The sequence below is a fragment of the Eoetvoesiella sp. genome (assembly GCF_035555955.1).
Classification (GTDB): domain Bacteria; phylum Pseudomonadota; class Gammaproteobacteria; order Burkholderiales; family Burkholderiaceae_B; genus Eoetvoesia.
Genome location: NZ_DATMGA010000014.1, coordinates 1 through 57,671, shown reverse-complemented (window position 1 = coordinate 57,671; position 57,671 = coordinate 1). Strand labels below are relative to the sequence as shown.

Annotated in this window: 51 protein-coding genes (1 of these 51 running past the window's edge); 21 read left to right on the top strand and 30 right to left on the bottom strand. The window is 64.2% G+C overall.

Annotated elements, in window-relative coordinates:
* A protein-coding gene (locus tag VNT00_RS03630) for a glycosyltransferase family 2 protein (protein ID WP_325584616.1) crosses the window boundary here: on the bottom strand, positions 1-698 show its 5' portion. The gene continues 247 nt to the left of window position 1, outside the view; the window shows 698 of its 945 coding nt (coding positions 1-698); it begins with the start codon at positions 696-698; the stop codon falls past the left edge of the window.
* A 101-nt stretch (positions 699-799) separates the two neighbouring features.
* Positions 800-928 carry a hypothetical protein gene (locus VNT00_RS03625; RefSeq protein WP_279389462.1) on the bottom strand — a complete coding sequence of 43 codons (129 nt, stop codon included), beginning with the start codon at positions 926-928 and terminating at the stop codon, positions 800-802.
* Between the two features lie 161 nt (positions 929-1,089).
* On the opposite strand from VNT00_RS03625, the gene uvrA reads away from it, so the two are divergent.
* Entirely contained in the window at positions 1,090-6,834 is a 5,745-nt protein-coding gene (gene uvrA / locus VNT00_RS03620; protein WP_325584612.1) for an excinuclease ABC subunit UvrA, read from the top strand.
* Positions 6,835-6,920: 86 nt separating this feature from the next.
* Here uvrA and VNT00_RS03615 read toward each other — a convergent pair whose 3' ends face one another.
* Positions 6,921-7,754 (bottom strand): tRNA threonylcarbamoyladenosine dehydratase, encoded by an 834-nt coding sequence (locus VNT00_RS03615; protein WP_325584610.1) that lies wholly within the window; start codon positions 7,752-7,754, stop codon positions 6,921-6,923.
* Between the two features lie 116 nt (positions 7,755-7,870).
* Here VNT00_RS03615 and VNT00_RS03610 point away from each other — a divergent pair, with 116 nt between their 5' ends.
* From VNT00_RS03610 to purU, 4 genes are all read left to right on the top strand, one after another.
* On the top strand, positions 7,871-8,536 hold the full coding sequence (locus tag VNT00_RS03610) for a gamma-glutamylcyclotransferase (protein WP_325584608.1): 666 nt from the start codon (positions 7,871-7,873) through the stop codon (positions 8,534-8,536).
* Positions 8,537-8,624: 88 nt separating this feature from the next.
* The gene (gene pdxH, locus VNT00_RS03605; RefSeq protein WP_325584606.1) at positions 8,625-9,254 is read left to right on the top strand and encodes a pyridoxamine 5'-phosphate oxidase; all 630 of its coding nucleotides are present in this window, start codon (positions 8,625-8,627) and stop codon (positions 9,252-9,254) included.
* Positions 9,255-9,284: 30 nt separating this feature from the next.
* Complete coding sequence (locus tag VNT00_RS03600; protein ID WP_325584604.1) at positions 9,285-10,394, top strand: NAD(P)/FAD-dependent oxidoreductase; 1,110 nt, start codon at positions 9,285-9,287, stop codon at positions 10,392-10,394.
* A gap of 32 nt (positions 10,395-10,426) precedes the next feature.
* Entirely contained in the window at positions 10,427-11,275 is an 849-nt protein-coding gene (gene purU / locus VNT00_RS03595; protein WP_325584602.1) for a formyltetrahydrofolate deformylase, read from the top strand.
* Positions 11,276-11,375: 100 nt separating this feature from the next.
* On the opposite strand, the gene VNT00_RS03590 is transcribed toward purU, so the two are convergent.
* The gene (locus VNT00_RS03590; protein ID WP_325584600.1) at positions 11,376-12,287 is read right to left on the bottom strand and encodes a LysR substrate-binding domain-containing protein; all 912 of its coding nucleotides are present in this window, start codon (positions 12,285-12,287) and stop codon (positions 11,376-11,378) included.
* A gap of 248 nt (positions 12,288-12,535) precedes the next feature.
* Here VNT00_RS03590 and VNT00_RS03585 point away from each other — a divergent pair, with 248 nt between their 5' ends.
* Entirely contained in the window at positions 12,536-13,729 is a 1,194-nt protein-coding gene (locus VNT00_RS03585) for an acyl-CoA dehydrogenase (RefSeq protein ID WP_325584598.1), read from the top strand.
* 39 nt (positions 13,730-13,768) lie between these two features.
* On the opposite strand, the gene VNT00_RS03580 is transcribed toward VNT00_RS03585, so the two are convergent.
* Positions 13,769-14,227, bottom strand: a complete 459-nt coding sequence (locus VNT00_RS03580) for an Lrp/AsnC family transcriptional regulator (RefSeq protein WP_325584596.1) — start codon at positions 14,225-14,227, stop codon at positions 13,769-13,771.
* Between the two features lie 127 nt (positions 14,228-14,354).
* Between VNT00_RS03580 and metC the strand changes: the two genes are divergently transcribed.
* Positions 14,355-15,548, top strand: coding sequence for a cystathionine beta-lyase (gene metC / locus VNT00_RS03575; RefSeq protein ID WP_325584594.1), 1,194 nt, complete (start codon positions 14,355-14,357; stop codon positions 15,546-15,548).
* A 21-nt stretch (positions 15,549-15,569) separates the two neighbouring features.
* Here the strand turns inward: metC and VNT00_RS03570 are convergent, their stop codons facing one another.
* The 5 genes from VNT00_RS03570 to VNT00_RS03550 all read right to left on the bottom strand — a co-directional run bounded on the left by VNT00_RS03570 (position 15,570) and on the right by VNT00_RS03550 (position 21,903).
* The gene (locus tag VNT00_RS03570) at positions 15,570-16,019 is read right to left on the bottom strand and encodes a MaoC family dehydratase (protein WP_325584592.1); all 450 of its coding nucleotides are present in this window, start codon (positions 16,017-16,019) and stop codon (positions 15,570-15,572) included.
* A 226-nt stretch (positions 16,020-16,245) separates the two neighbouring features.
* Positions 16,246-17,514, bottom strand: coding sequence for a benzoyl-CoA 2,3-epoxidase subunit BoxA (gene boxA / locus VNT00_RS03565; RefSeq protein WP_325584590.1), 1,269 nt, complete (start codon positions 17,512-17,514; stop codon positions 16,246-16,248).
* A gap of 119 nt (positions 17,515-17,633) precedes the next feature.
* Positions 17,634-19,061 carry a benzoyl-CoA 2,3-epoxidase subunit BoxB gene (gene boxB, locus VNT00_RS03560; protein WP_325584588.1) on the bottom strand — a complete coding sequence of 476 codons (1,428 nt, stop codon included), beginning with the start codon at positions 19,059-19,061 and terminating at the stop codon, positions 17,634-17,636.
* A gap of 47 nt (positions 19,062-19,108) precedes the next feature.
* Positions 19,109-20,767 carry a 2,3-epoxybenzoyl-CoA dihydrolase gene (boxC, locus tag VNT00_RS03555; RefSeq protein WP_325584586.1) on the bottom strand — a complete coding sequence of 553 codons (1,659 nt, stop codon included), beginning with the start codon at positions 20,765-20,767 and terminating at the stop codon, positions 19,109-19,111.
* A 200-nt stretch (positions 20,768-20,967) separates the two neighbouring features.
* A complete protein-coding gene (locus VNT00_RS03550; protein ID WP_325584585.1) occupies positions 20,968-21,903 on the bottom strand; it encodes a helix-turn-helix transcriptional regulator in 936 nt (311 codons plus the stop codon).
* Positions 21,904-22,159: 256 nt separating this feature from the next.
* Here VNT00_RS03550 and VNT00_RS03545 point away from each other — a divergent pair, with 256 nt between their 5' ends.
* The 9 genes from VNT00_RS03545 (at position 22,160) to VNT00_RS03505 (ending at position 31,335) form a co-directional block, all read left to right on the top strand.
* On the top strand, positions 22,160-22,639 hold the full coding sequence (locus VNT00_RS03545; RefSeq protein WP_325584583.1) for a 4-hydroxylaminobenzoate lyase: 480 nt from the start codon (positions 22,160-22,162) through the stop codon (positions 22,637-22,639).
* Positions 22,640-22,733: 94 nt separating this feature from the next.
* Entirely contained in the window at positions 22,734-24,275 is a 1,542-nt protein-coding gene (locus VNT00_RS03540; RefSeq protein WP_325584581.1) for a 3,4-dehydroadipyl-CoA semialdehyde dehydrogenase, read from the top strand.
* Positions 24,276-24,372: 97 nt separating this feature from the next.
* On the top strand, positions 24,373-25,926 hold the full coding sequence (locus tag VNT00_RS03535) for a benzoate-CoA ligase family protein (RefSeq protein ID WP_325584579.1): 1,554 nt from the start codon (positions 24,373-24,375) through the stop codon (positions 25,924-25,926).
* A gap of 5 nt (positions 25,927-25,931) precedes the next feature.
* Positions 25,932-26,738, top strand: a complete 807-nt coding sequence (locus VNT00_RS03530; protein WP_325584577.1) for an alpha/beta fold hydrolase — start codon at positions 25,932-25,934, stop codon at positions 26,736-26,738.
* Between the two features lie 66 nt (positions 26,739-26,804).
* Positions 26,805-27,962 (top strand): ABC transporter substrate-binding protein, encoded by a 1,158-nt coding sequence (locus VNT00_RS03525; RefSeq protein WP_325584575.1) that lies wholly within the window; start codon positions 26,805-26,807, stop codon positions 27,960-27,962.
* A gap of 18 nt (positions 27,963-27,980) precedes the next feature.
* Positions 27,981-28,862 carry a branched-chain amino acid ABC transporter permease gene (locus VNT00_RS03520; protein WP_325584573.1) on the top strand — a complete coding sequence of 294 codons (882 nt, stop codon included), beginning with the start codon at positions 27,981-27,983 and terminating at the stop codon, positions 28,860-28,862.
* Positions 28,863-28,864: 2 nt separating this feature from the next.
* Complete coding sequence (locus VNT00_RS03515) at positions 28,865-29,869, top strand: branched-chain amino acid ABC transporter permease (RefSeq protein WP_325584571.1); 1,005 nt, start codon at positions 28,865-28,867, stop codon at positions 29,867-29,869.
* Positions 29,870-29,878: 9 nt separating this feature from the next.
* Positions 29,879-30,628 (top strand): ABC transporter ATP-binding protein, encoded by a 750-nt coding sequence (locus VNT00_RS03510; protein ID WP_325584569.1) that lies wholly within the window; start codon positions 29,879-29,881, stop codon positions 30,626-30,628.
* The gene (locus VNT00_RS03505) at positions 30,625-31,335 is read left to right on the top strand and encodes an ABC transporter ATP-binding protein (RefSeq protein WP_325584567.1); all 711 of its coding nucleotides are present in this window, start codon (positions 30,625-30,627) and stop codon (positions 31,333-31,335) included. The genes VNT00_RS03510 and VNT00_RS03505 overlap by 4 nt, the downstream gene beginning before the upstream one ends.
* A 13-nt stretch (positions 31,336-31,348) precedes the next feature.
* Here the strand turns inward: VNT00_RS03505 and VNT00_RS03500 are convergent, their stop codons facing one another.
* The 9 genes from VNT00_RS03500 to tkt form a co-directional block, all read right to left on the bottom strand.
* Positions 31,349-32,377: an L-threonylcarbamoyladenylate synthase gene (locus tag VNT00_RS03500; RefSeq protein ID WP_325584565.1), complete on the bottom strand. Its 1,029-nt coding sequence runs from the start codon at positions 32,375-32,377 to the stop codon at positions 31,349-31,351.
* Positions 32,378-32,379: 2 nt separating this feature from the next.
* Positions 32,380-33,558 carry a 5-(carboxyamino)imidazole ribonucleotide synthase gene (locus VNT00_RS03495; RefSeq protein ID WP_325584563.1) on the bottom strand — a complete coding sequence of 393 codons (1,179 nt, stop codon included), beginning with the start codon at positions 33,556-33,558 and terminating at the stop codon, positions 32,380-32,382.
* A gap of 82 nt (positions 33,559-33,640) precedes the next feature.
* A complete protein-coding gene (purE, locus tag VNT00_RS03490) occupies positions 33,641-34,165 on the bottom strand; it encodes a 5-(carboxyamino)imidazole ribonucleotide mutase (protein ID WP_325584561.1) in 525 nt (174 codons plus the stop codon).
* Positions 34,166-34,175: 10 nt separating this feature from the next.
* Positions 34,176-35,057: a phosphoribosylaminoimidazolesuccinocarboxamide synthase gene (locus tag VNT00_RS03485; RefSeq protein WP_325584559.1), complete on the bottom strand. Its 882-nt coding sequence runs from the start codon at positions 35,055-35,057 to the stop codon at positions 34,176-34,178.
* Complete coding sequence (gene fba, locus VNT00_RS03480) at positions 35,058-36,122, bottom strand: class II fructose-bisphosphate aldolase (protein ID WP_325584557.1); 1,065 nt, start codon at positions 36,120-36,122, stop codon at positions 35,058-35,060. It lies immediately after the preceding gene.
* Positions 36,123-36,224: 102 nt separating this feature from the next.
* The gene (gene mog / locus VNT00_RS03475; RefSeq protein ID WP_325584555.1) at positions 36,225-36,854 is read right to left on the bottom strand and encodes a molybdopterin adenylyltransferase; all 630 of its coding nucleotides are present in this window, start codon (positions 36,852-36,854) and stop codon (positions 36,225-36,227) included.
* A 161-nt stretch (positions 36,855-37,015) separates the two neighbouring features.
* Entirely contained in the window at positions 37,016-38,215 is a 1,200-nt protein-coding gene (locus tag VNT00_RS03470) for a phosphoglycerate kinase (protein WP_325584553.1), read from the bottom strand.
* Between the two features lie 85 nt (positions 38,216-38,300).
* Positions 38,301-39,314, bottom strand: a complete 1,014-nt coding sequence (gap, locus tag VNT00_RS03465; RefSeq protein ID WP_325584551.1) for a type I glyceraldehyde-3-phosphate dehydrogenase — start codon at positions 39,312-39,314, stop codon at positions 38,301-38,303.
* Positions 39,315-39,329: 15 nt separating this feature from the next.
* Entirely contained in the window at positions 39,330-41,375 is a 2,046-nt protein-coding gene (gene tkt, locus VNT00_RS03460; protein WP_325584549.1) for a transketolase, read from the bottom strand.
* Positions 41,376-41,548: 173 nt separating this feature from the next.
* Here tkt and VNT00_RS03455 point away from each other — a divergent pair, with 173 nt between their 5' ends.
* A complete protein-coding gene (locus VNT00_RS03455) occupies positions 41,549-42,283 on the top strand; it encodes a 16S rRNA (uracil(1498)-N(3))-methyltransferase (RefSeq protein WP_325584547.1) in 735 nt (244 codons plus the stop codon).
* Between the two features lie 30 nt (positions 42,284-42,313).
* Here the strand turns inward: VNT00_RS03455 and VNT00_RS03450 are convergent, their stop codons facing one another.
* From VNT00_RS03450 to VNT00_RS03435, 4 genes are all read right to left on the bottom strand, one after another.
* Positions 42,314-42,781, bottom strand: coding sequence for a barstar family protein (locus tag VNT00_RS03450; protein ID WP_325584545.1), 468 nt, complete (start codon positions 42,779-42,781; stop codon positions 42,314-42,316).
* The gene (locus VNT00_RS03445; RefSeq protein WP_325584543.1) at positions 42,781-43,974 is read right to left on the bottom strand and encodes a patatin-like phospholipase family protein; all 1,194 of its coding nucleotides are present in this window, start codon (positions 43,972-43,974) and stop codon (positions 42,781-42,783) included. The genes VNT00_RS03450 and VNT00_RS03445 overlap by 1 nt, the downstream gene beginning before the upstream one ends.
* A gap of 5 nt (positions 43,975-43,979) precedes the next feature.
* Complete coding sequence (locus VNT00_RS03440; protein WP_325584541.1) at positions 43,980-46,277, bottom strand: NADP-dependent malic enzyme; 2,298 nt, start codon at positions 46,275-46,277, stop codon at positions 43,980-43,982.
* A gap of 81 nt (positions 46,278-46,358) precedes the next feature.
* Positions 46,359-47,285 (bottom strand): hypothetical protein, encoded by a 927-nt coding sequence (locus VNT00_RS03435; RefSeq protein ID WP_325584539.1) that lies wholly within the window; start codon positions 47,283-47,285, stop codon positions 46,359-46,361.
* Positions 47,286-47,435: 150 nt separating this feature from the next.
* On the opposite strand from VNT00_RS03435, the gene VNT00_RS03430 reads away from it, so the two are divergent.
* Positions 47,436-48,602, top strand: coding sequence for a pyridoxal phosphate-dependent aminotransferase (locus VNT00_RS03430; RefSeq protein ID WP_325584537.1), 1,167 nt, complete (start codon positions 47,436-47,438; stop codon positions 48,600-48,602).
* Between the two features lie 90 nt (positions 48,603-48,692).
* On the opposite strand, the gene VNT00_RS03425 is transcribed toward VNT00_RS03430, so the two are convergent.
* Positions 48,693-49,592: a lytic transglycosylase domain-containing protein gene (locus VNT00_RS03425; protein WP_325584535.1), complete on the bottom strand. Its 900-nt coding sequence runs from the start codon at positions 49,590-49,592 to the stop codon at positions 48,693-48,695.
* 196 nt (positions 49,593-49,788) lie between these two features.
* Between VNT00_RS03425 and VNT00_RS03420 the strand changes: the two genes are divergently transcribed.
* Entirely contained in the window at positions 49,789-51,333 is a 1,545-nt protein-coding gene (locus tag VNT00_RS03420) for a UbiD family decarboxylase (protein WP_325584533.1), read from the top strand.
* 100 nt (positions 51,334-51,433) lie between these two features.
* Here the strand turns inward: VNT00_RS03420 and VNT00_RS03415 are convergent, their stop codons facing one another.
* From VNT00_RS03415 to dacB, 6 genes are all read right to left on the bottom strand, one after another.
* The gene (locus tag VNT00_RS03415) at positions 51,434-51,790 is read right to left on the bottom strand and encodes a hypothetical protein (protein WP_325584531.1); all 357 of its coding nucleotides are present in this window, start codon (positions 51,788-51,790) and stop codon (positions 51,434-51,436) included.
* On the bottom strand, positions 51,787-52,200 hold the full coding sequence (locus VNT00_RS03410) for a phage holin family protein (RefSeq protein ID WP_325584529.1): 414 nt from the start codon (positions 52,198-52,200) through the stop codon (positions 51,787-51,789). Before VNT00_RS03410 ends, VNT00_RS03415 begins: the two co-directional genes overlap by 4 nt.
* An 11-nt stretch (positions 52,201-52,211) precedes the next feature.
* Positions 52,212-52,526: an ElaB/YgaM/YqjD family protein gene (locus VNT00_RS03405; RefSeq protein WP_325584527.1), complete on the bottom strand. Its 315-nt coding sequence runs from the start codon at positions 52,524-52,526 to the stop codon at positions 52,212-52,214.
* 102 nt (positions 52,527-52,628) lie between these two features.
* Positions 52,629-53,390, bottom strand: coding sequence for a hypothetical protein (locus tag VNT00_RS03400; protein WP_414650877.1), 762 nt, complete (start codon positions 53,388-53,390; stop codon positions 52,629-52,631).
* Between the two features lie 132 nt (positions 53,391-53,522).
* Positions 53,523-54,161 carry a uracil phosphoribosyltransferase gene (gene upp / locus VNT00_RS03395; RefSeq protein ID WP_325584525.1) on the bottom strand — a complete coding sequence of 213 codons (639 nt, stop codon included), beginning with the start codon at positions 54,159-54,161 and terminating at the stop codon, positions 53,523-53,525.
* Between the two features lie 117 nt (positions 54,162-54,278).
* Positions 54,279-55,745: a D-alanyl-D-alanine carboxypeptidase/D-alanyl-D-alanine endopeptidase gene (gene dacB / locus VNT00_RS03390; protein ID WP_414650876.1), complete on the bottom strand. Its 1,467-nt coding sequence runs from the start codon at positions 55,743-55,745 to the stop codon at positions 54,279-54,281.
* A 272-nt stretch (positions 55,746-56,017) separates the two neighbouring features.
* On the opposite strand from dacB, the gene queA reads away from it, so the two are divergent.
* Positions 56,018-57,055, top strand: a complete 1,038-nt coding sequence (gene queA / locus VNT00_RS03385; RefSeq protein ID WP_325584523.1) for a tRNA preQ1(34) S-adenosylmethionine ribosyltransferase-isomerase QueA — start codon at positions 56,018-56,020, stop codon at positions 57,053-57,055.
* The coding region (locus tag VNT00_RS03380) for a tRNA guanosine(34) transglycosylase Tgt (RefSeq protein ID WP_325584521.1) at positions 57,052-57,671 on the top strand (620 nt) is incomplete at its 3' end. The genes queA and VNT00_RS03380, both read left to right, overlap by 4 nt.

Genomic DNA, 57,671 nt, shown 5'->3' with positions numbered 1-57,671 from the left:
TGTTGCGCCCCGCTGGCGCGGCCTTGGGCCGACAAGGAGTCGGCGCTGTCGTAATAGGTTCTGAACACCTGGTTCACGAACCGCGTCAGATACCCCGCGCGCGCAATGGCGCGCCATACCAGGCTCTCGGGCACGAAGCCGGCAATGTCCTCGGGAAAGGGAAACTGGCGCAGCACGTCCACGCTCATGCAGCCGAACTTCTCGCCGCCGACGCGATACTTGAACGACATGTCGATGGCGGTGGCGTCGAATTCGTCCTGCGGGAACATATCGCCGACGATGCTTCCATTCGGGCGGGCGCACAGGCCCGTAATGGCGACATAGCGGGAGCGCTCCCGCTCGGGAATGCCCTGCCAGGCGCGCGCCATGGCGTCCAGCGCATTCAGGTCAAGGCTGTCGTCGCTGTCGAGCGCCACCACCAGTTCGCCGCTGGATTCCGCCACGCCCCGGTTGAAGGCGGCCTTTTTATGCTGGTTGGTCTGCCAGATGTAGCGGATGGGAAAACGGGCCTGCTGCTGCCACGCCTGAACCACTTCCCGCGTGTTGTCGCTGGAGCCGTCGTCGATCACGACCCATTCGAAGTCCTGGAAAGTCTGCTCGGTGAGCGAGGCGTAGACCCGCGGCAGCGTATCGGCTCGGTTGTAGGTGGGGGTAAGGACGGTGAAAAGATGGCGTCGCGAACGTGGTTTGCTCGACATTTTTATGAAGATGCCTTGTTGTCGCTATTTTTTACCATGATAGCCAAAAAAAAAACCACAAGTTCGAAAACTCATGGTTTTTTTACTTAAGATACAAACTCTTAAACGCGTTTGACTTTCTCAAGCATCTTGAACACGCCTTTGGGCGATTTGATGAAAAGACGCTTGAACGCCTTGCCCAGGCAACGGCGCTCGAGGGTGTTACGGCGCGTACGTTTGATTTCTGCCACAATAATCTCCGGAACTTAAATTGGCTGGCATAAACCCCAAACGGCCGGGTAAGCCAGAACATTGAAACCTTACCTAACCCGCCATTCTACCGTAACTCGGGCTCCGGTCAAAATCGGCCCGCCGCCGCAATACGGCCAGAACAGTATTTCACAGTGTAGTCATGAGCTCTCAAATTCGCATCGTTGGCGCGCGCCAGAACAATCTCAAGAACCTCGACGTTTCCATCAACACCGGTGAACTGCTGGTGCTTACGGGGGTCTCGGGCTCCGGCAAAAGCTCGCTGGCCTTCGACACCCTGTACGCCGAAGGCCAGCGGCGCTATGTGGAAACGTTTTCGCCCTACGCGCGCCAGTTCCTCGACCGCATGGACAAGCCGCAGGTCGACCGCATCGAAGGCATCCTGCCCGCCATCGCCATCGACCAGGTCAATCCGGTGCGCAACTCGCGCAGCACCGTGGGCACCATGACCGAGCTCAACGACCACCTCAAACTGCTGTATGCCCGCATGGGCAGGCTGTATTGCCGGTGCTGCGGCGCCAGGGTGCAGCGCGACAGCGCCGAATCCATCTACCGCGAGCTGGCGCAGCGCGCACAGGCCGGCGACCCCAGGCTGGTCGTCACCTTCCCCGTCGCCGTCCCGTCCAATTTCACGGAAGGCGAAGTACGCGGCTACCTGGACCAGCAGGGCTACACCCGCATCCACCACGAAGAAACCGTCGACGCAGCGCCCGATGAAACGCCCGCGAAAAAAGGCAAGGCCAAACGCGCGGCAGGCAAACCCCAGCAGCAGCGCGTCCTGCACGTCATACAGGACCGCTTCCGCTACGGCAATGCCGAAACGCCGCGCGTCATGGAAGCGCTGGACGCCGCGCTCAAGCAGGGCGACGGGCACATCACCATCTATGCCTCGTCCGACGCGCAGTCCCCCGAAACCGCATGGCGCTTCAGCAACCGCCTGCATTGCGCGCAATGCAACATCGAATACACCGCCCCCCTGCCCAGCACCTTCTCGTTCAACTCGCCGCTGGGCGCCTGCGAATCGTGCCGGGGCTTCGGCCGCGTCATGGGCATCGACTACGGCCTGGTCATCCCCGACGAGAAAAAAACGCTGCGGGACGGCGCCATCAAGCCTTGGCAAACCAATAGCTACAAGGAATGCCAGACCGAGCTGGAAAAATACGCCGGCCCGGCGGGCATACGCCTGGACATCCCCTGGGCCCAGCTCAGCGAAGCGGAAAAACAATGGGTCATAGGCGGGACGCCCGACTGGAAGGGCGGCATGCACGCCTGGAAAACCCAGTGGTACGGCGCCCAGCGCTTCTTCGACTGGCTGGAGTCGCGCGCCTACAAAATGCATGTGCGCGTGCTGCTGTCCAAGTACCGTTCGTACACGCCCTGCCCGGCCTGCGGCGGCGCGCGGCTCAAGCCCGACGCCACGCTCTGGCGGCTGGGCGAAGTCAAGGGCAAGGCGGACGACGCCTACCCCAGGTTCATGCCCGTGCAGGCCGCCTGGAGCCGCGAGCAGCTCGACGACCTGCCCGGCCTGGGTCTGCACGACCTCATGCGCCTGCCCATCCAGCAAGTGCGCGAGTTCTTCGCCGGGCTCAGTTTCGGCAACGCGCTGGATGCCGCGCTTGAACTGCTGCTGGAAGAAGTCCGCACACGACTCAAATTCCTGTGCGACGTGGGGCTCGGCTATTTGTCCCTGGACCGGCAAAGCCGCACGCTTTCGGGCGGCGAAGTCCAGCGCATCAACCTGACCACGGCGCTGGGCACATCGCTGGTCAACACCCTGTTCGTTCTGGACGAACCTTCCATCGGCCTGCATCCGCGCGACATGCATCGCGTGGTCGAAGTCATGCACCGCCTGCGCGCCAGCGGCAACACCCTGGTGGTGGTCGAACACGATCCGCAGGTCATGGTGGCTGCCGACCGCATCATGGACATCGGCCCCGGGCCCGGCGAGCGCGGCGGACGCATCGTCTTCGACGGCACGCCCGAGCAGCTGCGCAACAGCGACACCCTGACCGGCAACTACCTGGGCGGGCGCCTGCATGTCGAGGCGCCGCGCCCCATGCCGGTCGCCGACAACACGCCCCGGCTGCTGCTGGAAGGCGTCACCGCCAACAATCTCAAGAACGTGTCGCTCTCGGTTCCGCTGGGCCGCCTGGTGTGCGTCAGCGGCGTGTCGGGATCGGGCAAATCCACCCTGATCCAGGACGTGCTGTATCCGGCCATCCTCAAGCTGCAGGGCAAGCCCACCGAGTCCCCCGGCGCCCATACGCATTTGCTGGGCATCGAGCAGATCGCCGACGTCGTCATGGTGGACCAAACCCCCATCGGCAAGACCGCGCGCTCGAATCCGGCCAGCTATGTGGGCGCTTTCGACGCCATCCGCAAACTGTTCGCCCAGGCCGGCGTCTCGCGCGAGCGGGGCTACACGGCGGGCACGTTCAGCTTCAACACCGGCGACGGCCGCTGCCCCACTTGCGGCGGCACCGGCTTCGAGCATGTGGAAATGCAATTCCTGTCCGACGTCTACCTGCGCTGCCCGGACTGCGACGGCAAGCGCTTCCGCCCCGACATCCTGGAAGTTCGCGTCGAGCACCTGGGCCGCAGCGCCTCCATCGACGAAGTCCTGGAAATGACGGTCAGCGAAGCCCTGGAGTTTTTCAGCGGCCTGCGCGACGTGCAGTACGGCCTGGCGCCGCTGGCCGACGTGGGGCTGGAGTACGTGCGGCTGGGCCAGCCCGTGCCCACGCTGTCGGGCGGCGAAGCGCAGCGCCTCAAGCTGGCCGGCCACCTGGCGGCGGCCGCCCGCAGCGGCATCTCGTCGGCGCGGGTCGCCAAAAAGGGCAGCCTGTTCCTGTTCGACGAGCCCACCACCGGCTTGCACTTCGACGACGTGGCGCGGCTGATGCGCGCCTTCCGGAAGCTGCTGGCGGCCGGCCATTCGCTGCTCATCATCGAGCACAACCTGGACGTGCTGCGCGCCGCGGACTGGATCATCGACCTGGGACCCGAAGGCGGCGACGCCGGCGGGTACATCGTCGGCCAGGGCACGCCCCAGGACCTCATGGGCAACGCGGCTTCGCACACCGGCCGCGCGCTGGCCGACTACACCACGGCCATCGTCTACGAAGATCGTTCGCGCCAGGCCGTGCTGGCGGCCGAACCCCCGGCCAGCTACGCGGACGACGCCGGCACGCCGCTGCAGTCGGCCATACAGCGGCAGCGCCAGGCGCACAGCATCGACATCGTCAATGCGCGGGAACACAATCTCAAAGGCATCAATGTCTCGATCCCGCGCGACACCTTCACCGTCATCACCGGCGTGTCGGGTTCGGGCAAATCCACCCTGGCCTTCGACATTCTTTTCAACGAAGGGCAGCGCCGCTACCTGGAGTCGCTGAACGCCTACGCGCGCGCCATCGTCCAGCCGGCCGGCAAGCCGGACGTCGACGCCATCTACGGCATCCCGCCCACCGTCGCCATCGAACAGCGCACCAGCCGCGGCGGGCGCAAGTCCACCGTGGCCACCATGACGGAAATCCACCATTTCCTGCGCTTGCTGTACGTGAAGCTGGGCACGCAAATGTGCCCCGACTGCCACGTGCCCGTGGCGCCGCAAACCGCCGACCAGATCGCGGCGCAACTATTGCGCGACTACAAGGGGCGGCACATCGGCATCCTGGCGCCGCTGGTCACCGCGCGCAAAGGCTATTACACGGACCTGGCCAAATGGGCCGGCGGCAAGGGCCACAGCCATCTGCGGGTCGACGGCGAATTCATTCCCGTGGCGCCCTGGCCTCGCCTTGACCGCTACAAGGAACACACCATCGAGCTGCCGGTCGCCGACCTGCTGGTCGATGCGCGGCAAGAGCCGCAACTGCGCGAGGCCATACGAGCCGCGCTCGAGCACGGCCACGGCAGCCTGAGCGTGCTGCTCGACCTGACCACGGACGGCGCCACGCTGGCCGACCGGCGCGAGGCCGGCGTGGCGGACAGCCCCCGGCAAATGCACTTTTCCGTGAAACGCGCCTGCCCAAGCTGCGGCACCAGCTTTCCCGAGCCCGATCCGCGCATGTTCTCGTACAACTCCAAGCACGGCTGGTGCGCCAGTTGCTTCGGCACGGGGCTGCAGCTCAAGGATTTCGACGCCGAGCAGACCGGCGAAGAAGCCGCCTGGAATGCCTGGTACGAAGGCGAAGCCGCCGTCTGCCAAAGCTGTCACGGCGAGCGGCTCAATCCGGTAGCGCGCGCCTTTCTCTGGCGCGACCGCTCCATCGCGCAACTGGCTGGCCTGTCGGTTTCCGAAGCGCAAACCTTCTTCGCCGGCCTGGTCAGCCGGGGCCGCGAAGTGGAGATCGCGCGCGACATTCTCGCCGAGATCCGCGGCCGCCTTGACTTCATGCAGGAAGTCGGGCTGGGCTACCTGGCGCTGGATCGCGCCGCGCCCACGCTTTCGGGCGGCGAAGCGCAGCGCATCCGCCTGGCCGCCCAGCTGGGCTCCAACCTGCAGGGCGTGTGCTACGTGCTGGACGAGCCCACCATCGGCCTGCATCCGCGCGACAACCAGATCCTGCTCAACGCCCTTTCCCAACTGGAGGGCAACGGCAATACCCTGGTGGTGGTCGAGCACGACGAAGACACCATACGGCGGGCCTCCCACGTCATCGACATCGGCCCCGGCGCCGGCATACGCGGCGGACGGGTCGTGGCGCAAGGCACGGTGCAGGACATCATCGAGAATCCCGCTTCCTTGACCGGCAAGTACCTGAAAAATCCCCTGCCCCACCCGCTGCAGGGCAGGCGGCCGGTCGATGCCAAAACCGCCATGCTGCGCATCCAAGGCGCGCACATGCACAATCTGCGCCATGCCGACGTGGACATTCCCATTGGACGGCTCAGTGTGGTGACCGGCGTATCGGGGTCGGGCAAATCTACCCTGGCGCGCGAAGTCCTGCTGCACAACCTTGCTCACGCCGTCAGCCAGCGCAAGGCCCCCGAATGGCTGGGCTGCGACAGCATTACCGGCTGGGAGCAGATCGACCGCGTGCTCGAAGTCGATCAGACGCCCATCGGCAAGACGCCGCGCTCCTGCCCCGCCACCTATGTGGGATTCTGGGACGATGTGCGCAAACTGTTCGCCGGCACACGCGAAGCCCGGGTGCGCGGCTGGTCCCAGGCCCGCTTCTCGTTCAACACCGGCGAGGGGCGCTGCCCGCTATGCGAAGGCCAGGGCATGCGCACCATCGAAATGAGCTTCCTGCCCGACGTGAAAGTGCCGTGCGACGCCTGCGGCGGCGAACGCTTCAACCGCGACACGCTAAGCGTGAAGTGGCTGGACAAAAGCGCCGGCGAAGTGCTCAAGATGGAGGTCGACGACGCCATCGGCTATTTCGCCTCGCATTCAAAAATATCGCGCACCCTGAAGCTCATGCAGGACGTCGGCCTGGGCTACCTCACGCTGGGCCAGCCCTCGCCCACGCTTTCGGGCGGCGAGGCGCAGCGCATCAAGCTGGTGACCGAGCTGACCAAGGCCAGGCTGACCGACGGCGTCATCACCACCGGCCGTGCCTCGCGCATTCCGCACACTTTGTACGTGCTGGACGAGCCCACGGTGGGGCTGTCGATGGCCGATGTGGAAAAGCTCATCCACGTACTGCATCGCCTGGTCGAGGCCGGCAATACCGTGGTGGTCATCGAGCACAACCTGGACGTCATCGCGGAAGCGGACTGGATCGTGGACATGGGGCCCGAGGGCGGAACGGGCGGCGGGCGCCTGGTCGCAGCCGGCTCACCCGAGCACATCATGCAGCGCCACGCCATTTCGCATACAGGAGCCGTGCTGAAGGAGTTCATGCAGGCCGAAGGCATCGCCAGCGCCAGCCACGCGGCGTAAGCACGGCCCGGCGCGGGGAATGCCACTGGCATCCAGCGGGGTTCTTGCGGATTGCATAGCCTGGGCCGGCCTTGGCCCAGGCCGTCTCAGGCGGCGAAACGGCCCGTCAACAGCCAGGTAATGGCTTCGTTGGCCGCCGCCATGCCCATGGCAGCGGTCACGGTCACCGACGAGCCGTAGCCGGCGCACGACAAGCCTTGCAAAGCCGTACCGGCGGCCTCGGCTTGCGCGGTCTCCTCCAGCCACAGATGGGGCAATTGGGCCGGCTGGTCGAACCACAGCGTGCGGACTCCCATTTTGGGCACGCGCTTGCGCACCTTGCCGGCCTGATCCGACGCCTTGGGATAGCCATGCTTGCGGCGCAGGGTATTGCGCAGCTTGGCCAGCAAGGCGTCGTTCAGCGCGCCCGACAGATCGCTGGCACGCAAACTGAGGCTGTCGGTCTTGCCGCCCGCCCCGCCGCAAACCACCACGGGCCGTTTTCTGTCTCGGCAGGCCAGGATCATGGCGGTCTTGGCGCTGATCTGGTCGGTGCAATCCACCAGCAGCGTCACGTCGGGCGCCAGCACCTGTTCCACGTTTTCGGGCGTGACGAAATCATCGACCAGGTTCAGCCTGCAAGCCGGATTGATGCCGCGCACGCGCGCGGCCATGGCCTCGACCTTGGCCTGGCCCAACGTATCGGTCAGGGCATGCAATTGCCGGTTGATGTTGGATTCGGCCACATGATCCAGGTCGACAAGGGTCAGCGCGCCAATGCCGGAACGTGCCAGCGCCTCGGCGCACCACGACCCCACCCCGCCGATGCCGGCGACGGCCACATGCGCCTGCATCAAGCGCGCCAGACCCGGCGCGCCGTACAGGCGTTCCAGGCCGCCAAAGCGGCGTTCCATATCGGCATCCATGTCCAAATCAGTCATCCTTTCCCTTGCGCCTTTCGGCATGGCCTTTTCCATTGTTCCGCAAACGACACCTCGACAGGCGATTAATATTATTATTAGATCATGCTGCCGATTCAGATTTACAGACCCGTCCCATGACCCAGCCCCCCAGCCTCGAATCGCTTATCTCCTCCAGCGGAGCCAGCTTCCGCCTGCTTACCGACAGCGAGCGCCAGGCGTCGCTGGATGCCTTCCTCAAGCCTTGGCATCCCCGCCACGATGTCTGGGTCTTCGGCTACGGCTCGCTGGTATGGCGGCCCGAATTCGACTTCCTGGAACAGCGCCATGCGCGGGTCAACGGCTATCACCGTTCGCTATGCCTGTGGTCGCGCATCAATCGCGGCACGCCCGAGCGCCCCGGCCTGGTATTCGGGCTGGACGTGGGCGGCTCCTGCCGCGGCATGGCCTACCGCATCGCCTCGCACCAGGTACAAGAAACCATGCAGGAGCTCTGGAAGCGCGAAATGCCCAGCGGGGCCTATATTCCCAAATGGCTCAACTGCCACACACGCGAAGGCGCCATCAGCGCTCTCGTCTTCACCATGGATCGCAGCAAGGACGCCTATGTGCGCGGTCTGAGCAAGGAACAACTGGTGGACATCGTGCAAGGCGCGCGAGGCACCTACGGCCCCTGCTCGGAGTACATTCTCGAAACCGCCCAGGCCCTGGAACTGGCCGGCATACGCGACCGAAAGCTGCAAACGCTGGTGGCCCAGCTGCGGGACAAGCCGCCCAGCACCGTGCAAGGCAGCCAGCCTTGACGGCATCGGGCGGGTAAAATGGCGGATGCTTGCCGGGCGGCCCCGGCGACACGGCCACCAGCCCCCACCTTCCATCACCGCGATCATCATGACCCTCGCCGACCTGCGTAAAAAGTACGAAAAAGACGTCCTGCTCGAATCATCGCTGGCCGCGACGCCGCTGGAGCAGTTTTCGAAGTGGTTCGACGAGGCCATGCAGGCCAACGTCCCCGAGCCCAACGCCATGACCCTGGCGACCGTCGACGGCAACGGCCGCCCCTCGGCGCGCATCGTGCTGCTCAAGGGCCTGGACGAGCGGGGGGTGGTGTTCTTCACCAACTACGAATCGCACAAAGGCCAAGACCTGGCCGCCAATCCGCACGCCAGCCTGCTGTTCTTCTGGCAGCCTATGGAGCGCCAGGTGAGGATCGAGGGCATCGTCGAAAAAACGTCCGGAGCCGAGTCCGACGCCTATTACGACAGCCGGCCGCTGGGCTCGCGCATCGGCGCCTGGGCCTCGCCCCAAAGCCAGCCCATCACGCGCGAAGACCTGGAAAAACGCAACCAGGAATTCACCGCCTCGCTGGGCCAGGCGCCCTCGCGCCCCCCGCACTGGGGCGGCTACCGGCTCAAGCCCGACTATGTCGAATTCTGGCAGGGCCGGCCTTCCCGCCTGCACGACCGGCTGGCCTATACGCTTGACGGCGGGCAATGGAAATTGTCCCGCCTTGCCCCTTGAACGGGCGCCACACACGCCAAAAGAGGCCGTATGGCCGCTGACATCGACTGCCTGGTGCTGGGTGCCGGCGTCGTGGGCCTGGCCGTGGCGCGCGAACTGGCGCTGGCCGGACGCGAAGTGCTGGTGGCCGAGGCCGCCGGCAGCATCGGCACGGGCATCAGCTCGCGCAACTCCGAAGTCATCCACGCGGGCATCTACTACCCGCCGGGCAGCCTGAAAGCGCGGCTTTGCGCGGAAGGGCGGCATCTGCTGTACGGCTACTGCCGCGAACGCGGGATCGCCCACGCGCGAACCGGCAAGCTGATCGTGGCCGGCAGGCCGGAGCAGATCCGGCAGTTGGACGCCATTGCGGAAAACGCCCGGCGCAACGGCGTCGACGACATCCATCGGATAAGCGGCGCCCAGGCGCGCCAGCTCGAACCCGCGCTGGCGTGCGAAGCGGCTCTGGTATCGCCCTCGACGGGCATCATCGACAGCCATGGCCTGATGCTGGCGCTGCAGGGCGATGCGCAGAACCGGGGCGCGCAATTCGCGTTCCACAGCCCTTTCCTGGATGGACAAGTGCTAGAGAACGGCGTGTTCCGGATGAATTTCGGCGGGGCCGAACCGATGGCGCTGACCGCCGCCAGCGTCGTCAACGCCACCGGCCTGCATGCGCCCAGCGTCGCCCGCAGGCTGGCCGGCCAGCCGACGCGGCATATTCCACACGCCTATTTCTGCAAAGGCAGTTATTTCACGCTGTCGTCCCGATCGCCGTTCTCCCGGCTCATCTACCCCATGCCCGACGGCGCCGGCCTGGGCATACACCTGACCCTGGATCTAGCCGGCCGGGCCAGGTTCGGCCCCGATACAGAGTGGGTGGACGGCGAGGACTATGCGCTGGATCCCAATCGCGCCAGCCTGTTCTACGCCGCCATACGCCGCTACTGGCCGGATCTGCCTGACAACGCCCTGGAGCCGGGCTACACTGGCATACGCCCGAAGATCAGCCGCGCCGGCCAGCCGCCGGCCGACTTCGCCATCGCCGGCCCCGCCACGCACGGCGTACACAACCTCATCAACCTGTTTGGAATAGAATCACCCGGGCTGACCGCTTGCCTCGCCATTGCGCGGGCCGCGCGGCAAGCTCTTGGTTTTTGACGCACCGGCCTGTCCGGCCACCACCCTGAAAAATGAACGACTACATTCTGACCCTTTCCTGCCCAGACCGCATCGGCATCGTGCATAGCGTGACTGGATGGCTGCTGAACCTGCATGGCAATATCGTTGACGCCCAGCAGTTCGGCGACATCGAAGAAGAGCGTTTTTTCCTGCGCGTGCATTTCAAGCTGCCCCAGCCCGCCCCGGTGGAAGAACTGAATCAGAAATTCGCGCCGGTGGCCGACAAGTTCGATATGCAGGCCCGCATCTACGACGCCCATCGCAAGGCGCGCCTGCTCATTCTGGTCAGCCGCCAGGGGCACTGCCTGAACGACCTGCTGTTCCGCACGCACAGCGGCCAGCTGCCGGTGGAAATCGCGGGCATCGTCTCCAACCACAACGACTACGCCGAGCTGGCCGCTTCGTATCATGTGCCGTTCCATTACCTGCCCGTAACGCCGGAAACCCGGCCGCAGCAAGAAGCGCAGATCCTCGAGCTGATCAACAAGGAAAACGTCGATCTGGCCGTGCTGGCCCGCTACATGCAGATTCTGTCGCCCAATCTGTGCAAAGAACTGTCGGGCCGGGCCATCAATATCCACCACAGCTTTCTGCCCAGCTTCAAGGGCGCGCGCCCCTACCATCAGGCTTACGCCCGCGGCGTCAAGATCATCGGGGCCACGGCGCACTACGTCACGTCGGATCTGGACGAAGGCCCGATCATCGAGCAGGACATCGAACGGGTCAATCACGCCATGAGCGCCCACGAGCTTACCCAGGTGGGCAGCGACGTCGAGTCCCTGGTGCTGGCGCGCGCCGTGCGCAGCCACGTCGAACACCGCATCCTGCTCAACGGCAAGCGCACGGTGGTATTCCGCTAACCGCGGACAGCCCGCGTTTTCGGGGTCGACCAAGGGCGGCCGGCCGCCTTGTCGTCCCAAAGGGCCAGGTTCCCCCAAAAGGGAGCCCGAAACCCACGGCTCAAACCTTATCCGGAAAAGGATCCTGGCGGACGATGCTTTGCAGCCAGGCCTCGAATGCCAGCAGCGCCTCGCTGCGCTCGGCATGCGCGGGGTAGCTGAAAAAATACGACTCGCGCACCGACAGGCCGCGCGGGAACGGCGTAACCAACTGGCCGGCAGCCGCCAGGCCGCGAACCAGAAAGCGCGGAATCAGCGCCATGCCCAGGCCCACCTGCGCGGCGGCCAGCAACATGGTGAACAGCTCGTAGCGAGGCCCCGCGCCCACCTCGGGCCGGTACGGCCTGTCCTGCTCGCGATACCACTCGCGCCAGGCGTCGGGCCGAGACATCATGTGCAAGTGCGTGACGCGGGCCAGGGCATCGGGTTCGCTGTGGATGAACGCCGCCATCTCGGGGGTGCAGACGGGCACCAGCTCCTGCTCCTCGAACAACTTTATGCCCACCGTTCCCGGCCACATCTGCGGCGCATGGTAAATGGCGGCATCGAAGGGATGATCGTTGAACTGGAAGGGCCGGGTGCGTATGGACAGGCTGACGGCAATGTCGTTGTGGATCTTCTTGAATTCGGGCAGATGCGGCACGAGCCAGGTGGTCGCCAGGGTGGGCAGCACCGCCACGTGCAGACTGCGGCCCATGCCAGCGCCCGACATCAGGCCCAGGGTGTCTTTTTCCAGTTGCTCCAGATGGTGGCGCACCCGCGCGGCATACTGCGTTCCCGCCTCGGTCAGGACGATGCGGCGCCGGATGCGGGTGAAAAGCTGCACGCCGAGGCGCTCCTCCAGGCCGTTCACTTGCCGGAAAACAGCGCTGTGAGTCAACGACAACTCTTCCGCCGCACGCGAAAACGAACCCAGCCGCGCGGTTGCTTCGAAGGCCTGCAGTGCGCCCATATTGGGAATGCCGTGTCTCATCGCTGACTCCAAAAAAACTCGTGCAGTTTACGGAAATCGCACTATATTGTGCAATTTTATCAATTGCTTTGTGCCTTATGCTCACATATGCTTAGGGAATACTGAATTCCGCCCTCAACGCCGCCACAGCCACATTCCGTGGCGCACCCTTCGATCCAGTTTTCACGAAGTCAGATAAGACTTGATAAACACGGCGTTTTCGGCAAAAATACTTTAAACCTAAACTTATTACATCACGGAGCATCCTTATGTCCTCGGCACCCTCGTTCCACTGGGAAGACCCCCTACTCCTGGATTCGCAGCTTACTGAAGAAGAACGCATGGTGCGCGACGCCGCCCAGGCCTACGCCCAGGACAAACTGCAGCCGCGCGTGCTCGAAGCCTTCCGCCACGAGCAAACCGACGCCGGCATTTTCAAGGAAATGGGCGAGCTGGGCCTTCTGGGCCCCACCATCCCCGTCGAATACGGCGGCTCCGGGCTCAACTACGTGTGCTACGGCCTTATCGCCCGCGAAGTCGAGCGCGTGGATTCGGGCTATCGCTCGATGATGAGCGTGCAGTCCTCTCTGGTCATGGTGCCCATCAACGAGTTCGGCAGCGAAGAGCAGAAAAAGAAATACCTGCCCAAGCTGGCCAGCGGCGAATGGATAGGCTGCTTCGGCCTCACCGAACCCAACCACGGCTCCGACCCCGGCAGCATGGAAACCCGCGCGGTCAAGACCGCCAACGGCTACAAGCTCACGGGCAACAAAATGTGGATCACCAACTCGCCCATCGCCGACGTGTTCGTGGTGTGGGCCAAGTGCGTGGGCGGCGATTACGACGGCAAGATCCGCGGCTTCATCCTCGAAAAGGGCTGGAAGGGTCTGTCGGCGCCGGCTATCCATGGCAAAGTGGGCCTGCGCGCTTCCATCACGGGCGAAATCGTCATGGATGAAGTCGAAGTCGACGAGCAGCAGATGATGCCGGGCGTTTCGGGCCTCAAGGGTCCGTTCACCTGCCTGAACTCGGCGCGCTACGGCATTGCCTGGGGCGCGCTGGGCGCGGCGGAATTCTGCTGGCACACGGCTCGCCAGTACACGATGGATCGCAAGCAGTTCGGCCGTCCCCTGGCCCAGAACCAGCTCATTCAAAAGAAGCTGGCCGACATGCAAACGGAAATCACGCTGGCGCTGCAGGGCTGCCTGCGCCTGGGCCGCATGAAAGACGAAGGCACGGCGGCGGTGGAAATCACGTCCATCATGAAACGCAATTCCTGCGGCAAGTCGCTGGACATCGCACGCCTGGCGCGCGACATGCTGGGCGGCAACGGTATTTCCGACGAGTTCGGCGTGGCGCGCCACCTGGTGAACCTGGAAGTGGTGAACACGTACGAAGGCACGCACGACGTTCACGCGCTGATCCTGGGCCGCGCACAAACGGGACTGCAGGCGTTTTATTGATATTTTTTAATCGACGCCCTGCTTTTGACGCGGGGCGTTCTACATATACTCCAGCGGCAATGCAGTGGTGTATTTGATTTGCTCCATGGCAAAACTGGAGCTGACATCGGCCAACTCCGCCATGCGGATCAGCCTCTTGTAAACCTGGTCGTAGGCAGCCACATCCGGAACCACCACCCGCATCAGATAGTCGGTCTCGCCCGACATGCGATACAGTTCGACGACCTCCGGAATGGTGGCTACCGCTGCATGAAATTGTTCCAGCCAGCGGGCATCGTGACGGCTGGTACGCACGGAAACAAATACCGTGACGCCGACGTTCAACCGGCTCCCGTCGAGCAGAGCCACCCTTGCGCGGATAACGCCCTGCTCTTCGAGCTTTTGCACGCGCCGCCAGCATGCGGTGGAACTCATGCCGACGCGCTCGGCCAGCTCATTGAGCGGCAAAGAGCAGTCGGCCTGGAGCAGCTCCAGAATATGGCGATCCTGCTTATCCATTTGCCTCTCCACAAAGGAAATATTTTTCTAATTTTAGAATAAAAACAGGAAAATAATTTCTTTTTTGATCGAATAAGGCCTGAATACAGCAATAAAGCTCCGCACGCCCCGCCCTATCATATTCGTCATGAACACTGCACACGACGATACTTTCCTGATCCACGCCGGCCGGGCTCCCGCCAGTTTCGGCGGCCTGGTCAATGTTCCCGCCTGCCGGGCGTCCACCCTGCTGACGGCCTCCTACGCCGAATGGCAGCAGCGCCGCAGCGCAGGCAACCCCTACGCGCATTATGCGCGCTTCGGCACACCCACGACCCGCGCCTTCGAAGACACGCTGGCCGAGCTGGAAGGTGCGCACGGCGCATTGATTTTCCCCTCCGGCCTGGCGGCATGCACGCATGCTTTGCTGGCTTTCCTGTCGCCCGGTGACCACGTGCTGATGACCGACAACGTCTACGGCCCGACCCGGGCCTTTGCCCAGCAGGCCCTCGCCCGCCTTGCCATCGAAGTGGAGTTTTTCTCGCCGGCCGAAGCCGCTGATATCGCGCTGCGGCTACGCGGCAACACCCGCGTGGTCTACCTGGAGTCTCCCGGCTCGCAAACCTTCGAAGTCTGCGACATCCCGGCCATGGCCGCCGCCGCCCACACATGCGATGCCATCGTCATGATGGACAACACCTGGGCTACGCCGCTGTATTTCAAACCCTTCGATCACGGCGTCGACGTATCCATCCACGCGGCGACCAAGTATCTGGTCGGGCATTCCGACGCCATTCTGGGCGCAGCCACCGCCAACGCCCGCGCCTGGCCTCAACTACAGGCAAGCGCCCAGGCATTCGGGCAAACCGCGGGGCCGGACGACCTGTACCTGGCCCTGCGCGGCCTGCGCACGTTATCCGTGCGCTTGCAACGCCACCAGGAAACAGCCCTGTTATTGGCGCGGCGTCTGCAAAACCATCCCGCCGTCGCCCGGGTCTTGCATCCCGCGCTGCCCGACTCTCCAGGCCATGCGTACTGGAAGCGCGATTTTCATGGAGCCAGCGGCTTGTTCGGGGTAATCCTCAAGCCTGCACCCGACCAAGAGCACGCTCTGGCACAAGCCTTCGACAAGCTGCGGCTGTTCGGCATCGGCCTATCGTGGGGGGGATACGAAAGCCTCGCGCTTCCCGTCGACCCGCCCGCCCGAAGCGTCACGCCGTGGCGGGCGACGGGGCCATTGCTTCGCCTGCACGCGGGCCTTGAAGACCCGGAGGAGCTTTGGCGCGACCTGGCTCGCGCGCTGGCCGCCTACATGCACGCGGACGAACCGGCCCTCAGCTGAACGCCTGCGATATTTCGGGGCTTATTTCCCGGGCCCGGCGCCCAGATCGAAAAGACTGGTGGCTTCGAGCTCGAGCACCTGCTCGTCGCGCTGGTTGTACATGCGCCATGACCAGCGGACGATGCCAAGGTCGTCGCGCGATGATGAAACCCTGACGGAATCGACCGTGATTTCCAGGCGCAGCGCATCGCCTTCGCGCACCGGCAGCAGCCAGCGGATCTTGTCCACGCCCGGCGAGCCGAAGGATTCCGACCCCGCCAGCGCGCAGTCGACCGCCATGCGCATCGCCAGGCTGCAGGTTTGCCAGCCGCTGGCGATCAGCCCGCCCCAGCGTCCGGATTCGGCGCGCTCGGGGTCGGTGTGAAACCACTGGGGGTCGTACTGGCGGGCAAATGCCAGCATGGATTCCTTATCGATGACAACCGGGGGATGCTTGATGACCATCCCGATTTGAAACTCGCTGAATTTCATCGCCAGCCCAAAAGAGTATTAGTAAACCGTCAAGTTTAGCCCAATTGCCAAATTTGTAGGCACCACTACATTACGGCCTGTTACCCCTATCAAGGAGTCACGAAGCCATGAAAAATCCGCTGGCTCGGCGTTGCCCCTGCGCGGCACGGCATTGAGCCTTGCTGCGCAGGCCTGGAGCGCAGGCGACGGAAACTCCGCGCACCCAGGCCAAGCGTGAGCAGGCCACTTAGTAGGTTTCGAAGTGCAGCCGGCCTTGCGCCTTGAGCTGGGCGTGAACGTCGGGCCAGTGCTTGCCGCCGCTGGAAACCACCTCTTGCAGCGCCTCGATGACCCCCACTTCCATGCCCTTCAGGCCGCAGACGTAGATATAGGTTTCGGCATCGTCCAGCAGGTTCAGCACGTCGGCGGCGCGTTCGCGGATGAGATCCTGCACATAGCGCTTGGGCTGCTCTGGCGCGCGCGACAGGGCCAGGTTGATGTCGATGAAGTCCTTGGGCAGGTTCATGAGCGGCCCGAAATACGGCAGCTCGCGTTCGGTGCGCGCGCCGAAGAACAGCATGAGCTTGCCGTTGTATTCGCGGTTCTTGGTAAGGCGGCGGCAGCGCTCGGTCATGGCCCGCATCGGCGCCGAACCCGTGCCGGTGCAGATCATGATGATGTTCGCGTGGGCCAGGTTGGGCATGAGGAAGGTATTGCCGAAAGGCCCGATGACCTTGACGGTGTCGTTCTTTTGCAGATCGCACAGATAGTTGGAGCACACGCCATTGACGGGGTTGCCGTCGTAGTCGGTGGTTACCCGCTTTACCGTGATGGACAGGTTGTTGTACTTGGGACGCTCGCCGTCGCGCGGGCTGGCGATGGAATACTGGCGCGCATGATAGGCACGGCCGTTGGCGTCGGTGCCGGGAGGGAAGATGGCAATCGACTGCCCTTCCAGCACGGGGAACGGCAAGGTGCCGAAATCGAGCACGATGTGGTGGATGTCGCTTTCGGTGTCTTCGTCGGTAACCCGGTAGTTGCCCACCACGGTGGCCGTGGCGACATTCTTGTGGGTGTACAGGTTGACATACGGATGAACCGCCGACCATGGGGGAATGCGCGCCCCGGCTTCGGTGGAGGGAACGCCTTCCAGGCTTTCCGTGTCGTCTTCGCCGGACACCGGCGCGCGGCCGGTTTCGGTCTCGGCCGCGACATCCGTGTCGATCAGTTCGGCGGGTAGTTCTTTGGCTTCCGGCAGGACGTCCCAGCTGAACTGCTCGTCCTTGGAATAGGCCTCGCTGGTGAGCACCTGAAGCCAATTGTCGATGGCGCCAGTCGGACAGGGCGGCACGCAAGCCATGCAACTATTGCAGATTTCCGGATCGACGACGTAGTTGTTGGCATCGTGCGTGATGGCATCGATGGGGCAGGTTTCCTCGCAGGTGTTGCAACGTATGCAAATCTCGGGGTCGATCAGGTGTTGTTTCATTACGGGTGTTGCGGTAGCTGCTGTCATTTGAGGTCTCCTTGCTTCCCGGGCCGCCCGCCCGGTTTGCTTGAACGAAAAGAGGCCGCAACGAATGCGGCCTCCATCCGCTCCCCGCCAAGGCGGGAGGTAATCATAACGCGATAGTCTTAGTTGAAGCGAACATATTCGAAATCGACGGGCTGGCGGTTGATGCCGATGACCGGAGGCGCGATCCAGTTGGCGAACTTGCCCGGCTCGACCACGCGGCCCATCAACGACGCGACGAACGCACGGTCCTCGGGGGTGGGCAGCCACTCGTTTTCGTGGGCTTTCCATTGCTCGTCGGACAGCACATGGCCTTCGGGCGAAACCTTGATGCCGGCCAGCGTGCCGATCTTGCGGTTGAACGCCTTGTGCGGAACCTGCAGGCGGAAGGCGATGCCGCGTTTTTCCAGCACCTTGTTCCAGCGGCCCACGCCGCCGACGGAGTCGCGGATGAAGTCGTCGCGCAGCACTTCGTTAAGAGCGTTGAGCATGGGCACTTCGATTTCGCGCAATTGGCCGTTGGCCACTTCCAGGACGCGATAGGTTTCGTTCTTGAGCTGGTGGTCGTCGGTGCGCTTGCCTTCTTCGTAGCGGCCCTTGAGGCCCGAGCTGTAGAAGATGGCGGCGTTGGACGATTGGTCGGCGCCGAACAAGTCGATGGTGACGCTGTAATGGAAGTTCAGGTAGCGCTGGATGGTCGGCAGGTCGATGACGCCGGCTGCGCGCAAGGCGGCCGGATCTTCGGTCTTGAGCTCGTTCATGGCGTCGGCGGTGCGCTGCACCACTCGCGAAACGCCCGATTCGCCCACGAACATGTGGTGGGCTTCTTCGGTCAGCATGAACTTGGTCGTGCGGGCCAGGGGGTCGAAGCCCGATTCGGCCAGCGCGCTGAGCTGGAACTTGCCGTCGCGGTCGGTAAAGTAGGTGAACATGTAGAAGGCCAGCCAGTCCGGGGTCTTCTCGTTGAAGGCGCCCAGGATGCGGGGGCTGTCCTCGCTGCCCGAATTGCGCTGCAGCAGGGCATCGGCCTCTTCGCGGCCGTCGCGGCCGAAGTAGCGGTGCAGCAGGTAGACCATGGCCCACAGATGGCGGCCTTCTTCCACGTTGACCTGGAACAGGTTGCGCAGGTCGTACAGCGAAGGCGCGGTCAGGCCCAGGTGGCGCTGCTGCTCGACCGAGGCGGGCTCGGTGTCGCCCTGGGTGACGATGATGCGGCGCAGATTGGCGCGGTGTTCGCCAGGGGCTTCCTGCCACACGTCCTTGCCGATGTTTTCACCGAAATGCATCTTGCGCTCGCCGTCCTGCGGAGCCAGGAAAATGCCCCAGCGGTAGTCGGGCATCTTCACATGGCCGAAATGGGCCCAGCCATCGGGCTGCACGCTGACGGCCGTGCGCAGGTACACGTCCATGTTGTGCGAGCCTTCCGGGCCCATGTCCTGCCACCACTTCAGATAGTTGGGCTGCCAGTGCTCCAGCGCGCGCTGCAACGTGCGGTCGCCGGACAGGTTGACGTTGTTGGGGATTTTTTCTGAATAATTGATTCCGGACATCTCAATGACTCCTTGGGTAAATTCTGTGTGCTTGAATGGACAACGACTTATACGCGGTTCAAATCGAAATCGGCCTTCTCGCCCTTGCCGTACAGCTTGAGCGCGCCCCGCTCGCCGGAAGCGTTGGGACGGTAGAAGATCCAGTTCTGCCATGCCGTCAGGCGGCCGAACACGCGGGTCTCCATGGACTCTTTGGGGCCGAAGCGCAGGTTGGCCTCGAGGCCGGTCAGGGCGTCGGGCGACAGCGCCATGCGCTCTTCCAGGGCGATACGCACTTCGTCGTCCCAGTCCAGGCTGTCCAGGGCGAACGTGACCAGGCCGGCCTTCTCGGCCTCGACGGCATCCAGCGGCTTGCCGGCCGCGGCGCGCACGGCTTCGATGGCGGGAACTTCTTCGTAGAAACGGCGCTGGATGCGGCTTTGGCCGTTGACGATGGGGTAGCTGCCGAAATTCATCTCGTTGGCCACGATCTGCGCGGGCTGGTCGGCGTCGGGATCGTCGAGCATGTAGGCGCGGTCGCAAGCCAGGGCCACTTCGAGCAGCGTGCCGACGAAGCATGAACCGGACTCGATCAGGGCGAACAAGGAACGCGATGTGACGTCCAGGCGGGCCAGCGTGCGGCGCAGCATGCCGACCGTTTCACGCACGAACCAGTTGTCGCCGAATTTTTGCAGCGTGGCGTCGGCGGCCAGCACTTTGGCGGCATCGCCTTCCGTCTTGAACACCCAGGTGCCGATGACCAGTTCGTTGGTGCGCATCTGCAGGATGGCGTCGTCCAGTTCGCGGGCCATTTGCAGCGGCCACCAGGCATCGCCCTGGGCCAGGATGGCTTCGACGCTGTCAGGCACGTCGGTTTCGGGCGCGCGGATGGTCCAGGTGGCCAGGCGGCGCTCGCGGTCGATCTGCACGTCCACGTATTTGTAGCTCAGGCTGTTTTCGCCGTCGGTGCGCTTGACCGGGGTCAGAGCGACGCCCTTACCATCGGCGGGACGGTCGCTGCCAGCGGCCAGCTCGAGCGCGCGCTTCTTGACGCCTTCGGCAAACTGGGCCGGCTTGATCAGGTCGTCGACCAGGCGCCAGTCCTTGGCGCGCTGCCCGCGCACGCCTTCGACCAAGGTGCAGAAAATATCGGCGTGATCGTGGCGCACTTTGCGCTTGTCGGTGACGCGGGTGAGGCCGCCGGTGCCGGGCAGCACGCCCAGCAGGGGAACTTCGGGCAGCGACACGGCCGAGGAGCGGTCGTCGATGAGCAGAAGCTCGTCGCAGGCCAATGCCAGCTCGTAGCCGCCGCCGGCGCAGGCGCCGTTGATGGCGGCCACGAACTTCAGGCCGCTGTAGCGGCTGGAGTCTTCGATGCCGTTGCGGGTTTCGTTGGTGAACTTGCAGAAATTGACTTTCCACGAATGGCTGGACAGGCCCAGCATGAAAATATTGGCGCCGGAACAGAAGATACGGTCTTTCAGGCTGGTGACGACCACTGTGCGGACTTCGGGGTGCTCGAAGCGGATGCGCTGGAGCGCGTCGTGCAATTCGATGTCGACGCCCAGGTCGTAGGAATTGAGCTTGAGCTTGTACCCGGGACGCAGGCCGCCGTCTTCCGCCACATCCATGGCAAGCGTGGCGACGGCGCCGTCAAAGGAAAGAGACCAGTGCTTGTATTGGCTGGGCTCGGTGCGGAATTCGACACGAGAAACGGCTTGATTCATGAGAGGGCTCCAAAATTTTCAAAACCTGAACAATAGTGCATCTGCCTGATGGTGATGCATAATACTGCATCAAAAATACGCCGTCAACATGAAAATGCATTTTGATGCATTTTTTGCCGATGCTGCCTGGCCGTATGCACGAAGAGATGGATATTGCCGCGGCTTTTCCTTGGCGATGCCGCTCACCGTCTGTACTGTATTTACACCTGGACCTGCCCGGCAACCTGCCGGATATGGTTGCTGAGTTCGTCCACGCACGCCGTAAGGCTGCGATGGCTGGTGGAACATACGTAATCGGCCTTGGAATAGAACGCTTCCCGGCTGGCGAGAATGCGCTTGAGGTCGGCCATGGCCTCGTTGTTGCCGGCCATGGGCCGGAAATCGCCTTGCGCCATGACCCGCGCCATATGGTCTTCGGGCGTGGCCTTGACCCATATGGTGTAGCAATGGGCCAGCATGACGTTCATGGTGGCGGGCTCGGAGACCAGGCCGCCGGGCGTGGCCAGCACCATTTCGGGGTAAAGCTGCAGGGCCTCTTCGAGCGCGCGCCGCTCGTAGCGGCGATACGCGGTGGGGCCGTAGAGGCTGTGGATTTCAAGAATGCCGCAACCGGCGACCCGCTCGATCTCGCTGCTCAGCTCGACGAACGGATAGCCGATTTCGGCGGCCAGCAGGCGGCCCAGCGTGGACTTGCCGGCGCCGCGCAAGCCCACCAGCGCGATCTGGCGAAGCTTGTTGCGGCCGCCCGCGGCGGCGCCTCCGCCTTCGAACAGGCCCGCCAGGGTTTCACGCGCCAGTTGCAGTTCCTGTTCGGAGCGATCGCCCAGCAGTTCGCGGATGAGCAGCCATTCGGGACTGGAGGTGGTGATGTCCCCCACCAGTTCGGCCAGCACGCAATTGAATGCCTGGGCGATTTGCAGCAGCACCAATATGGACACATTGCCCACGCCGCGCTCGAGATTGGCGAGATGCCGCTCGGAGACGCTGGCCGCGCGGGCCAGCTCTTTGCGCGTCATGCCGCGCCGCGCGCGAAGGCGGCGCACACGCTCGCCCAGCGAGATGAGATAAGGATCCCGATCGGGGCTTGCGGTGACTGCCGCCAACGCGGCATTGGTATCTAGCGCTCTGTTTTCCACTAAAGAAAACCCTTAAATTCGGCCTGACATGCATTATAATGCTTGACTATCGGAAAGAAAACAACTAATTTTCAGGTTCGCTGACAAGTTTTTACTTAAACAGGTGCTACCTGCGATCCATCGTCCGGAGCGAGGCAAACGATAGCAGCATACGTCCCTCCACGCACGCGCCCGCAGAAAGGCAACCGCCGCAAACGTGCCCAAGGCATGCGCGCCGCCCCCGCCGGGCGCAAACCGGGACACAGGACAAATCGCCGTGACTATCGAAACATTTCAATCACTTATCCAAACCGTCACCCAGTTCATCAACGGCCGCCCGCTGGATAAAACGCTGCAGGCGGCGCTGAACGAGCGGTTTCCTTTTGGCGGCGCCGACTACAACCGCATATTCGAGACCTGTAAAACCGCAGAGCAAGAAGGCTGGATGTGCCAGTACGAAGGCGGCGGCGTGCGCTACGGCCGGGTCATCAAGCCGTGCGACGAACTGGACGGCTATTCGGTCGATGTCGTGCACATGCACAACATTGCAGGCCCGCACCACCGCCACCCCAATGGCGAAATCGACCTCATCATGCCCCTGGAAGGCGACGCGAAGTTCGACGGACACGCCGGCGGCTGGCTGGTCTATGGGCCGGACTCGGCGCACAGCCCCACGGTCAGCGACGGCGATGCGCTGATTCTTTATCTTTTGCCCCAGGGGAAAATCGAATTCACCCGGCCCGCGGCCAAAGCCTAGCCGCGCCACGCACGCCCCGGCCGGATGCCGCCGGCAGTCCGCAGCGGCCCGGTCGCCAGGCCTCCAACTTGATTGAACACTCGAAGCAAACACCATGACAAAACTCGCAAACTACACTCAGGGCCAATGGCAGGAAGGCAAAGGGCCGGGCTCGACGCTCTATGACCCGGTGCTGGGCACGGAGCTGGCAACCGTCAGCGCCGACGGACTCGACATGGCGGCCTGCTACGACTGGGCCCGCAAGCACGGCGGAACCGCCCTGCGCGCCCTGAGCTACGCTGAACGCGCCGACCTGCTCAAGCAGATCGTCCAGGTCTTGCAAAACAATCGCGACAAGTACTACGACATTTCCCTGCAAAACTCAGGGACGGTTCAAAACGACACGGCCGTGGACGTCGACGGGGCCGTCTACACCCTCTCCTACTACGCCAAGCTCGGCGGCAAGATTACCGGACGGCATCTGCGCCTGGACGGAGAACCCGAGTCCCTGGCCCGCGACAACGTCTTCGCCAGCCAGCACATCCACGTGCCCTCGCGCGGCGTGGCCCTGCTCATAAATGCCTTCAATTTCCCCGCCTGGGGGCTTTGGGAAAAAGCCGCGCCGGCCCTGCTGTCGGGCGTTCCCATCGTCGTCAAGCCGGCCAGCGCCACGGCATGGCTGACCCACGAAATGGTCAAGGACGTCATCGAGGCCGGCATCCTGCCCGATGGCGCCCTGAACATCGTTTGCGGCCGGCCCGAAGGCATGCTCGAGGCCTTGAACGGCCTGGACATGGTTTCGTTCACCGGCTCGGCCGACACCGCCGCCACGCTGCGCGGCCATCCGCGCCTGCTGCATGACGGCGTGCGCTTCAACGCCGAAACCGACAGCGTCAACAGCGCCATCCTGGGCACCGACAAAGACGACGCCGCCGCCGACCTTCTGGTGCGCGAAGTCGTACGCGAGCTCACCATCAAGTCCGGCCAGAAATGCACGGCCATACGCCGCATCTTCGTGCCCGAGGCCCGCTACGAATCCGTGGCCGGCGCCATCGCCGCCAAGCTCAAGACGATTACCGTCGGCGATCCGCGCAACCCCGACGTCCGCATGGGCAGCCTGGTCAGCCTGCAGCAGCAAAAAGCCATCGTCTCCGGCATCGAGCAGCTTGCCGCCCACAGCGACGTGCTGTTCGACGGCCGCAAGGAAACCACCATCCAGGCCCAGGCCGGCAACGCCTGCGTCGCCCCCATGCTGTTCGGCGTAAAGAACCCCGACACGCACAAGCTGGTTCACGAGGTCGAGGTGTTCGGCCCGGTCGCCACCCTCATACCCTACCGCGATGCCGAACACGCCTTCGAACTGGCCCGCCGCGGCATGGGCTCGCTGGTAGCCTCCGTATACAGCGACGATCCCGAGTTCATGGCCCTGGCCGCTGCCCGCCTGGCCGAAAGCCACGGCCGCGTCCATCTCGTCGACTCCGCCGTCGCCAAAGCGCAAACGGGGCACGGCAACGCCATGCCGCAATCCAACCACGGCGGCCCCGGGCGCGCCGGCGGCGGCGAAGAACTGGGGGGCCTGCGCGCGCTCAAGTTCTATCACCGCACAGCGGCCGTACAAGGTTCGCCCGACATTCTTGACCGCCTTGCCGGCGCATAAAAAAACAATGGCCCCCGAGGGGGGCGCTTTTTGCCTTGGGAGCGGCCCGGCGGCAAACAAAGCCGCACGACCCATCGTTCCTCATCTGGAGACTTACATGCAAACCTGTCCCGCAGTACTTAATTACGCGGCCTATCTAACCGGGATCAACGCTGGACGCGCCGGCAAGCTGGCCTACATCGACGACCAGCGCACCCTGACCTATGCCGAGCTGGCACAGCGCGTGGCGCAGTTCGCAGGTTTGCTGCAAAAGCTGGGTGTGCGGCGCGAAGAGCGCGTCCTGCTGCTGATGCACGACACGGTGGACTGGCCCGTCGTCTTCCTGGGCGCCCTGCACGCGGGCGTGGTTCCGGTCGCCATCAACACGCTGCTCACGCCCGAGGACTACGCCTACATCATGGAGCACAGCCGCTGCCAGGCGGCGTTCATCTCGGCGCCCCTGATCGGCAATCTGCAGGCGGGACTGGCCCTTGCCAAGCACGAAGTCAAGAATATCGTCGTGTCGCAGCCCACCGAGCCCCTGCCGCAAGGCATGCAGGAATTCGAAGCCCTGCTTGCCCAGGCCGCGCCGGTTCCGGCCGCCGCCACCCTGGCCGATGAAATCGCCTTCTGGCTTTACTCGTCGGGCTCGACCGGCCAGCCCAAGGGCGTCGTGCACACCCACGGCAACCTCTGGTACACCGCCGAACTCTACGGCAAGCCCGTGCTGGGCGTCAGGGAAGACGACATCGTCTTCTCGGCCGCCAAGCTGTTTTTCGCCTACGGCCTGGGCAACGGGCTGACCTTCCCGCTCTCGGCCGGCGCCACCACCGTGCTCATGGGCGAACGCCCCACGCCGGCTGCGGTTTTCAAACGGCTCACGCAGCACAAGCCCACGGTCTACTGCGGGGTTCCCACGCTGTACGCCAGCATGCTGGCCTCGCCCGACCTGCCGTCCAAAGACCAGGTGGCGATCCGCGTCTGCGCCTCCGCCGGCGAAGCTCTGCCCAAGGATCTGGGCGACCGCTTCACCCAGCACTTCGGCTGCGAAATCCTGGACGGTATCGGCTCCACCGAAATGCTGCACATCTTCCTCTCCAACCAGTCCGGCAGCGTGCGCTACGGCACCACGGGCACGCCCGTGCCCGGCTACGAAGTCGAACTGCGCGACGAGCACGGCGAGCCGGTTCCCGCCGGCACCATCGGCGACCTGTACATCAAAGGCCCCAGCGCGGCGCTCATGTACTGGAACAACCGGGCCAAGTCGCGCGACACCTTCCTCGGCACCTGGCTGAAAAGCGGCGACAAATACGTGTGCGACGCCGATGGCTACTACACCTACGCCGGCCGCAGCGACGACATGATCAAGGTCAGCGGCCAGTACGTCTCGCCGGTCGAAGTCGAGAACATCCTCATCCAGCACGAAGCCGTGCTGGAAGCCGCCGTCATCGGCGCCGCCGACGCCAACGGCCTCGTCAAGACCACGGCCTATGTCGTGCTGCGCTCGGGCAATACGCCCAGCGCCGGCATCCAGACGGAGCTGCAAGCCTTCGTCAAGTCGCAACTGGCGCCCTTCAAGTATCCGCGCACCATACACTTCATCGAAGAGCTGCCAAAAACCGCCACCGGCAAGATCCAGCGCTTTCGCCTGCGCATGCTGGACAAAGGCTGAACGATATGCAGCAAGCTCAGACCATCGCGGCAAGGCTGGTTCCCGTCCACGTGTCGGGGCGCGACATGGATATCGAATGCCAGTTCATCTCCGAGGAAAAAACCGGCGCAGATCTGCTGATCTTCCTGCACGAAGGACTGGGCTCGGTCAATATGTGGAAGGACTGGCCCGCGCAACTGTGCGCGGCCCTGGACTGCCGGGGCCTGGTTTTTTCACGCTACGGCTACGGCGCCAGCACGCCCAGGCCCAAGGAAGAAAGATGGCCGGTCACCTATATGCATGCACAGGCGCAGCACGCCCTGCCGGCGCTGCTGGAAGCCCTGGGCATGCAGGACGAGCGGCCCATACTCCTGGGCCATAGCGACGGCGCCTCGATCGCGCTGCTGTACGCCGCCATGTATCCGGACAAGCCCAAGGCCATCATCGTCGAGGCCCCGCATATCTTCGTCGAGGACATCACCGTCGAAAGCATCGCGAAGGCGCGCGTGGCCTACCTCAACACCGACCTGCCCGAAAAGCTGAAGCGCTATCACCAGGACCCCGATTCGGCCTTCTGGGGCTGGAACGACGTCTGGCTGGATCCCGAATTCCGCGCCTGGAACATCGAATCCTTCCTGGGCAGCATCCGCTGCCCGGTGCTGGCCATCCAGGGCAAGGACGACGAATACGGAACCCTGGAGCAAATCCAAGGGATTAAACGGATTGCAACACATACTAGGCTATGTATTATTGACGACTGCCGTCACTCGCCGCACCGGGATCAATCCCAAGCGGTCATCGACGCGGTGGCCGGCTTCGTCAAAAGCCTATAACAATTCCAAACCGCGCCAATGCGCATCCCATGCAGTACCCATTTGATAAAACCAAGGAGTAGACACATGAAACACGTATTTTCCGGCGCCGCCCTCGCAACGGCGCTCGTCCTGAGCGCGGGCACGGCATCCGCCACCGTCAAGATCGGCTTCATGCTGCCCTACAGCGGCACGTACGCCAAGCTGGGCCAGGCCATCGAAAACGGGTTCAAGCTGTACGTCAAGGAACAAGGCGGCAAGCTGGCCGGCCAGGACATCGAATACTTCAAGGTCGACGACGAGTCCAACCCGTCCAAGGGTCCTGAAAACGCCAATCGCCTCATCAAGCGCGACCACGTCGACATCCTCGTGGGCACCGTGCACTCGGGCGTGGCCATGGCTCTGGCCAAGGCCGCCAAAGATTCCGACACCACCCTCATCATCCCCAACGCCGGCGCCGACGCCATCACCGGCCCACTGTGCAGCAAGAACATCTTCCGCAGCTCGTTCTCCAACTGGCAGCCCGGCTACGCCATGGGCGGCGTCGCGGCCAAGAAGGGCTACAAGACAGCCGTAACCATTACCTGGAACTACGCGGCCGGCAAAGAATCCACCGACGGCTTCAAAGAGTCCTTCGAAAAGAACGGCGGCAAGGTCGTCAAGCACCTCACCCTGCCTTTCCCCAACGTGGAATTCCAGCCGCTGCTGACCGAAATCGCGGCCATCAAGCCTGATGTGGTCTTCACCTTCTTCGCCGGCGGCGGCGCGGTCAAGTTCGTCAAGGACTACGCCGCATCCGGCCTGCGCAAGACCGTGCCCCTGCTCGCCAGCGGCTTCCTCACCGACGGCATCCTCGAAGCCGAGGGCGACGCCGCCCAGGGCCTGCTCACCACGCTGCACTATGCCGACGGCCTGAACACGCCGCGCGACAACGCCTTCCGCGCCGACTACACCAAAAACTTCCCCGAGCTGCCGCCCGACGTCTACGCCGTCCAGGGCTACGATGCGGCGCAAATCCTGGCTGCCGGCCTGAACGCCGTCAAGGGCGACGTCACCAAGAAGACAGCCATGCGCGCAGCCATGAGCGGCGCCACCATCGACAGCCCGCGCGGCACCTTCAAGCTGTCCAAGGCCGGCAACCCCATCCAGGACTTCTACCTGCGTGAAGCCAAGGGCGACAAGAACGTGTCCATCGGCATCGCCGTCAAGGCCCTGGCCGACCCGGCACGCGGCTGCAAGCTGTAATCCCGGGAAGGACATATCGTGGACCCGGTCATTTTTCTGATCCAGTGCCTCAACGCCGTGCAATACGGGCTGCTGCTGTTCCTGGTTGCCAGCGGGCTGACGCTCATCTTCGGCATCATGGGCATCATCAACCTGGCGCATGGCAGTTTCTATATGATCGGGGCCTATATGGCCTTCGCCCTGCAGCCACTCGTCGCCCAGTACCTGGGCGGCGGGTTCGTCGTCACCATCCTGGCCTGCATCGTCCTGGCGGCGGTGCTGGGCTATTTCCTGGAATGGGCGTTCTACAGTTTTCTCTACACCCGCGACCACCTGCAGCAAGTGCTCATGACCTATGGGCTCATCCTGGTGTTCGAAGAACTTCGCAGCCTCATCATCGACAACGACGTGCACGGCGTCGCGCCGCCCAGCTGGCTGGCGGGCTCCATGCCTCTTAGCGACGTCATGACCTACCCCATCTACCGCCTGTTCATCTCGGTGGTGTGTATTCTGGTGGCCGGGCTGCTGTACTGGGTGCTCAGCCGCACCCGGCTGGGCATGATGATCCGCGCCGGCGCCAGCAACCGCGAAATGATCAATTCGCTGGGCATCAACATCAATCGCCTCTTTCGCATCGTCTTCGCCATGGGCGTCGCGCTGGCCGCGCTGGCGGGAGCCATTGCCGCGCCGGTTTCCTCGGTCTACCCGGGCATGGGCAATGCCATTCTCATCATCTGCTTCGTAGTCGTGGTCATCGGCGGCATCGGCTCCATCAAGGGCGCATTCCTTGCCGCCATGCTGGTCGGCTTCGTCGACACCTTCGGGCAAATCTTCTTTCCCGCCGCCGCGGGCGTCATGGTCTACCTGCTCATGGCGGTAATACTATTGTTCAAGCCCGAAGGGCTTTTCAAGCAAGGCTAAGTATGCAATTTTCTCTACGCGCGGCCCTGCTGCTGGTGCTTGTGTGCCTGGTTGCCTTACTGCCCATGGTCGCCAATGACTACTATATCGGCCTGACCATCAAGATCATGATCTATTCGCTGTTCGCCCTGAGCCTGCAATTGCTGGTGGGCGGCACGGGGCTGGTCAGCCTGGGGCACGCCGCCTTTTTCGGCATCTCGGCGTATACGGCCACATTGCTGTCGCCCGAATCGGGGGCCGGCAATTTCTTCATTCTCCTGCCCTGCGCCGTCGTGGCCTCCATGATCTTCGCGGCCATAACGGGCATCCTGTCGCTGCGCACCAAGGGCATCTACTTCATCATGGTCACGCTGGCGTTCGCGCAGATGGCGTACTACATTTTCCACGACACCAAGATCGGCGGCGGCACGGACGGCATCTATATGTATTTCCGCCCCGAATGGCGCATCGGCGACACGGTTCTGCTCGACATCAGCAAGCCCTACCCCTTCTACCTGTTCACGCTGGCCTGCCTGCTGCTGGTATGGGGCTTTCTTGCCGTGCTCATGCGCTCACGCTTCGGCGCCGCCCTCACCGGCATCCGCGTCAACGAGCAGCGCATGCGCGCCGCGGGCTACACCACGCTGGGCTACAAGCTGGTCGCCTACGTCATCGCCGGCGGCCTGGGCGGCATTGCCGGCGTGCTGTATGCCGTCAAGGACGGCTTCGTCAATCCCGAACTGCTGGCATGGGAACAATCGGGCCTGGTCCTGCTCATGGTGATCCTGGGCGGTTCGGGCAGGCTTTGGGGCGCCATCGTCGGCGCGGCTGGGCTTACCCTGCTGCAAGAGCTCTTTCAGTCGGAAGCCCTGCTCGGCGACCTGGCCACGCACTGGCATCTGCCCTTCGGCCTGGCCATCATCGCGCTGGTCGCCCTGATGCCCAAGGGCATCACCGGCCTTCCCGAACAATTCCGCGCATTGCGCAGCAAGCGCACGGCAACGCCAGCGGCTCCGGCCCGATCCTAGGCGGCAAGCATGACTCAAATACTCCTATCCGCAAAGAACATCACACGCCGTTTCGGCGGCCTCACGGCCATCGACAACGTGTCCATCGACCTGCCCCTGGGTTTTGTACACGCCGTCATCGGCACCAATGGCGCGGGCAAGTCCACCCTGGTCAGCATTCTGTCCGGCGAACTCGCCCCCAACGAGGGCACCATCTTCATGAACGACGCCAACATCACGGCGTGGTCGCAGCCCCGGCGGGCGCGCGCGGGCCTGGGACGCAGCTATCAGCGCACCACCATCTTCCCCAGCCTCACCGTCCACGAGAACTGCCGGCTGACCGCGCAGGCCAACCGGCAAAAATTCTGGAACTGGACCAGCGCGGCCAAGCACTGCGCCTTCAGCAACGAAGCGGCCGACCGGGCCCTCGAGCTTGCGGGGCTGGCCAACGAAAGCAAGCGCGTCGCGGGCCTGCTGTCGCACGGCGGCAAGCGCCAGCTCGAAATCGCCATGGGCCTGTCCACGCATCCCAAAATCCTGCTGCTGGACGAACCACTGGCGGGCATGGGCCCCGAAGAAACCGAACGCATGCTGGGCCTGCTCGACTCCCTTAAATCCGACCTGGCCATTTTGCTGGTCGAACACGATATGGATGCCGTCTTCAAAATTTCCGACATCATCACGGTCATGGTAAACGGCGGCGTCATCGCCCACGGCAATCCCGACAGCATACGCAACGACCCCCAGGTTCAAACAGCCTACCTCGGAGACGACGAATGAGCGCGTTGATCCAGGCTCAAGGGCTGCACACCTATTACGGCGAAAGCCATATCCTGCACGGCGTCGACCTGCGGATCGAGGCGGGCGAATCCATCGGCCTGCTGGGCCGCAACGGCATGGGCAAAAGCACGCTCATCCGCACCATACTGGGCCATGTCGCGCCAGCCAGCGGCAACATCAGCGTGCGCGGTAAGAACTGCACGCGCGCGGCGCCCTACCAGGTCTCCAGGCTGGGTATCGCCTACGTTCCCGAAGGTCGCGGCATATTCCCCAATCTCAACGTCCGCGAGAACCTGCTGGTCGCGGCCAGGCCCGGCTTCGAGGGTCGCAACGACTGGACCTACGAGCGCGTGCTGCAAACCTTTCCGCGCCTGACCGAAAGGCTGGCCCACGGCGGGCAGCAGCTATCGGGCGGCGAACAGCAAATGCTGGCCATCGGCCGCGCCCTCATGACCAACCCCGACGTGCTCATTCTCGATGAAGCCACCGAGGGCCTGGCGCCGCTGATCATCGCCGAGATCTGGCGCATCATCGGCACCATCCGCGAAACAGGCGTCTCCACGCTAATCGTCGACCGCAACTACCGCAAGGTGCTGGCGCACACCGACCGCTGCGTCGTCCTGGAAAAAGGCAATGTCGTCGAAGAAAAAGACAGCGCGTCGCTGTCGCAGCAAACCGATCTGCTGACCCGCTACTTGGGTGTCTAGCCCAGGCCAAAGCTCAAAGAAAGGCGGCGGCGGCGCGGCCGATACGGTCGTTCACCGCCAGCCAGGCCGCATCCGCGGGGGGCTGCTCGACCAGAATGCGGGCATAGCCCCCGCCATCCAGGTCGCGCAGCAACGCGTACAGCGCGCTGGCGTAGACATCGGGGCTGGACGAGGCCGCAAGCCAGTCCACACCGGGCCAGGCCGGCAAATCCTGAGTGTCGAACACCACGGCGGCAATGCGTTCGCCCTGCCCCGCGCCCCGCTCCGCTTCATCGAGCAGGCGTTGGCGCGGCAATAGCAGAAGCGGCGTGCGCGGCGCATAGTGGGCCTTCAACGAACCCGATACGCGAGGCGCCGCGGCGTCGGGGCTGGCGATTTCAGCGCCCAGTACTTCGGCCAGCTGCGCCGCCGAAACATGGCCGGGCCGCAGCAGCACCGGGCCGATTCCCTGCTCGATGCGCGATAGATCCAGAATCGTCGATTCGATGCCGACCTCGGATTGCCCGCCTTCCAGCACCATCAGGCGCTCGGGGAAAAGCTCGGGAAACTCCGCGCGCACGTGCTCGGCGCGGGTGGGGGAAACCTGGCCGAACTTGTTGGCCGAGGGCGCGGCAACCCCCCCCTGCCCGCCCGGCTTGCGGCGCGAGAACTCTTGCAGCAAGGCCTGGGCGACCGAATGCGACGGGCAGCGCAGCCCTATGCTGTCCTGCCCTCCGCTGACGGCATCGGGGATACGCGAAGCGCGTGGCAGAATCAGCGTGAGCGGGCCGGGCCAGAAAGCCTCGATCAAGGCTCGGGCCTGCGGGGGAACCGAGCGTGCCCAGTAATCCACGCTGCTCTGCGGGGCCAGATGAACGATGACGGGATGATTGGCGGGCCGGCCCTTGGCGGCGTAAATGCGGGCAATAGCCTCGGGATTCTCGGCATCGCCGCCAAGCCCGTAGACCGTTTCGGTGGGAAACGCCACCAGACCGCCCGCCAGCAACTGCTCGGCCGCCCGCCGCAGTTCATGCCCGGAGGGTGTATCGTGGAAATCCGCCATGGTCAGAACCGGATGCCCAGGGTGGCGGCAACCCGCGCAGCAGCCTCCCGCGCCTCGTCCAGCGACGCGCCCAGCACGTTCACATGGCCCATCTTGCGGCCGCGGCGCGCCTCGACCTTGCCATACAAATGCAATTTGGCGGCGGGCTCGGCCAACACCGCCGGCCAATCCGGTTCGCACAGCGCGTCCGCCGCGTCGAACCAGACATCGCCCAGGACGTTGAGCATGACGCAGGCGCATAGATTATCGGTGGCGCCCAGCGGCAGGCCCGCCATGGCGCGGGCTTGCTGTTCGAACTGGCTGCTGACGCACGCGTTCATGGTGTAATGGCCGCTATTGTGCGGCCGGGGCGCGATTTCGTTGGCGAGCAGGCGGCCGTCGCGCAGCACGAAAAACTCCACGCACAGCACGCCGCAATAATCCAGGCCTTCGGCGATGCGCAGCGCCGCGTTCGTGGCCTGCTCGTACAACGGCTGGTGTTCGGCGGCCACCTGGGCCGGCACCGCCGACACCGCCAGGATGCCGTCGCGATGCTCGTTGGTGGCGGGCGCATAGACCACCGTCTTGCCATCCAGGCCGCGCGCCATGACGATGGAAATCTCGAAATCCAGGGGCATCAGCGCTTCGAGCACGCAGGCCGCGCCCTTGAAGCCGGCAAAAGCCTGCAGGGCTTCCTCGCGCGTGCCGACCCGGACCTGCCCCTTGCCATCGTAGCCCAGGCGCGCCGCCTTGAGTATGCCCGGGAACAGCGTCTCGGGGGCCGCCGCGAGATCGTCCGCGGCAAGTATGGGGGCATGTGGCGCCACCGGGACGCCCATGCTGTGGATGAAGGCTTTTTCACGGATGCGGTCCTGCACGATGGCCACCGCATCGGCCGCCGGACACACCCGGCTGTTTTGCGCCAGGCGTTCCAGGCTTTGCGCCGGCACGTTCTCGAACTCGGTGGTTACCGCGCGGCAAAGGGCGGAAAGACGATCCAGCGCCTGCACGTCGTCATAATCGGCCCGAATGTGCAGGTCGGCGGCGACCCCGGCCGGACACGGCGCAGCCGGCTCGAGCACCGCCACCTTGTAGCCCAGGCTTTGCGCCGCATGGCAGAACATACGCCCCAATTGCCCGCCCCCCACGATGCCCAGCCAGTCTCCTGGCGCAATCGAATACGAGCTTGCGGGTTGGTTCATAGGTAATCCGGAATAATCAATGGTAATGGCCGCCGGCTGCGCGACGCGCAGCCTGGACGGCGGCAGGCCGCGCAGGCCTGAACTAAATATTAACGTGCGGCGGAATCACCATGCCGCGCGCGGCCTCGGTCTGGCGGGCGCGAAATGCTTCCAGTTTAGCGCGCAGCGCCGCGTCGGTCGTGGCCAGGCAGGCAATGGCGTGCAGCGCGGCATTGGCCGCGCCGGCTTCGCCGATGGCGAACGTGGCCACCGGCACGCCCTTGGGCATCTGCACGATGGACAGCAGCGAATCCTCGCCACGCAGGTATTTGGAAGGAACCGGAACCCCGTACACGGGAACCGGCGTCAGCGCAGCCATCATGCCCGGCAAGTGCGCCGCGCCGCCCGCGCCGGCGATAATCGCCCGCAAGCCGCGGCCTGCCGCCGCAGCGCCGTAATCGGCCATGTCGTGCGGCATGCGATGCGCCGAGATGACACGCAGTTCGTGCGGCACCTCGAACTCTTCGAGCATGGCGGCGGCGTTCTTCATGATGTCCCAGTCGCTGGACGAGCCCATGATAATGCCTACCACGGGCGTCGCGCCGTCTTGCGTGTCGATGGATGTCATGCGGCCTCCGTCAGCTTGTCAGGCGGGTCACGGCTTCACGATACTTGGCCGCGGTTTTTTCCAGGACGCTGGCGGGCAAGCGCGGCGCCGGCGGGGTTTTGTCCCAGACCTGGGTTTCCAGCCAGTCGCGCACGAACTGCTTGTCGAACGACGGCGGGCTGATGCCCTCGGCATACTCGGAAGCGGGCCAGAAACGCGAGGAGTCCGGGGTCAGGACTTCGTCCATGAGGTGCAACTGGCCTTGCTCGTCGAGCCCGAACTCGAACTTGGTATCGGCGATGATGATGCCCTTGGTCGCGGCAAACTCCGAAGCTTCGATGTAAAGCTGCAAGGTGATGGCGCGTATGCGTTCGGCCATTTCCTGGCCGACTTCGCGCACCACGTGGGCAAAGTCCACGTTCTCGTCGTGCGAGCCGAACTCGGCCTTGGCGGCCGGCGTGAAGATGGGTTCGGGCAGGCGGCTGGCCTGGCGCAAGCCGGCCGGCAAGGCTACGCCGCACACCGCGCCGCTGGCCTGGTAGTCTTTCCAGCCCGAGCCGATGAGATAGCCGCGCGCCACGGCCTCTACCAATACGGGCTTCAGGCGCTTGACCACCATGGCGCGCCCCTTGACCTGATCGCGCTCGTCGGCGGCGACAACGTCGCACGGGTCGATGCCTGTGGAATGATTGGGCACGACATGGGCCAGTTTTTCAAGCCAGAACTCGGTAAGCTCGGTCAGTACCTGGCCTTTGCCCGGAATGGGGTCGTCCAGAATGACGTCGAACGCGGAAATACGGTCGGACGCTACGATAAGCAGCTTGTCGTCGCCGACGGCATACATATCGCGCACCTTGCCGCGCCCCAGCAAGGGCAGGGACTTGATGCCTGATTCATGCAGGGCAGCAGGCATTTATTGCACCACCTGCTTGAGTTCGCCCGCCGCGTATTTTTGAGCCATGTCGCCAAGCGGCACCGGCTTGATCTTGCTGGCATTGCCGGCTGTGCCGAACTGTTCGTAGCGCTGCTTGCAGACTTCCTTGGCCGCCAGGCGGGCCGGCTTGAGGTATTCGCGCGGGTCGAACTTGGACGGGTTTTCGGCCATGAAGCGGCGGATGGCCCCGGTCATGGCCAGGCGGATGTCGGTGTCGATATTGACTTTGCGCACGCCGAACTTGATGGCTTCCTGGATTTCCTCGACGGGCACGCCGTAGGTTTCCTTCATGTCGCCGCCGAACTGGCGGATCTCGGCCAGCAGCTCCTGAGGCACGCTGGAGCTGCCATGCATGACCAGATGGGTGTTGGGCAGGCGCTGGTGGATTTCCTTGATGCGGGAAATCGAAAGGATGTCGCCGGTGGGCTTGCGCGAGAACTTGTAGGCGCCATGGCTGGTGCCGATGGCGATGGCCAGGGCGTCGAGCTGGGTCTGGCGCACGAAATCGGCGGCCTGTTCAGGATCGGTAAGCAGCTGGTCCATGGTGAGCTTGCCGTCGGCGCCGTGGCCGTCTTCCTTGTCGCCCTGCATGGTTTCGAGCGACCCCAGGCAGCCCAGCTCGCCTTCGACGGTCACGCCCAGCTTATGGGCCATGCCGACGACCTTGCGGGTGACGTCGAGGTTGTATTCGTACTCGGCGATGGTCTTGCCGTCTTCCTTTAGCGAGCCGTCCATCATCACACTGCTGAAGCCCAGGTCGATGGCGCCCTGGCAGATGGCGGGCGACTGACCGTGATCCTGGTGCATGACGACCGGCAGGTGCGGATAGGTATCGACGGCGGCCTGGATGAGCAGCTTAAGAAAGCCCTCGCCCGCGTATTTGCGCGCGCCGGCCGACGCCTGCATGATGACCGGGCTGTCGGTCTCGGCCGCAGCTTCCATGATGGCCTGCACCTGCTCGAGGTTGTTGACGTTGAACGCGGGAATGCCATAGCCATTTTCAGCTGCATGGTCGAGCAACTGGCGCATAGAAACAAGGGCCATGAGTGGGCCTCCAGGAAGCAATGATTAATAAGGAGTAGCTAATTGGTTATAGCTAACATTTTACCTGAACGTACGATGAATTCCTGATACAAAACGTTCAGGCTAGCTGGCGCTGCGAATGGCCGACTTGGGCCGGAAGGCCTTGACGATTTCGTCGCGGGTTTCAATGTATGGGCCGCCGATAAGGTCGATGCAATACGGTACGGCGGCGAAAACCCCCGGCACCAGCGGCTTGCCTTCGGCGTCCTTCAGGCCTTCCAGGGTTTCGCGTATGGCTTTGGGCTGGCCGGGCAAATTGATGATGAGCGCGGCGTGGTCCGGGGTTTCGCGGATGACCGCCACCTGCCTCGACAAAATAGCCGTGGGCACGAACTTCAGGCTGATCTGGCGCATCTGCTCGCCGAACCCCGGCATTTCCTTGGTGGCAACCGCCAGCGTGGCCTCGGGTGTCACGTCGCGCCGCGCCGGCCCCGTGCCTCCGGTGGTCAGCACCAGGTCGCAGCCGACTTCGTCGACCAGCTCGGCCAGGGCCGCCGAAATGGCTTGCGCCTCGTCGGGGATGAGCCGCGTGGCGAATTGCGGCGCGTTAACCAAGGCCCCGTTCAGCCACTCCTGCAGGGCCGGGATGCCCTGGTCTTCGTAAACGCCGCTGGAAGCCCGGTCGGAAACCGACACCAGGCCGACCAGCAAATCGTCGGGATGACGACGAAGCAAACGGGACGATTCAGTCATGATTGTTAATTCCTAAAACCCAAAGCACGCACTTTGCTTTCGGAAAGCTCCAGCTTCACGCTGGAGCTTTTCCGCCCCTATTTCCAAAACCGCAGGCTTCGAAGAGGCGCCCTCGCATGATCTTCATTCCGAAAGGATGAGGCCTATACACGCCAGCCGGCCTAGCCCTCGGCGCGCTGCTGCAGGATTTCGACGGCGGGCAGGGTCTTGCCCTCGAGGAACTCCAGGAAGGCGCCGCCGCCGGTCGAGATATAGCCGACCTTGTCGGCGACATTGTATTTGGCGATGGCCGCCAGGGTGTCGCCGCCCCCCGCAATGGAAAACGCCGGCGATTTGGCGATAGCCTGGGCGATGACCTTGGTGCCGTTGGCGAAGGCGTCGAATTCGAACACGCCGACCGGACCATTCCAGACTATGGTGCCGGCTTTTTCCAGGATGCCGGCCAGTTGCGCGGCGGTCTGCGGGCCGATGTCCAGAATCATGTCGTCGCCGGCCACGTCCGACGCGGGCTTGATGGTGGCCGGAGCATCGGCGCCGAACGACTTGGCGCACACGACATCGACGGGAATCGGCACGCCGGCCCCGCGCTGTTGCATGACGTCGATGACGGCCGCGGCCTGATCGACCTGGTCGGGCTCGGCCAGCGACTTGCCGATGCCCAGGCCCTTGGCCAGCATGAAGGTGTTGGCAATGCCGCCGCCCACCACGAGCTGGTCGACCTTGTCGGCCAGCGCGCGCAAGATGGACAGCTTGGTCGACACCTTGGAGCCGGCCACGATGGCCACCATGGGACGCTTGGGTTCTTCCAGGGCGCGGCCCAGGGCATCGAGCTCGGCCTCCAGCAAGGGGCCCGCGCATGCCACCGGCGCATAGCGGGCGATGCCGTGCGTGGTGGCCTCGGCGCGATGCGCCGTGCCGAACGCGTCGTTCACATACACATCACACAGCGCGGCCATCTTGCGCGACAGCGCATCGTCGTCTTTTTTCTCGCCCACGTTGCAGCGGCAGTTTTCCAGCAGCACGACCTGTCCGGGTTCGACGGAAAAACCTCCATCGACCCAGTTCTTGACCACCGGCACGGGCTGGCCCAGCAATTGCGAAAGCCGGGCGGCCACCGGCGCCAAGGTATCGGCGTCGGCCACCGTGCCCTCGGTGGGACGGCCCAGATGGGAAGTGACCATTACGGCGGCGCCGGCGTCCAGCGCCATGCGTATGGCCGGCACCGATGCGCGAATGCGCGTGTCTTCGGAGATCCGGCCGGTATCGTCGAACGGAACGTTCAGGTCGGAGCGGATGAAAACGCGTTTGCCGGCCAAGGCATCGGCCTTGGCCAGGGCGGTAAGGGTTTTGACTGTGGACATAATGGGAAGATAGCAGCGCAATGGCAAAGATGGCGGAATGAAGCAAGGGCGGGATACCCCGCCCTTGGCTTGTACAAGACTGGAATTACTTGGCGGACATCAGCGCCACGGTGGTATCCAGCATGCGATTGGAGAAGCCCCACTCGTTGTCGTACCACGAGCATACCTTGACCAGATTGCCCGACACCTTGGTAAGGCCGGCGTCCACGGTGCTGGACACCGTGGTGTGGTTGTAGTCGGACGACACCAGAGGCTCTTCGCTGTAGTCGAGGATGCCTTTCAGGGCGCCCGCGCTGGCGGCTTGCTTGAGAATGCCGTTGACTTCTTCCACCGAGGTTTCGCGGCTTGCCACGAAGGTCAGGTCGACGATGGAAACGTTGATGGTAGGCACGCGCATGGCATAGCCGTCGAGCTTGCCGTTGAGCTCGGGCAGCACCAGGCCGACGGCCGAGGCTGCGCCGGTCTTGGTGGGGATCATGTTTTGCGTGGCCGACCGCGCGCGGCGCAGGTCGGAGTGATACACGTCGGTAAGCACCTGGTCGTTGGTGTAGGCGTGGATGGTGGTCATCAAGCCATTGAGCAGGCCCAGTTTTTCATGCAGGGGCTGAACCAGCGGGGCCAGGCAGTTGGTCGTGCACGAAGCATTGGAGATGACGGTGTCGCTGGCCTTGAGCACATTGTGGTTGACGCCGTACACAACCGTGGCGTCGACGTCCTTGCCGCCAGGGGCCGAGATAATGACCTTCTTGGCGCCGCCCTTCAGGTGCGCGCCGGCCTTTTCCTTGCTGGTGAAGAAGCCCGTGCACTCGAGCACGACGTCGACGCCCAGCTCGCCCCACGGCAATTCGGCCGGGTTGCGATTGGCGAGGACGCGAATGCGGTCGCCGTTGACCACCATGTAGTCGCCATCGACCTCGACCGTGCCCGGGAACTTGCCGTGCGCCGTATCGTAGCGGGTGAGATGGACATTGGTCTTGGGGTCGCCCAGGTCGTTGATGGCCACGATTTCAATATCGTGCTTCTTGCCATCTTCGTAGTGAGCGCGCAGGACGTTGCGTCCGATACGGCCATAGCCGTTGATTGCTACGCGAATTGCCATGATTACTCTCCTGTTTTACAAAATCTGTTCGACGGCTTGCGCCACACGCTCGGCGGTCAGTCCGAAATGCTTGAATAGGACGCCGGCCGGGGCGGACTCGCCGTAAGTGTCGATGCCCACCACCGCGCCATCCAGGCCGACATACTTGTACCAGCCCCCTGTTGCGCCGGCTTCGACCGCGACACGCGGCAGGCCCTTGGGCAGCACCGATTCGCGCCATTGCGCGTCCTGGGCGTCGAAGATGTTGGTGCACGGCATGGAAACCACGCGCACGGCAATGCCGCGCCCGGCAAGTTGTTCCTGGGCCGCCAGGGCCAGGCTGACTTCGGAGCCGGTGGCGATGATGACGGCCTTGGCGTTCGCGGCGTCGCGCAGCACATAGCCGCCGCGGGCGATCGCCGCGATGGCGGTTTCGTCGCGGGCGACAAAGGGCAGGTTCTGGCGCGACAGCAGCAAGGCGCTTGGCCCGCCGTCATGCACCTGCATGCCCAGGCTGGCCGGGCGCTGCACCGCCTGCTGCCAGGCCACCGCGGTTTCGGTGGTGTCGCAGGGACGCCAGACGTGCAGGTTGGGAATGAGGCGCAGGCTGGCCGCGTGCTCGATGGACTGGTGCGTGGGGCCGTCCTCGCCAAGCCCGATGGAGTCGTGCGTGAACACGTGGACGACGCGCTGCTTCATGAGCGCCGCCATGCGGATGGCGTTGCGCGAGTAGTCGGAAAAAGTCAGGAAGGTGCCGCCGAAAGGCAGGTAGCCGCCATGCAGCGCGATGCCGTTCATGATGGCCGCCATGCCGAATTCACGCACGCCGTAATTGATGTGGCGCCCGAACTGCACGCCGCCGTCGCCGGCCCGCAAAGGCGCCACGCCCTTCCAGTCGGTGAAGTTGGAGCCGGTAAGGTCGGCCGAACCGCCCAGGAGCTCGGGCAGCAGCTCGGCAAAAGCGGTAATGGCGAATTGCGAGGCCTTGCGGCTTGCCACGGTTTCGGCCTTGCCGGCCGTGGCGGCAATGAAGGCGGCTGCGCTCTTGGTGAAATCGGCCGGCAGTTCGCCCTGCATGCGGCGTGTGAATTCGGCGGCCTGTTCGGGGTACGCCTGGGCATAGGATTTGAAGCTTTCCTGCCACTCGGCCTGCCACAGCTTGCCCTTGATGCGGGCGTCCCAGCGCTGGTAGATGTGTTGGGGAATTTCGAACGGCGCGCTGGTCCAGCCCAGCGCGGCGCGCGTGGCGGCGATTTCGTCGGCGCCCAGGGGCGAGCCGTGCACTTTTTCGGTGCCGGCGGCATGAGGCGCGCCCTTGCCGATGACGGTGCGGCAGCAGATGAGCGTGGGGCCCTTGTGCCCGGCGGCGGCATCCCTGGCCTGCTGGATGGCCTGATCCACTGCCGCCACATTATGGCCGTCGACGTTGCGCACCACGTTCCAGCCATAGGCCTCGAAGCGCGCGGGGGTGTCGTCGGCGAACCAGTTCTTGACCTCGCCGTCGATGGAAATGCCGTTGTCGTCGTAGAAAACAATAAGCTTGGAAAGCTTGAGCGTGCCGGCCAAAGAGCAGGCCTCGTGCGAAATGCCTTCCATCAGGCAACCATCGCCCACGAAGGCGTAGGTGAAGTGGTCGACAATGCCGTGGCCTTCGCGATTGAACTCGCGTGCCAGCAGGGCCTCGGCCAGCGCCATGCCGACGGCATTGGCCAGGCCCTGGCCCAGCGGGCCGGTGGTGGTTTCGACGCCCGGGGTGATGCCGACCTCGGGGTGGCCCGGTGTGCGCGAATGCAACTGCCGAAAATTCTTGAGTTCCTCGATAGGCAAATCGTAGCCGCTAAGATGCAGCAAGGCATACAGCAGCATCGACCCATGGCCGTTCGACAAGACGAAGCGGTCGCGGTTGGCCCAGGCAGGATCGGCGGGATTGTGCCGCAAATGACGCGTCCACAGCGCTTCGGCAATATCGGCCATGCCCATGGGGGCTCCGGGATGCCCCGAATTGGCTTGTTGAACCGCATCCATGGCAAGTGCGCGGATGGCATTGGCCAAGGATGAATCTTGGACGGGCGATAGGCTCATTGAAAACTCACAAAGGGGGCTGAAAGCACGCCGCCGGCGTAAACCCCGACAATAAGGATTGCAAAGCCCTAGATTTTACCACCTGAGCTGACATTCCCCTGTCACCAGGGCAAGCCTCTGCAAAACGGGCCAAAACCCTTACACTACTTCCACCCTGACATCCAGACCCGCATATGGCCGCACCTCGCTTCTTCTGCCCTGTTCCATTGCATGCCGACCAGCTCATCGAATTGCCGCAGGAACTCGCCCATCACGCCTTGCGCGTGCTGCGCCTGAAGCCCGGCTCGGCCATCGTGCTGTTCGACGGCCTGGGCGGCCAGTACCCGGCTCAATTGATCGCCGAAGGCAAAAAAGGCTATGCCCGGACCGGTGCCCACCAGGCCGTCGAAGCGGAACTGCCGGGCGAAATCCGCCTGGTGCAAGGCCTGCCTTCGGGCGACAAAATGGACTGGGTCGTGGAAAAAGCCGTGGAACTGGGCGCCGTCCGGATAAGCCCTATCGCCGCCCAGCGCAGCGTGCTGCAGTTGAACGCCGAGCGCCTGGCCAAGCGCCTGCTCCATTGGCGGCGCATTGCGCAATCGGCCAGCGAACAGTGCGGCCGCAACCGCATCATGGCCGTCGACGCGCCGGTTTCGCTGCGGGAGTATCTGGCCCAGGCCAACCACGCGGAACAGCTGACCTTGCTGTGCCAGCCCGAGGCGCCGCAAACCCTGGAAGCCGCGCTATCGGCAAGCCAAGGCCCCATCGCCCTGCTGGTGGGGCCCGAAGGCGGCTGGTCCGACGAGGAACAGGCCGAGGCCGCCCGCCAGCCGATCCTGCCGGTTCGGTTCGGCAACCGTGTTCTACGCACGGAGACCGCCGGGCTGGCGCTGATTTCGGCCGTATCCGCCCTGAAACGCTGGATCTGACCAGCCAGGCCGCCCTATTTCGACTACTGCCTATTCGGCTTCGCCGCCCGAGTATGGCGTTGGCGCCACTCCGGGTTCGGGGTCGGGATGCTTGCCGGCGTGCTCGACGGCAAAGGCAAAGCAGCGCCCATTGTTCCTGGCGAATTCGGCCACGTCCTCGCAAACGCTGACGATGGCCTGCGCATCGTCGGCCAGGGCGGGATCGCCGGAGTGCAGGTTATGAAACCACAGGAACAACCCGCCTTTCTGGTCGAGCACGGTGTCGCAAAGGCAGTCGTACAAAGCGTCGAGATCGCTGCCGAAGAACTCGGGGTAGTCGATGGCCTTGACGATGGCCCGGAGAACCGCCGAGCGGCTGCGCGCGCGATCGCACTCGACGCTGAAAGCCGTCATGCCCAATTCCTGAGCATGCTCAAAGGCCTCGTCCTTGTGAGTCCGGGAAGCATCCAGTAAACCGCCTTTCTGCATTTTTTTTTGCAACGCCTGTGCCTGGGTCATTATTGCGTCTCCTTGAAAAACGCTTTGACTTCTTCCGTACGTTTCATGCTGTCGGTTCTTCCCAACTGAATCAATGCCTGTGTGTAACTGGCTTCAAACAATAAATACGATACCAGCGCCCCTCCTGTTTCAGTGCCCGAACCCGACGATACACCGAGAACGCGAAAAAGTGTACGGGCCGCCCGGGGCATTTCGTCCAGATGCTCGAGAGCCAGTTCGTCCAGCGAGCGGCTGGGCGTGATGGCGAACGTGGTGATCGGCCGTAGCGACTGGGACTGCATGGTATCCGAAGGCAGCAAATATAAAAGCTCGTTGATGCGTTCGAGCCGCTCTACATCCATAGACAGCCCATCCAGGAAAATGTTCGATAAAGCGTTGCCGCTGATTTGCGCCAGGCTGGGATAAGGAGAATCCAGCCGGCGCGACTCGGCATGCGTATCGTCCCGATGCCCGGTGCCGATGACGAACACCTTGGTGGCCCCCAGGTGGATGGCCGGGCTGAGCGGCGCCAATTGCCGCATGGATCCGTCGCCGCACCACTCGCAGGCCCCTTGCACCAGAAGGGCCTGCGCCGGAAAGACGAAGGGAATGGCGCTGGACGCCAGCAGGTGGTCGACGCCGATGCGGCTGGGAATCGCGCGCCGGAGCGAGCGCGTCCAGGGCAGCAGCGGCGTATTGGACTGGTAGAAGATAAGATGCTCGCCGCTGATGTAGGCCGCTGCGGTGATAGCCAGCGCCTCCAGGCAGCCGCGCTCCAGGTTCTGGCCCAGCCGGCCGAAATCCAGCGACTTGCTCAATAGCTCGCTCAGAGGCTGGTTGTCGAGCAGGGAATGCGGCTGCTGGCCCCGGCGCGTGGGCAGCGCCCAGCCCAGCGCCAGCATGCTCAGCCACTGCAGGCCGTTCCGGAACAACGAGGCGGGATCGGCCCGGTACACCATGTCGGTGTGGATGTTTTCCCATAGATAACGCAGCCGCTCGGCGGCCTCGTGCGGAGCATTGGCACGGCAGGCCAGCGCCGCCGCGTTGATGGCGCCGGCAGAGGTGCCGCAGATAATGGGGAATGGATTGGGAAAGCCATGGCTGTGCTGCGGGTCGAGGATATCCAGCACCCCCGACAGCACGCCGACCTGATAGGCGGCCCGCGCTCCGCCTCCTGTAAGGATCAGGCCTATCGACGGCTTCCGGGCGTCCATAGGCCCTAGGAGTTGTTGCGCGGCATATTGGCGTCAAGCACGGTCAGCGCGGCCATGTTCACGATGCGCCGTACGGTGGAGCTTGAAGTCAGGATATGCACGGGCGCATTCAGGCCAAGCAGGAAGGGGCCGACCGCCACATTGCCGCCCGCCCCCGTCTTGAGCAGGTTGTAGGCGATATTGCCGGCGTCCACGTTGGGGCAGATGAGCAGGTTGGCCGCGCCCTTGAGCGTGGTGGAGGGCAGGATGCGTTCGCGCAGGGCTTCGTCGAGCGCGCAATCGCCGTGCATCTCGCCGTCGACCTCGAGCTCGGGAGCCTGGGCGCGGATGAGACGCAGCGCCTCGCGCATCTTGGGGCCCGACGACGAACTGTCGGTGCCGAAATTGGAGCGCGACAGCAAGGCGATCTTGGGTTCGATATTCAGACGGCGCATTTCAGCGGCCGCCTGGATGGTGATTTCGGCGATTTCCTCGGCGGAGGGATTGTCGTTGACGTGGGTATCGGCCAGGGCGATGGTGCGCTCGGCCAGCAGCAGGATGTTCATGGCGCCGTATGTCTTGACGCCCGGGGCCTTGCCCAGCACCTGGTCGACAAAGCGCAGATGATCCTGATAGGCGCCGACGGTGCCGCATATCATGCCGTCGGCATCGCCCAGATGCACCATCATGGCGCCGATCAGCGTAAGGCGCCGGCGCATTTCGACGCGCGCCATTTCCTTGCTGATGCCCCGGCGGCACATGATTTCCCAGTACGTGGTCCAGTACTGATGGAAACGCTCGTCGTAGTCGGGATTGGTGACGTCCACGTCCTCGTCGAGGCGGATGCGCAGGCCGAACTTCTTGATGCGATCGGCCAGCACCGAAGGCCGGCCGATGAGGATGGGCCGGGCGAGTTTTTCGTCGACGACGATCTGCACCGCCCGCAGGACGCGCTCGTCCTCGCCTTCGCTGAACACGATGCGCGACTTGCCGCCCTCGCGAACCATGGACTTGGCGGTGGAGAACAGGGGCTTCATGAACGAACCCGAGCGGTACATGAACTGCTGCAGTTCTTCGGCGTAGGCGCCGAAATCCTTGAGCGGGCGGGTGGCCACGCCGTCGTCCATGGCCGCGCGCGCCACGGCGGGCGCAATGCGCACGATGAGGCGCGGATCGAAGGGCTTGGGAATGAGGTATTCAGGCCCGAACGACACGCCGTAGGTGCCGTAGGCGGCGGCAACCACGTCGTTCTGCTCTTCCTGGGCCAATTGCGAGATGGCATTGACGGCCGCCTTTTCCATGCCACGGGTGATGGTGGTGGCGCCGACGTCGAGCGCGCCGCGGAAAATGTACGGGAAGCACAGGACGTTGTTGACCTGGTTGGGGTAGTCGGAACGCCCCGTCGCCATGATGATGTCGTCGCGCACCGCGTGGGCGTCTTCGGGCAGGATCTCGGGCGACGGATTGGCCAGGGCCAGGATGACCGGCCGGGCGGCCATGGTTGCAACCATTTCGGGCTTCAGCACGCCGCCGGCCGACAGGCCCAGGAAGACATCGGCGCCATCGACGATTTCGGCCAGCTTGCGGGCCGGCGTGTCTTGCGCGAAACGCGATTTTTCGGGGTCCATGAGCACGGTGCGGCCCTTGTAGACCACACCCTCGATGTCGGACACCCAGATGTGCTCGATGGGCAGGCCCAGGTCGACCAGCAGGTCCAGACAGGCCAGCGCGGCCGCGCCCGCCCCCGATACCGCCAGCTTGACGGACTTGATGTCCTTGCCGGCCACCTTCAGCCCGCTGAGGAAAGCCGATGCCACGCAAATGGCCGTGCCGTGCTGGTCATCGTGAAAGACGGGAATCTTCAGGCGTTCGCGCAGCTTGCGTTCAACCGTGAAGCATTCAGGCGCCTTGATATCTTCCAGGTTGATGCCGCCAAAGGTCGGCTCGAGGCCGGCGATGATGTCAACCAGCTTGTCGGGATCGGTCTCGTTGATTTCGATGTCGAAAACGTCCAGCCCGGAGAACTTCTTGAACAGGACGGCCTTGCCCTCCATGACAGGCTTGGAAGCCAGCGGGCCGATATTGCCCAGGCCCAGCACCGCCGTGCCGTTGGTGATGACGCCGACCAGGTTGCCCCGGCCGGTGAAGCGGAATGCATTTTGCGGATCGCTGACGATTTCTTCGCACGCCGCGGCCACCCCCGGCGAATAGGCCAGCGCCAGATCCCGTTGATTGGAAAGCTGCTTGGTTGGCGTGACCGCAATTTTTCCGGGGCGCCCCGACTCGTGATACTCGAGCGCGGCTTTGCGAAGATTCTCGTCCATGGTGACTTCTACAGTAAGAAAGTGAAATAGGTAGTCATTCTATCTCGTCGTGTCCTTCCGGTCATGGGAATACGGCAAGAATCAAAGATCCTGCCCGGGGTGCGGGAAAACGTCGCTCGGATCGAACAGCGCCTTGACCCGGACGTCCAGCTCGATGGCCTGCGCCCACAACACGTCGTGAGGCGCCTGGCGGCCCAGCGAAAAACCCATGGGATCCGGAGCGGCCGCCTCGGACAGCGCCGCTTCGTCCAGCACGACCCATTCCAGCCAGCCCAGGTCGCCGCCATGGCCCAGCAGCAGGTGCGAGAGATTGACGGTATGGCCCGGTTGCGGCATCAGCGCATCCAGGCGGTAGCGCGCCGACCAATGCGGCTCCTGGCGGCAGGCCTGGGCCTCGGTGGAGCCCGTCAGCGTGAAAAGCCCGGAAACCAGTGTTTGCAGCGCCAGGCCGTCCAGCGGCTGGCGATTGTGCTCGCCGAAGGGCCCCAGCGTGGCCTGGGTGCCGTCGGCCAGCAGGACGCAGGCATGCGCAACGCCCGACCGATGCGTGGCGCCCGATTCCCAGGCCTGCAACGAGCGGTCGGCCAACCACGCCGCCACCGTCAGATAGCCGGGCAGTCCGGCAAACTCCTTGAGCCCGGCCGCTTCCAGGTCTCCAAGCAGGCAGCCCGGCTGCACGAACCACTTCGAGGCATCGTTGGGCAGACGCTGGCATTGCGTCAGATGGCTTCCCAGCTCTACCCACAGCACGGATTGATGCGACTGGCTGGCGGCCTGGTTGACGCCGTCCAGCGCCAGCACCACGCCATGTTCGGCGCACAGCGCGCGCGCATGGTGCAGGTCGGCGGCATTCAACGGGGTAAGCCGGGCGCTGCCGACTCCGTCGGACAGGCCGTAATCGAGGAAACTGCCCGCCACCCGGCGCTGCAGGCCCTGGCAGAAGGCCGCCCACGGGCTTTTCGACGTGCGGCGCCCCATGAGGAACGCGCGGCGAGAGGAAAACTGCATGACCACCATCCATTAAGACCAACGATACCGGCGCGCGGCAAAGGCTATGCCAATACGCCACAGTGCATGCCCTGCCGGCAACAAAACACGGAAGCGGCGCCGCAACGGCTCTACAATGCATGTTTCGTTGCAACATTGCCAACCCTGCCTATGTCCCGCCTTGCTTCACGCACCGATCATGTGGTGCCATTCTACGCTGTGGAAGTCTTCAAACAAGCCAACCAGCTCAACGCGCTGGGGCGCGACGTCATCAGCCTGGGAATCGGCGAACCCGATTTCACGGCGCCCCCGCAAGTGGTCGAGACCCTGGCCCGCGCGGCAAAGGCCAGCCTCAGCGGCTATACCTCGCCGGCCGGTCTGGCCGTGTTGCGCGAAGCCATCGCACTCTACTACAAAGACCATTTTTCCGCCCAGGTCGATCCGGAGCGGGTCATCATCACCAGCGGCGCATCAGGCGCCCTGCTGCTGGCCACCATGGCCCTGATCAACCCCGGCGACGAGATCCTGATGCCGGACCCCTCGTACCCCGCCAACCAGAACTTCATCCTGGGCGCGGGCGGCATTCCCCGCCTCATTCCCTGCTCGGCCGAACAGCGCTTCCAGCTTTCCGCCCGGCACATCCGCGAGCATTGGGGGCCGGCCACCCGCGGCGTGCTCATCGCCTCGCCCAGCAACCCAACCGGCACCACCATCGCCTACGAAGACCTGAAGGAACTGGTGGCCGAGGTGCGGCAGCGCGGCGGTTTCATCATCATGGATGAAATCTACCTGGGCCTGTACTACGGCGACGTCCCGCGCAGCGCGCTGACCATCGACGACGACATCGTCATCATCAACAGCTTTTCCAAGTACTTCCACATGACGGGATGGCGGCTGGGATGGCTGATCGCGCCGGCCGACATGATCCCGGCCATCGAAAAACTGGCCGCCAGCCTGGCCATCTGCGCCCCGACCCTGGCCCAGCATGCGGCGGTGTCCTGCTTCGAACCCGACGTCATGCGCATCTACGAAAACCGGCGCCTGTCGTTCAAGCAGCGGCGCGACTACCTGCTGCCGGAATTCGAGCGCCTGGGCCTGCATGTGCCGGTGGCGCCCGACGGCGCTTTCTACATCTACGCCGACATCAGCCGCTATAGCGGCGACAGCGACGCGTTTTCCCATCAGTTGCTGCACGAAGCCAGCGTGGCGGCGGTGCCGGGGCGCGACTTCGGACCGGCCCATGCCCGCCACACCATGCGCTTCTCGTACGCCACCGGCCTGGATCGGCTGCAGGAAGCCGTAAGCCGGATGGAAGGTTTTCTGGCGAAGCTGGCCTAGGGGCGGGCCAGCGCGGGCGGCGACACCGGCTCCCGATCCGCGCCCTTCCACGCACGCGGCAAGCCACATAAGCCGGCCGGGCGAAAGCTATCAGCGCAGCGGAATGCCCGACGCCAGGGCGATGCGCCGGCGCTCGGCCAGCACTTTGTTGCCGTAGCCGTTGTCGTCGGCCCCCGAAGCGCCCACGTAGCAGGCCAGGCCGGCCTGGACCGAGCCGCGCCGCTTGATGCAATCGGCCAGGATCTGCGAGCCGACGCGGATATTGACGATGGGATTGATGGCCGCATCGGCCGCATTGCCATAACGCGCGAACTTGTCCTTGTGCACGTCGGCCATGACCTGCATCAGCCCCTGGGCGCCCACATGGCTTTCCGCATAAGGGTTGTAGCGCGACTCGATGGCGATGACGGCCAGCAGCAGCTGCGGATCGAGGTTCAGTTCCTTGCCTACGGAAAACGCGGTTTTCACCAGCACGCCGGCCACGCTGCGCGCGATTTTGTACTTGCGGGCGATATAGCTGCGCAGGGCCTGCGCCTGAGCTCGCGTAACGCCCGGAATCTGCAAGACCTCGTTGCCGCGCGGCAAAATCGGCGCCAGGCCGCGCCGGCTTGGCGAGGCGGTTGCGCCCACGGCTGCCTTGACCCCCTCGCCCGCCGCGGCGGCGGCCTGCATCCCCGATGCCCCGGACTCCGTCTCGTTCCCGGCGGCCCCCCCCGGCGAAAGCGGCTCCTGCGGAACCCCCGCCAGATCCTGGTCGTAGCTGGTCAGCGCGTCATCGTCCTGCAGCGACACAGGACGCAGGCTGGCCAGAAGCGCCTCGTGCATCTGCCTGGACTGTTCGCGCAGCGACGGCACGGTAACGCCCAGAACAATCGTGACCAGCGCGGCGATGCCCAGGTAAACGGCCGCCACATGCACGACCTCGCCCAACTGGTGCCGGGCGGTGCGCAAGGAACGCTTGATCAGATTTTCCGAACTCCTGTCGGCCATTAATGCATACCCAATTAAAATAACGATAGTCGATGTTAACCTTAGACAGCCTTTTACACGAAAAACCCGGCTGGGGCCTGCCGACCCTCATCAACGCGGTCTCCCTGACAAGGGCCAGGTTCTGATGCGCGGCTCGGCCAGCCCAGGCACCGTGTGGGCATTCGGATCCACCCAACGCACACTAAGCGAGCTTTCCTTGAAATACCGTGACCTGCGAGACTTTCTCGCCCAGCTCGAAAGCCAGGGCGAGGTAAAGCGCCTTGCCGCCCCCGTATCGACGCGCCTTGAAATGACCGAGATCAGCGACCGGGTGCTGCGCGCCGGCGGCCCCGCCTTGCTGTTCGAGGGAGCCACCCACAACGGCGCCGCCGCTGCCATGCCGGTTCTGACCAACCTCTTCGGCACACCCAGGCGCGTCGCCATGGGCATGGGCGCCGACGACGTCGGCGCCCTGCGCGATATCGGCGAACTGCTGGCAACCTTGCGGGAACCCGAAGCGCCGCATGGGCTTCGCGATGCCTTCGCCAAGGTTTCCATGCTGAAATCAGCCTTGTGGGACATGAGCCCGAAGTCCATCAAAAGCCCGGCCTGCCAGGAAATCGTCCTGGAGGGCGACGACGTCGACCTCGGCGCCCTGCCCTTGCAATACTGCTGGCCGGGCGATGTCGCCCCCCTGCTTACCTGGGGCCTGGTCATTACGCGGGGGCCCAATGCCCGCCGCCAGAACCTGGGCATTTACCGCCAGCAGCTCATCGGGCGCAACAAGCTCATCATGCGCTGGCTGTCGCACCGGGGCGGCGCGCTCGATTTCCGCGATTACGCCCTGGCCAACCCGGGGCAGCCGTTTCCCATTGCCGTCGCGCTGGGCGCCGACCCCGCCACCATTCTGGGCGCCGTCACCCCCGTGCCCGACAGCCTGTCCGAATACCAGTTCGCCGGCCTGCTGCGCGGTTCGCGCACCCAGGTCGCCAAGGCCCTGGGCAGCACGCTGTCTGTGCCCGCCAGCGCCGAGATCGTGCTCGAAGGCCATATTCTTCCGGACGGCGACCCGCGGGCGCAGGCGCCGGCCATTCCAGAAGGTTCGCCGGGCCCCGCCAGCCGCGACTACGAAATGGCGCTGGAAGGGCCCTACGGCGACCATACCGGCTATTACAACGAACAAGACTGGTTTCCTGTGTTTACGGTCGACCGCATCACCATGCGCCGCAACCCCCTGTACCACAGCACCTATACCGGCAAGCCACCCGACGAGCCCGCCGTCCTCGGGGTGGCGCTGAACGAGGTCTTCGTTCCCCTGCTCAAGCGGCAACTACCCGAGATCGTGGATTTCTACCTGCCCCCCGAGGGCTGCAGCTACCGCATGGCGGTCGTTTCCATGCGCAAGCAATACGCCGGCCATGCCAAGCGCGTCATGTTCGGGCTATGGAGCATTCTGCGCCAGTTCATGTACACCAAATTCATCGTGGTCGTCGACCATGACGTGGACCCGCGCAACTGGCAGGAGGTGGTCTGGGCCATGACGACCCGCATGGACCCGGTGCGCGACACCGTGCTGGTGGAAAACACGCCCATCGACTACCTGGATTTTGCCTCGCCCGTGTCGGGCCTGGGCGGCAAGATGGGCATGGACGCCACCAATAAATGGCCCGGCGAGACCCAGCGCGAATGGGGCACGCCCATACACATGGATCCACAAGTCAAAGCCAAGGTCGACACCATGTGGGGCGAGCTGGGACTATGACGGCAGTTGAACAGGCCGGCACCGGCAGGCCATAAGCGCCCCCGGCTGTGCGCAACAAGCGGCGTTGCAGCGCCCGGGCGGCTTTCTGCCGGCCGCGTTCCTAAGAGCCCGCGGAACTGTCGTCGGGCCGGTTCAAATGGCGCGAAAGCTGCCAGCCCACCAGCAGGCCCGCCGCCACCTTGACCCAGCGCAGGCGCGAACGCCGGCCGCCAAGAATGGCCGAGACCCCCGACAGCAAAAAGGGATAGCGGCGCACGAAGCTCAGGCCGCTTAGCGCCCAATCAACAGGCCGGCTGCCGGCGAAAGCCGGCAAAGCCTCCCTGAAAAGGGTTTTGGGCGCCAGCGATGCCTTCAGCTCGTGGACGCTGCGCGCCAGATTATGCCTTTCGATGGCGGCGCGGGCCCGCAGCAACTCGATGCGGGCTGCGCGCTCTTCGCCGTTCAGCGCCTTTTTCATAGGCCGTCCTTGCGCGGTCGGTTCTCGCTGGTTTGCAGCGAATCGCCCAGGCGCTCGATAAGGCTCATGTCGCGCTTGAGCTCGTTGAGCGTCACGGCGAACGGCATGGGTTCGAACAACAGGGCACGCCGCACGGCCCAGAAAAAGCCCAGGCCCGCCGCCGCATACAAAAGGGCCAGCACGCCCAGCGCAATGTAGCGCTGCTCGGTCGGCCAGAAGTACAAGGCCACGGCAATGGAAAACACCAGCAGCGCCAGCGCAAGAAACAGCAGCGCGGCAAAAGCCATGCCCAATACCTTGACGAGGCGGACCTTTTGCTCGGAGGCCTCCAGGGAAAACAGCTCGAGCCGCGTGCGCACCACGGCCAGGAGCGTGGCCGCGGTATCGCCGACCGATTGCCTGAGCGCCATGGAAGGCCCGGCTATCGGCGGCTGATGAGCATGCCCACCAGCAGGCCCGTCAACCCTGCCACCCCGATGGCCTGCCAGGGATTGTCGTGCACGTAGTCGTCGGTGACGCGGGCGGCGCGGCGGCCTTTCGCCATCAGGGCGTCCTGCGTGTCGTACAACGCCTCACGCGTGCGGCGCAGCGACTTCATGGCGCGCTCGCGCAGTTCGCTGGCCTTCTCGCCGGTTGCATCGGCGGCTTCGCGCAGCAGCTTTTCGGCGTCGTCCAGGCTTTCCTTGACGTTTTCGATGAATTCATCTTCGTTGGCTTGCGTGTCGATTTTTGCCATTTTGCATCCCCTTTTAAAGGAAGTTGACCGTAAATTACCCGGTTGCCGGATAAGCTCATACTAGCTGATTCACATGAAAAAGTTTTGCTGCAAATCAAGGCATTACTGAATTCGCGTTACCTCCACGGTGGAGCTGACTCCATTTTGCACGCTTTCCTGCTTCATCACCATGTTCAGCGCGGGGCAGAACCAGTCGGTGACCGCCGACGTCATGGCGGGAATCGGCAGGACCAGGCCGTTGAACGAAGCGCGGGTGGCTTCGATGACGCGCGTATAGCTTATGGGCCAGCAGGCCTGGCTGCCGGACGCCGTCTGTATGGTCTTGCGGGCCCCGACCGTTTTCTCGCCGGTTCTGACGACGATGGGGTCGGCCTGCACGGCCTTGCGGTCGACGTTGATCTGGAACTTCAGGGCGGGAAAAGTCTGGCCCTGCCTGGAAACCGGCGTGCCATAGGCGAACAGGCCGAGCATGCGCAGGTCGAACTTGCCATTGACGGGAGAACGGCTTCCGTCGGCCTCGCGGCGCTCGAAGCTGGCCTTGCCGTTGCGCACGGTCAGCCAATAATCCAGCTTGGACGTGCTGGGCGGCATGCCCATGAGGCCTATGGACGTATCGCCCACGACGCGGGCCTCGCAATTGTCGGCGCCCTGCTTGCTGACGTTGGAAAACGCCAGGTTCGCCGCCATGGCCAACGCCCCCGAACCGCTCAGCTGCGCCTGGCCGCCGTCATGCATGAAGGGCGCGCTGCAAATGCCCGCCGTGGCGGGCGCCGCCAGAACCATGGATAAGAGCAAGGCCCCCACACTTGCCGCCAGGCGGCTGCCCGGCGCCATGCTTGCCGCGAACATTGCAATCTTACCCATTCATACCCATCCAGGAACAATCGAGAAATTTCATCGTAGTCCGCCGGGACGCGATGCGCCACACAAAACTTTAGAAAGTATGAGCAAACGTGAAGCCGGGCCGCCGGGCCGCTCCAGCCAGTTGGCCCTGCCCTACTCGACCTTCTGGCGCGTGCCGAAGATCCGGTCGCCCGCATCGCCCAGACCCGGAACGATGTATCCGTTTTCATCCAGATGGCTGTCGATGGAAGCCGTATAGATGTGCACGTCGGGGTGCTTTTCCTGGACGGCCTGGATGCCGGGAGGCGCGGCAACCAGCACCAGCGCCCGGATATTGCGGCTGCCGGCCTTCTTGAGCATGTCGATGGCTGCCACCATGGAACCGCCGGTCGCCAGCATGGGGTCGATGATGAGGGCCAGCCGCTGGTCCAGCCCACCCACCAGGCGTTCCAGGTAGGTATGCGCCTGCAGCGTTTCTTCGTTGCGGGCAATGCCCACGGCGCTGACCTTGGCGCCCGGCACCAGCATGAGAACGCCGTCCAGCATGCCGATGCCGGCCCGCAAGATGGGCACGACCGTCACTTTCTTGCCAGCCAGTTTCTCGACTTCGATGTCGCCGCACCAGCCCTGGATATGGTAGGGCTCCAGGGGCAGGTCCTTGGTCGCTTCGTACGTCAGCAAGGCCGCGACCTCCTGGGCCATTTCGCGGAAATTCTTGGTGCTCAGGTCGCCCCGGCGCATCAGGCCCAGCTTGTGGCGGATGAGCGGGTGGCGGATTTCGTGTATGGGCATGGCATAGTCCTGCTTATGGGGTGTTGTTATGCGCGCACGGCCGTTCGCATGCACAGTGCGCAGCCGAATAGTCTACAGGGAAGCCCGGGACGAATCCCTCCGGCCGCCCGCTCCGCGCTAGCGCTCGGCCAGCCAGGTGATCAGCGCGTCGTCGAAGGGCCGGATGGCCGCCGAGCGTTCGTCGTTGACCAGGCTGACCACAATATAACGCTTGCCGCTGGCGCCCAGCACATAGCCGGCCAGCGCGCGGCTATCGCGCAGCGTGCCGGTTTTCAGATGCGCCATGCCCCGCACGTCGTCGCCGCGCAGGCGGCGCCTGACCGTGCCGTCCACGCCCGAAATCGCCAGCGACGAGACGAACTCGGGCATCAGGGAGGAATGCCAGGCCACGTCCAGCATGCCCGCCAGCCCCTGCGCGGTCAGGCGGGAGCCGCGCGCCAGCCCCGCCCCGTTCACAATGGTCCAGCCCCCGGTATCGACTCCCTGGGCACGCAACAAGGCCATGGCGGCGCTTGCGCCGGTCTGCGGCGTCGCGCCAGCCCCGTTCTTCTCGGCTCCCAGGGTCAGCAGCAGAGTGCGGGCCATGACGTTGTTGCTTTGCTTGTTGATCTGGCGGATGGTGTCGGCCAGGGTTTCCGAGTCGTGCCAGGCCACGATCTGCGCCGAGGCGGGAACCTTGCCCGGGACAATGCCCTTGCCCAATGTGCCGCCAAGCTCCTTCCACAGCATCTGGAACAAGGCCGAGAAATTATCCGGCTGCGACAAGGCCAGGCGGTACACGCTGAACTCGCCGCAGGATCCGGCCGCGGTGCCGCTGACCTGGATGGTGACGTCGCTGCCCGTATGCACGACGTTGGTGCCTACCGAGGGCGAGCCCGGGCAGCGGGCATTGCTCCAGGCGATGTCGCCGCTGACCTTCACGCCCGCCAAGGGCGGATCGATGATGGGTATCCACTTGCGGGCCGAGGTATCGGGCTCGAACAACAGGCGCACCGCGCCCAGGTTCACCATCATGGCGTCGGGGCTGGCGTTGTACGGCCGGTCGGGAGCATCGTCGAACTCGCCCGGATCGGTGGCCACGGCGCCGAACATGGTCCGGTCGACCACCACCTCGGGCAGATTCTTGATGCCGCGCAAGCGCAGCTCGCGCAGCAGGGACCAAAGATCGGCCATGGTCAGGAAGGGGTCGCCCCCCGCCTTCAGGTACAGCGGGCCGCGCAGCGAGCCCTGCGCATCCACGCTGGCCCCGTTGCGGGCGTACATGGCGGTGCGCCAGCGGTATTCCGGCCCCAGGCCGGAAAGCCCCGACCAGGTGGTTACCATTTTCATGACGGAAGCCGGATTGCGCGGCTCCGCCGGATTGATGGACACCAGCCTGGGCCCGCCGATTTCCTGCACCACCAGCGACATGGAGCTTTCGGGCAGATGGGCCGCCTGGAACGCCTTTTGCAGTTCGGCGGGCAGGCCCTGCGCCGCCGCCGAAGCCATGTGCAGCGCCGCCGCGCATGCCGCCCCCAGCAGCAAACTGCGCAGCCCGCGCCCCATCTTGCCAAACGCCCTATCGCCCCGCCTGCATGAAACCATTTCGACACCGACTCCGCTGTTGACCGCCAAACCCGACAATAGCCGGACACCGCCTCTCGTGCGCCTGGCGTTCCCCGCCAGGGCTCGACCCCGCCCGGAAAACGGCTCTGGCGCATCCGCCCATCGCCCTCCTTGGCAAACCATGAGCATACCGAAAGACGCCTGCTTTGCGGAGGGCGTCAAGCAAAAATTCACGATGACGGCTTAAAATACCGCCAAACCCTCTCCATCCCGGCCGCGCCCGTGGCGCCCGCCCAACCCAAGATCACCGCGTGAACCCTTCGCTCCTGCTGTCCCAGTTCGACTACCACCTGCCCCCCGAGCTCATCGCCCAGTCGCCTCCCGCCCAGCGTGGCGCCAGCCGTCTGCTGCACCTGGACGGCCAGGGAGAGCCGCACGACAAGATGTTCGCGGAGCTGCCCAGCCTGTTGAACCCCGGGGACCTACTGGTGTTCAACGACACGCGGGTCATCAAGGCGCGCCTGCACGGCCAGAAGGACAGCGGCGGCAAGGTCGAGATTCTGATCGAACGCATTACGCAGCCCCATACGGCGCTGGCCCACGTGCGCGCCAGCAAATCGCCCAAGGCCGGCTCCCGCATACGCGTGGCGGATGCCTTCGAGGCCACGGTCCTGGGCCGCGAAGGCGAGCTGTTCGAGCTGGAGTTTCCCGGCCGCGTCCTGGACCTGCTGGACGAGCACGGCTCGACGCCCCTGCCGCCTTATATTACGCACGAGGCGGGGCAGGAAGACGACGAGCGCTACCAAACCATTTACGCACACCAGCCCGGCGCCGTCGCCGCGCCGACGGCGGGGCTGCATTTCGACCAGGCCATGCTGGACACGCTGTCGGCCCGAGGCATCCGGCAAACCTTCGTGACCCTGCACGTGGGCGCCGGCACCTTCCAGCCGGTGCGAGTGGAAAACCTGGACGAGCACCACATGCATTCGGAACGCTATTCAGTGTCGGCCGAGACCCTGGACCTCATCCGCGCCACGCGCGCGGCCGGCCGGCGCGTAGTGGCCGTAGGCACGACCAGCGTGCGCGCCCTCGAGGCCGCGGCCCAGCAGCCCGACCAGACCGGCCCGCTCGAGGGCGATACCCGCCTCTTCATTACGCCGGGTTATAAATTCGCCTACGTCGACGCGCTGATCACCAACTTCCACCTGCCCAAGTCCACGCTGCTCATGCTGGTTTCGGCGCTGGCCGGCATGGAACCTATACGACGCGCCTACGCGCATGCCATTCAATCCAGGTATCGCTTCTTCAGCTACGGCGATGCCATGTTCATAGAACCTTCCCGCCCATGACCGGACTGCAATTCGAACTCCTGGCCACCGACGGCGCGGCCCGCCGCGGCCGCGTCACGCTCAACCACGGCGTGGTGGAAACCCCCATCTTCATGCCTGTGGGCACCTATGGCAGCGTCAAGGCCATGCTGCCGCACGAGCTAAAAGAAATAGGCGCGCAGATCATCCTGGGCAACACCTTCCACCTGTGGCTGCGTCCCGGCACCGAGGTCATGGAAAAGCACGGCGGCCTGCACGGCTTCATGCAGTGGGACAAGCCCATACTGACCGATTCGGGCGGCTTCCAGGTCTTCAGCCTGAACGGCCTGCGCAAAATCACCGAGGAAGGCGTGAAGTTCGCTTCGCCCATCGACGGCGCGCGGCTCTTCCTGACGCCCGAGGAATCCATGCGCATCCAGCGCGCGCTCAATTCCGACATTGCCATGGTGTTCGACGAATGCACGCCCTACGCCATCGACGGCCGCCCGGCCACCGCCGACGAGGCCGCCCGCTCGATGCGCATGTCGCTGCGCTGGGCGCGGCGCTCGCGCGAGGCGTTCGACCAACTGGGCAACCCTAACGCCCTGTTCGGCATCGTCCAGGGCGGCATGTTCGAGAACCTGCGCGACGAATCCCT

Bases quoted from the DNA above. Each gene is read 5' to 3' on its own strand.
- uvrA (WP_325584612.1), top strand. From the start codon at position 1,090: ATGAGCTCTCAAATTCGCATCGTTGGCGCGCGCCAGAACAATCTCAAG.
- VNT00_RS03615 (WP_325584610.1), bottom strand. From the start codon at position 7,754: ATGACTGATTTGGACATGGATGCCGATATGGAACGCCGCTTTGGCGGC.
- VNT00_RS03610 (WP_325584608.1), top strand. From the start codon at position 7,871: ATGACCCAGCCCCCCAGCCTCGAATCGCTTATCTCCTCCAGCGGAGCC.
- pdxH (WP_325584606.1), top strand. From the start codon at position 8,625: ATGACCCTCGCCGACCTGCGTAAAAAGTACGAAAAAGACGTCCTGCTC.
- VNT00_RS03600 (WP_325584604.1), top strand. From the start codon at position 9,285: ATGGCCGCTGACATCGACTGCCTGGTGCTGGGTGCCGGCGTCGTGGGC.
- purU (WP_325584602.1), top strand. From the start codon at position 10,427: ATGAACGACTACATTCTGACCCTTTCCTGCCCAGACCGCATCGGCATC.
- VNT00_RS03590 (WP_325584600.1), bottom strand. From the start codon at position 12,287: ATGAGACACGGCATTCCCAATATGGGCGCACTGCAGGCCTTCGAAGCA.
- VNT00_RS03585 (WP_325584598.1), top strand. From the start codon at position 12,536: ATGTCCTCGGCACCCTCGTTCCACTGGGAAGACCCCCTACTCCTGGAT.
- VNT00_RS03580 (WP_325584596.1), bottom strand. From the start codon at position 14,227: ATGGATAAGCAGGATCGCCATATTCTGGAGCTGCTCCAGGCCGACTGC.
- metC (WP_325584594.1), top strand. From the start codon at position 14,355: ATGAACACTGCACACGACGATACTTTCCTGATCCACGCCGGCCGGGCT.
- VNT00_RS03570 (WP_325584592.1), bottom strand. From the start codon at position 16,019: ATGAAATTCAGCGAGTTTCAAATCGGGATGGTCATCAAGCATCCCCCG.
- boxA (WP_325584590.1), bottom strand. From the start codon at position 17,514: ATGACAGCAGCTACCGCAACACCCGTAATGAAACAACACCTGATCGAC.
- boxB (WP_325584588.1), bottom strand. From the start codon at position 19,061: ATGTCCGGAATCAATTATTCAGAAAAAATCCCCAACAACGTCAACCTG.
- boxC (WP_325584586.1), bottom strand. From the start codon at position 20,767: ATGAATCAAGCCGTTTCTCGTGTCGAATTCCGCACCGAGCCCAGCCAA.
- VNT00_RS03540 (WP_325584581.1), top strand. From the start codon at position 22,734: ATGACAAAACTCGCAAACTACACTCAGGGCCAATGGCAGGAAGGCAAA.
- VNT00_RS03535 (WP_325584579.1), top strand. From the start codon at position 24,373: ATGCAAACCTGTCCCGCAGTACTTAATTACGCGGCCTATCTAACCGGG.
- VNT00_RS03530 (WP_325584577.1), top strand. From the start codon at position 25,932: ATGCAGCAAGCTCAGACCATCGCGGCAAGGCTGGTTCCCGTCCACGTG.
- VNT00_RS03525 (WP_325584575.1), top strand. From the start codon at position 26,805: ATGAAACACGTATTTTCCGGCGCCGCCCTCGCAACGGCGCTCGTCCTG.
- VNT00_RS03515 (WP_325584571.1), top strand. From the start codon at position 28,865: ATGCAATTTTCTCTACGCGCGGCCCTGCTGCTGGTGCTTGTGTGCCTG.
- VNT00_RS03510 (WP_325584569.1), top strand. From the start codon at position 29,879: ATGACTCAAATACTCCTATCCGCAAAGAACATCACACGCCGTTTCGGC.
- VNT00_RS03505 (WP_325584567.1), top strand. From the start codon at position 30,625: ATGAGCGCGTTGATCCAGGCTCAAGGGCTGCACACCTATTACGGCGAA.
- VNT00_RS03500 (WP_325584565.1), bottom strand. From the start codon at position 32,377: ATGGCGGATTTCCACGATACACCCTCCGGGCATGAACTGCGGCGGGCG.
- VNT00_RS03495 (WP_325584563.1), bottom strand. From the start codon at position 33,558: ATGAACCAACCCGCAAGCTCGTATTCGATTGCGCCAGGAGACTGGCTG.
- purE (WP_325584561.1), bottom strand. From the start codon at position 34,165: ATGACATCCATCGACACGCAAGACGGCGCGACGCCCGTGGTAGGCATT.
- VNT00_RS03485 (WP_325584559.1), bottom strand. From the start codon at position 35,057: ATGCCTGCTGCCCTGCATGAATCAGGCATCAAGTCCCTGCCCTTGCTG.
- fba (WP_325584557.1), bottom strand. From the start codon at position 36,122: ATGGCCCTTGTTTCTATGCGCCAGTTGCTCGACCATGCAGCTGAAAAT.
- mog (WP_325584555.1), bottom strand. From the start codon at position 36,854: ATGACTGAATCGTCCCGTTTGCTTCGTCGTCATCCCGACGATTTGCTG.
- VNT00_RS03470 (WP_325584553.1), bottom strand. From the start codon at position 38,215: ATGTCCACAGTCAAAACCCTTACCGCCCTGGCCAAGGCCGATGCCTTG.
- gap (WP_325584551.1), bottom strand. From the start codon at position 39,314: ATGGCAATTCGCGTAGCAATCAACGGCTATGGCCGTATCGGACGCAAC.
- tkt (WP_325584549.1), bottom strand. From the start codon at position 41,375: ATGAGCCTATCGCCCGTCCAAGATTCATCCTTGGCCAATGCCATCCGC.
- VNT00_RS03455 (WP_325584547.1), top strand. From the start codon at position 41,549: ATGGCCGCACCTCGCTTCTTCTGCCCTGTTCCATTGCATGCCGACCAG.
- VNT00_RS03450 (WP_325584545.1), bottom strand. From the start codon at position 42,781: ATGACCCAGGCACAGGCGTTGCAAAAAAAAATGCAGAAAGGCGGTTTA.
- VNT00_RS03445 (WP_325584543.1), bottom strand. From the start codon at position 43,974: ATGGACGCCCGGAAGCCGTCGATAGGCCTGATCCTTACAGGAGGCGGA.
- VNT00_RS03440 (WP_325584541.1), bottom strand. From the start codon at position 46,277: ATGGACGAGAATCTTCGCAAAGCCGCGCTCGAGTATCACGAGTCGGGG.
- VNT00_RS03435 (WP_325584539.1), bottom strand. From the start codon at position 47,285: ATGCAGTTTTCCTCTCGCCGCGCGTTCCTCATGGGGCGCCGCACGTCG.
- VNT00_RS03430 (WP_325584537.1), top strand. From the start codon at position 47,436: ATGTCCCGCCTTGCTTCACGCACCGATCATGTGGTGCCATTCTACGCT.
- VNT00_RS03425 (WP_325584535.1), bottom strand. From the start codon at position 49,592: ATGGCCGACAGGAGTTCGGAAAATCTGATCAAGCGTTCCTTGCGCACC.
- VNT00_RS03415 (WP_325584531.1), bottom strand. From the start codon at position 51,790: ATGAAAAAGGCGCTGAACGGCGAAGAGCGCGCAGCCCGCATCGAGTTG.
- VNT00_RS03410 (WP_325584529.1), bottom strand. From the start codon at position 52,200: ATGGCGCTCAGGCAATCGGTCGGCGATACCGCGGCCACGCTCCTGGCC.
- VNT00_RS03405 (WP_325584527.1), bottom strand. From the start codon at position 52,526: ATGGCAAAAATCGACACGCAAGCCAACGAAGATGAATTCATCGAAAAC.
- VNT00_RS03400 (WP_414650877.1), bottom strand. From the start codon at position 53,390: ATGGGTAAGATTGCAATGTTCGCGGCAAGCATGGCGCCGGGCAGCCGC.
- upp (WP_325584525.1), bottom strand. From the start codon at position 54,161: ATGCCCATACACGAAATCCGCCACCCGCTCATCCGCCACAAGCTGGGC.
- dacB (WP_414650876.1), bottom strand. From the start codon at position 55,745: ATGGTTTCATGCAGGCGGGGCGATAGGGCGTTTGGCAAGATGGGGCGC.